This is a genomic window from Actinomadura sp. WAC 06369 (genome assembly GCF_003947565.1).
GTDB classification, from domain to species: Bacteria; Actinomycetota; Actinomycetes; order Streptosporangiales; family Streptosporangiaceae; genus Spirillospora; species Spirillospora rifamycini.
Genome location: NZ_QHJN01000059.1, coordinates 1 through 42,445, shown reverse-complemented (window position 1 = coordinate 42,445; position 42,445 = coordinate 1). Strand labels below are relative to the sequence as shown.

Below are 42,445 nucleotides of genomic sequence, written 5' to 3'. Positions count from 1 at the left end.
TTCGCGGGGCGGGCGGGACCCGCAGTAGCCAGACGGCGCTCACGGCGGTCACCGCGGCCATGAGGAGGAGCAGGACCCGGTAGTCGACCGCCAGGGACAGGGCCGCGCCCAGGGCGATCGAGACGGTCTGCGGGGTGCTGACGACGCCCATCGCCGCGGACAGCGCCCGTCCGCGCAGGGCGTCGGGTGTTCGCCGCTGCACCGCCATGACCAGGCCGACGGTCGTCCAGGACATGCCGAAGCCGAACAGGAACGCCCCCGCCGCGACCGGGAGGACGGCGGGCGCCAGGTAGACGAGGGACGCCGCCGTCACCAGGGCGAAGCCCAGCATCACCGTGCGCAGGTCGCCCACGCGGCGGATGGCGGCGCCCGCCGCCAGGCCGGCGCAGATGGCGCCCGCGCCCTGCACGCTGCTCAGGACGCCGATGAACGCGGGGGCGCGGTGGAGCCCGTCGTCGACGATGGAGAAGACGAGCGTCTGCGAGAAGCCGGTCACCAGCATGCCCAGGCCCAGCGCGCCCACCAGCGTGCGCAGCGGCGGGGAGCGGTAGATGTGGCGCAGGCCGGACAGCACTTCTTCGCGCAGTTCCAGGGCACCGGTGACGTGGCGCTGGTCGCCGGGCGCCCGGATGAGCCACACGCATACCGCGGCCGCCAGGAACGTCGCCGCGTCCAGCAGGGCCACGACGTGGCCGCCCGCCACCGTGAAGAGCGCCGCGCCGAAGAGGGGGGCGAGGAGCTTCACGCCGTCGGCGGAGGTCTGCAGGAGGCCGTTGGCGTCGGGGAGCGCGTCCTCGTCCACGATCGCCGTGACGAGGGCGGCCTGGGTGGCGGTGATGATCACACCGGCGATGCCGTAGCAGAGGATGATCGCGTACAGCAGCCAGACCTGGTCCTCGCCGCGCACCAGCAGGCTGAGCAGCATGACGCCCGCCATCGCCAGGTTGGTCGCGATGAAGATCTGGCGCCGCGGGAACCGGTCGATGAGCACCCCGGCGAACGGGGCGAACAGGAACGGCAGGGCGACGAAGAAGAACGCGCCGCCCGCCGCGGCATTGCTGCCGGTCAGCTCCTTCACCCAGATGCCGAAAGCGATGATGAGCGCCCGGTCGCCCAGGGTCGATAAGGACTGGCCGGTGATCAGGAGCCGGAACCCGGGATTGGTCAGCAGAACCCTCACAGGCGGCCTCCTCGGCGGCGAGGCGGAACTACAAGACCATGCCATGGCGACGCGTTCAGGAAAATGGAAGACCGGTGGCCGGATCCGGCACTCGGCAATTCCGCATCGCCCATTTACCATCAGTAAAGATCATGTGTCGGACGATCTCCCGGACACCTGAGCGATGGCGCCGTCGTCCTCCCGGCCACCCGTACGGGACGCGACGAACGGGGCTCGAGGCCGCTCGCCGGTAGCCGTCCGTGCGAGGAGGTCGACATGTCGGAGGCGCCGGTCGCGGACCCGGCGGCGGGACTCGCGGAGCCCGCGGCGCTGCTGGATCCCTACTCCCTCTTCGGCCGCATGCGCGAGAGCGCGCCCGTCTACCGCAGCGCCTTCCTCGACTCCTGGGTGGTGACCGGGTACGACGGCTGCGCCGCGGTGCTGCGCGACACGGAGTCGTTCGCCTCGGACTGGCGCCGGATCGGCGAGGCCGTCCCGGAGCCGCTGCTGAGCATCCAGTCGCTCGACCCGCCCGAGCACACGGCCATCCGGCACTTCATGGTCGACGCGGTCCGCGGCCTCGACCCGGGCCCGCTGCGCGAGCGCATCGCCGCGCAGGTCCGCGCCCGGGCCGGGCGGCTGCGCGCGGCCGGGGAGTTCGACTGCGTGTCCGACCTCACCGCGCCCCTCGCGCTGGACACCATCACCGCGGTGCTCGGGGTGCCGCCGATCGACGCCGCGTGGTTCCTGCCCGTGTCGCAGACGATCGTGGACGGCATGGACGCCGGGGTCTGGCCGGAGACCGCGGGGCCCGCCGTGCGAGCCCGCGCCGAGCTGGCCGAATACACGGGCCGCTGGCTGGACGACCCGCCGGCGGACGGGCTGGTGGCGCACGTGGCGGCCAAGGCGCCCGGCTCCGGCATCGCGCGTCCGGTGCTGCTGAACACGCTGCGGGCCGTCCTGCACGCCGGGTTCGAATCGGCGGGGCGGCTGCTCGGCAACGTTCTGGTCGTCCTGCTGGACGAGCCGGAGACTTGGGCGCGCTTCGCTCGGGCCGACCTGTCCCTCGCGGTGGAGGAACTGGTCCGGTACGTGACGCCGGTGCAGGCCGACGGACGGGCGTGCGTGCGGGAGGCGCGCGTCGGCGGCCATGTCATCGCGCCCGGCGAGGCGGTGACGCTGATGCTGGCGGCCGCGAACCGGGATCCGGCCAGGTTCGCCGAGCCCGACGAGCTGGACTTCGCCCGCCGCCCCAACCCGCATCTGGGGTTCGGCCGGGGCGCCCACGCGTGCCTCGGGCAGTCGCTGGCGGTCCTCCAGGCGCGGGTCGTCCTCGGCCTGCTCGCGACCGAGTTCCCGGGCCTCCGCCTCGCGGGCGAGCCCGTCTACCACCGGAACCTCACCCTGCGGGGCGTGGCTCGGCTCAGAGCCCGGCTCGCCTGACCGACCTGGAAATCGTCTCGACAGAAAGGGGGTGGCACGGATGCGTTACCTCCACTGAGTGGCATAGAGGGTGCCCGGCATATCGGGGCACGCTTCCTACCTGCCCCGATATGCCGGGCATTCATTGATCATCAAGCGGCCCGGTTCAAAGGCTTTCAGCACATATCTACAAGGTTTTTGTTTCCGGGCACCACTTTTTCACTGGAGGGCTGTTGAGGGTGTTCGTGCGCACGAAAACCGCCTTGGCGACCGGCCTCGTCACCATGGCCGCCGCCGTCCTTTCGGCCGCTCCGCCGTCCGCCGCTTCCGCGGCCCCGCCCCACGCGGCACCGGCCCGGGAGGCGTCCGCCGGCGGGTCCGGGGAACTCTGGCTGGCGCGGATGCTGGCGGAGTCCACCCGCGGCGGCGACGTGTGGCGGCACCTGCGTGCCTTCGACCGGATCGCCGCGCAGAACGGCGGGGTGCGCTCCACCGGCACTCCGGGGTTCGAAGCCTCCTCGCGCTACGCCGCCGAGGTGCTGACCGCCGCCGGCTACCGCGTCTACCGGCAGCACGTGCCGTACACCGACTACCGGGTCGACGCGGAGAGCGCGACGGTGACCGCGCCCGCCGTCCGGCAGGTGCGCGCGCTGGTCATGCGCTGGTCGCCCGGCACCCCGCCCGGCGGCCTCGACGCCCACCTCGTCGTGCCCCGGGCCACGACGGACGACGCCGCCGGATGCTCCGCCGCCGACTACGACGGGCTGCCCGTGGCCGGGTCCGTCGTGGTGGTGCGGCGCGGCTCCTGCGGCCACACGGCACAGCAGCGGGTCGCCGCCGGGCTCGGCGCGAAGGCGATGCTGATCTACCTGGCGACGCCGAGTCCGGACAACATCTACCGGCTGCACGGGTTCGACCGGGAGGCGTTCACCATCCCGGTGGCGAGCATCCCCCAGACGGAGGCCGAACGGCTCGCCCGGGAGGCCGCGCGGCACCGGGTGCGGCTGCGCCTCGACCTGCGCGGGCACGAGGTCGCGGGAGTCACCACCAACCTGTTCGCCGAGACGCGCGGCGGCGGCGACGGCCGCACCGTCATCGCCGGCGCCCACCTGGACAGCGTGAGCGAAGCACCCGGCATCAACGACAACGCCGCCGCGGCCTCCGCGCTGATGGCGACCGCGCTGCGGCTGGCCCCCCACCAGGGCAAGGTGCGGCACAGAGTCCGGTTCGCGCTGTGGGGGGCCGAGGAGCTCATCGACATCGGCTCCTACCACTACGTGCGCAACCTGACGCCGGACGAACGCGCCGAGATCGCGCTCTACCTCAACTTCGAACTGATCGCCGCGCCGAACGGGGTCCGGTTCGTCCTCGACGGGGACGCGAGCGAGCAGCCGCCGGGCACCCCGCCGGGCCCGCCGGGGTCGGGGGTCGTGGAGAAGGTCTTCAAGGACTACTTCGACCGCGCCGGACTCCCCTACGAGAGCCACGACCTGCGGGCCGTCGGCTCCGACCACGAGCCGTTCATGGCCGCGGGCGTCCCGGTCGGCGGCCTGAACGGCGGCGTCCTCGGGGTCAAGACCGCCGCGCAGGCGGCGCGGTTCGGCGGGACGGCCGGGCGGCTGTACGACCCCTGCTACCACCAGCCGTGCGACACGATCGGCAACCTCGACCGCCGGGCGCTCGGCGAGAACGTGCCCGCCATCGCGTGGGCGGTCGGCCGCTTCGCCCTCGACGTCTCCGACCTGCCCGCCGCCGGCGCCCGGGAGCAGCGACCGTGACGACGCACCACCAGGCCATCGAACCGCCGGCCGACCCGCCCGCCGACCCGCCCGCCGCGTACCCGCCGTCCGCGCCGATGCGGCTCGGCTTCGACGCCGATGCGCTGCGCGCCGACCTCGACCGGCTGCGGCGCCGGCGGTGGCGCGCCCAGCGCCCGTACAGCCAGGACGGCGCCGCCGCGGAGTCCGGCGTGGACTGGCGCATCCTGCCGCTGCGCAGCGTCGGCGGCGACCCGGATCGGACCGACCCGGGCGGCGCGGGCCTGACCGACTTCGCCGACACCCCGTGGCTGGCCGAAGCCCCGGCCCTCGCCCAGGTCGTCGACGCCCTGCCGGCGCCGGTCCGGGGCGTCCGGCTGATCGCCCTGGGCGCGGGGGCGACCGTGCACGAGCACCGCGACTACAAGTACGGGTTCGCACGCGGGCTCCTGCGGCTGCATGTGCCGATCGACACCAACCCGGACGCCGTCGTGGTGATCGACGGCGTGTCCGAGCACTGGACGGCGGGGCGGTTGTGGTTCGGCGACTTCGGCCGACGCCACTACGTGGCGAACGGCGGAGACCGCTCCCGGGTGCACATGGTGCTCGACTGCCTGGTCAGCCGCGAGATCGTCGGGTTGCTGCCGGACGAGTTCCGGGAGCTGCTGCCGCTGAGCGAGGTGATGTTCGCCCGCGATCCGGTGCCGCTCAGCGCGTCCGAACGCGACCGGCTGTGCTGCCGGTTCCGGCTGCCGGGCGACTTCGCGCAGTGGTCGGAGGAGGAGGTCGAGGCCAGGCCCGACGCCGACGCCGAGGTCCTCGCGCACGAGGACCGGCTCGTCCTCGCCATCGACGGCGTGCCCGCCTTCGGCCTGGTGCACGTCGGGCTGGGCGAGTTCCGCCTCACCGGCTGGAGCGAGGAGCGCACCATCGCCGTCGAGTCCGGCGGCCGGGTGCGGATCAGGGAACGCGCCGGCCGGGCCCTCCGCGAGTGGACACGCCCGGCGCAATTCACCCGGGACGGCCGGACGACGTCGCCCGCGCACGACCTCCTGACGACGCGACCCCGTACCGACCAGACAGGCAGGTGACTCGCATGTCCTCCTTCGCCCGGGTCGCTCCGCTCGGCACCGACCCGTACGCCTTCCAGCCCGGTTACTACGACCTCTTCCGCGCCTCCCGCGGCGAGGGCGCCCTCCCCGACCCCCGGTTCTTCGCCGACCGCGCGCCCCGGGACGGGCACGCGCTGGAGATCGGCGCGGGCACCGGCCGGATCACGCTGGCCGTGGCCGAGCGAGCCGCCACCGTCCTGTGCCTGGAGCGATCGGCCACCATGCGCGCGGTGCTGCTGGCCAAGCTCGCCGAACGCCCGCACCTGCGCGCCCGCGTCACCGTGCTCGACCGCGCGGCGCCCCACTTCGACCTGGACCGCCGCTTCGACTTCGTGTACCTGGCGGGTGTGCTGGAGCACGTCCCGCACGCCGAGCGGCCCGCGCTCTTCGAGGCCATCGCCGAGCATCTGGCCGAGGACGGCGAGGTGGCGATGGACATGGTCCTGTCGGAACCGGTACCGGACTGGCCCGAGCACGTCGCCGACGTGGCCTCCCTCGGCGACTGCCGGTACGAGATGTCGTGCGAGGCGCGGCCCGACGGCGACGACCGGGCGCACCTGCGGTTCGTCTACCGCACGTACCACCGAGGCGATCCGGTGGCGACCGAAGTGGTGGAACGCGCCCACTACCTGCACCGGCCGGACGCCGTCGTCGCCGACCTGGCGGCGGCCGGGCTGACCCCGACGGCCGGAACCGCCCTCCGCCCCGTCGACGACGGCGAGGACCCCGGCACCCTGGTCGCCCGCCGGACGTCGTCCACTTCAACCTGAGGAGAGTTCGCGTGCAGGTCATCGGCGTCGGTTTCCTCCGGACGGGCACGACTTCGCTCGCGCTGGCACTCGACCGGCTCGGGTACGGCCCGTGCTACAACATGCGGGTCCTCAACGCGGAGCCGGAGCGCGCCGCCGACTGGGCCGCCGCGCTGGACGGGCGGGCGGTGGACTGGGGGAAGGTCTTCGCGGGCCACGGCTGCGCCGTCGGCTCGCCGGGCACCGCGTTCTGGCGCGACATCGTCGACGCGTTCCCGGACGCCAAGGTGGTGCTCACCGTCCGCGATCCGCGACGCTGGTACGACAGCGCCGCGCAGACCATGTCCGCCGTGCTCGCCGAGCCGCCGCTCCTGGTGCGGGTGCTGAGCTGGCGGGGCCCGCGCCGCCCCGGGTCCGTGGCGGACGTCCTCGACCGCGTGCAGCGGACGACCTGGCAGCGCGAGATCGGCGGGGCGTTCGGCGAGCGCGCGGAGATGGCCGAGCGCTTCGAACGGCATGTCGCCGAGGTGAGGGCGCACGTGCCCGAGGACCGGCTGCTGGTGTTCGAGGTCAAGGACGGATGGGCGCCGTTGTGCGCTTTCCTCGGCGTACCGGTCCCGGACGAGCCGTTCCCCCGGGAGAACGACGCGGCCACGTTCAAACGGCGCCAGCAGCAGGCTCTGCAGAGAACGCTGGCCCCCCGGATCCGCATTCTGGCCACCACCGCGATGGCGACCGCCGCCGCGATCGCCTGGGCAGTACACCGCAGACGGCACCCGAGCCGACCCAACGGGTGACCCGAGGCTCCCGGTCGGACCTCACGTTTCTCGACCCGTCCGGCACTCCGTCTCATCGGCGAGGGCGTGGGTTCTGTGCCCCGAAATCCAGGACGGCTCGGGCGATCTGCTCGGGCTGTTCGTCGACCATGGTGTGGCCGGCGGCCAGCTCGAGCACTCGCAGGTGCGGCCGGTCGGCGGTGAGCTCGGACAGGTCGCGGCGGATGCCGGCGCGCAGCGCCGGCATGAGCTCGCCGACCCGGCCCGGCAGACCGGGCAGGTCGGCGGTGGCCAGGACGAACAAGGCGGGGCAGCGGATGTCGGCCACCGCCGCGACGCCGTCCTGGAAGTGCGGGTCGTCACGGATCCGCCTGGCGAGCGCGGCGTCCGGCCGCAGGAAGACGCCCTCGTCGGTGGTGCGCAGCGCCCGTTGGGGATGCATCGCGGCGTGGGCCTCGGGCAGCGGCCGCTCCATCGCCTCGGCCTGGGCGTCGAAGACGGCCTTCAGCTCCCCCAGGAGCACGCCGAGTTCCTCGTGGTCGATGCCTGCGTAGTGCCGCGGCGCGGTCTCCGCCGAGCGCAGGCCATCGAGGTTGACGATGCCGGGGCCGTCCGGGTGGCGCAGCGCCCACCGGACCGCGACCATGCCGCCGAGGGAGTGGCCGACGACGAGGGGGGCGGCCAGGCCGAAGTGGTCGATGACCTCCTGCATGTCGTCCAGGACCGCCTCCCACTCCCACGGTCCGTCGCCGGACAGCCCGTGGCCGCGCAGGTCCATGGCGACGACCCGGTGCGCGCCGGTCAGCAGCGGCGCTACCGCGTCCCAGGCCAGCAGGGTGCCGCCCAGGCCGTGCAGGAGCAGGACGGGGGTTCCGCGGCCGCCGTGGTCGCGGACGGCGAGGCGGACCGGACGGTCATCGATGGTCGTGTCTAGCGGTGCCACGGGCGCTCTCCTGCGGGCGGTCGAGCCGGTCACGGATGGAGGAGGTGGTGACGCCACCGTCGGGGTGCCTGTCGAGTTTGCCGCGTTTGACCAGGTCGTGGACGCCCTGCCGGGTGATGCCGAGCATCGCCCCCGCCGTGGCGTAGGACACGGCGGCCGCCGCGGGGTGACCGGCCGTGCGGGCCACGGCCCGTCCCAGCGCGGTACGCCACCACGCCGCGGGCGGGTCGAAGGGGGTGTCGCCGGGGAACAGCACCCCGATGAGCCGTCCGGCGGTCCGCGTGGCCCGCTCCCGGTCGGTGCCGAGCAGTTGGGCGGCCCACACCTCGGCCTCCACGCGCAGCCGCGCCCTGATCGGGCCGAGGAGTTCGTCGGACGCCAGCAGGATCTCCAGCGGGTCGAGGATCCGCGTCTCCAGGAGGCGGACCAGCTCGGTCGCCAGTTCGACGTGCTCGCTCGTGGTCGTCACTTGACGGATGCTGGCAAGTACTTGCTCCTCGGCGTCAAGTAGCCGTGTCCGGACGGACCGAGGGGCGCCGCGTCAGCCGGTGCGGAGGGGTTCCTTGGTGAGGCGGATGGTGCCGTCTTCGCGGGCGCGGGGAGCCGGCCGGTATCCCTCGCTCCGGTAGAGGGCGATGTTGTCCCGGCTGCCCGCTCCGGTGGAGAGCACGATGCGGCGGCAGGACGGGTCGGCGGCGGCCTCCGCCTTCCGGAGCAGCCAGCGGCCCAGGCCGCGCCCCCGCAGGTCGGGGGCGACGCCGAGCCGTCCGACGTGCCATTCCGCGTCGACGCGGCGGGTCCGGACCATGCCGAGGAGCCGGCCGTCCCGCCACAGTCCGACCGCGTGCCAGTCCGCGAGCCAGTCGCGCACCTGCTCCACGGACTCGTGCAGCGCGGGGACGGTCCGGGGGTCGTTGGCGAGGGCCTCGTCCACCCAGCAGCATCGCTGCAGGACGGTCACCTCGGGGGCGTCGTCGGGCGTCAATCGCCGCAGGTAGGAGCCCGGCTCGGGCCCGGCCGCGCTCTCGGGCCGCGCCTGCTCGCGCATCGGCCGGAGCGCGTGCGCGAGCCGGACCAGCTCGTCCAGGACGCCGATCGCGGCGTCGGCGGCGGCGGCGGGCGGCCGCACCTCCCCGTCGTGCACGGCGTCGGCGATGCGGAGCGCGACCGTGGCGCCCAGCGGCACCAGCCGCAGCGTGGTCACCACCTGCTTGGCGTGCTGCACGGCCCTCGTGCCCGCCGAGGTGTTGCCGTAGCCGACGAAGCCGACCGGCTTCCACGCCCATTCCCGGGACAGGTAGTCCAGGGCGTTCTTCAGGGACGCCGGCATCCCGTAGTTGTACTCCGGCGTCACGACGATGAAGCCGTCCGCCGCGTCCACCATCGCGCTCCACCGTCGCGTGTGCTCGTTCCGGTACACGCCCGACGACGGGTGCTCCTCCTCGTCGAGGAACGGGAGGCCGAGGTCGGCGAGGGCCAGCGGCACCAGTTCGGCGCCGAGGTCGGCGGCGCGGGGGGCGATCGTCCCGGTCAGCCATGCCCCGACCGCGGGGCCGAGGGCGCCGGGACGGGTGCTGCACACCAGCACGAGGACGCGCGTCTTGTTCGTTGACATGTAAATGAACCTACGGGATAGGTTGTTTACATGTCAAAGAGACCGTCGAGCGAACCCGTGCGCTGGCTGGACCCGGACGAGGAGCGAGCGTGGCGGGCCTTCCGCCGCATGGTGGTCGCCGTCCAGACCGGCACCGCGCGCGACCTCTCTCGGATCGGCCTCTCCGAGGCCGACTACGAGGTGCTCAGCACGCTGTCGGAACGTCCGGACCACGCCGGCGCCCTGCACGGGCAGGCGGCGAAGATGGGCTGGTCGCGCAGCCGGCTCTCCCGGCACGCGACCCGCATGGAGGCGCGCGGCCTCATCCGGCGCGCACCCGACCCGGACGACGGAAGGGGCTGCATCCTCGTTCTCACCGAGCAGGGCATGGACACCCTGATGGACGCCGCGCCCGAGCATCTGGAGTCGGTGCGCCACCACTTCATCGACCGCCTCGCACCGGAAGACCTCGCCGCCCTGGAGCGCATCGCCGGGAAGGTGGAAGCCCCGGACGAGGCGCAGCGGCCGCCCCGCCCCTGAGCCGGTTCCTCTTGCGCCGGCCGACTCGACCAGGCGAGCCCCTGGGTGCATGGGACCCGCCGAACGGTTGACGCACCCAGCTGTCTACGTCAACGTAGTCATCTATGTGAGGAGAACGGCGGCGCGGCCTTCCCCCCGCGGGCGCGGGGGCCGACCATGGATGACGATCGTTCGGACTTCGGAGGACCGATGGCCTTCACGACGGTGATCTACGAGGTGGCCGACCATGTCGCCACCGTGACGCTCGACCGGCCCGACGCCTTGAACAGCTTCAACGAGGCGATGCTCAACGAGTTCGCCGAGATCTGGACGACGGTGCGCGAGGACGACGAGGTGCGCGTGGTGGTGCTGCGCGCGGCGGGCGACCGGGCGTTCTGCACCGGGGTGGACGTCAAGGAGGGCTTCGACCGCCCGGCGAACGTGTGGTCGGAGGAAGACCCGGGGGAGCGGCTCTCGCCGAAGCTGAACCGGGTGTGGAAGCCGGTGGTGTGCTGCGTGCACGGGATGGCCGCGGGCGGGGCGTTCTACTGGATCAACGAGTCGGACATCGTCATCGCGTCGGACGACGCGGTGTTCTTCGACCCGCACGTCAGCTACGGGCTCACGGCGGCGCTGGAGCCGATCGGGCTGGCCCGCAAGATCCCGGTCGGCGAGGTCATGCGGATGGCGCTGCTGGGACTGGACGAGCGCATGTCCGCGCGGCGGGCGCACCAGATCGGGCTGGTGAGCGAGGTGGTGCCGCGCGCGGAGCTGTGGGCGCGGGGCGCGGAGCTCGCGGGGAAGATCGCGGCCAAGCCGCCGGCGGCGGTGCAGGGCACCGTCCGGGCGGTCTGGGAGTCGCTGGACGCCACCCGGACGGAGGCGCTGCGGTCGGGGCTGCTCTACACCCATGTCGGCAACCCGATCGGGACGGCGCAGGTCGACCGGTCGGCGGTGCCCACCCGGTCCTGGACGCTGCGCTGAGCGCGGGCCCCCGACCCCGCGCCGGCCGCGGGGTCAGGGGCGGAGGAGGCGCTTGTAGAGCTTGCCGGTCTCGGTGCGGGGCAGTTCGGTGCGGAACTCGACGGCGCGGGGGCACTTGTGGCCGGCGAGGCGCTCGCGGCAGTGGGCGATGAGGTCCGCGGCCAGCGCGTCGGAGGGTTCGTGGCCGGGCGCCGGCTGCACGAACGCCCGGACCTGCTCGCCCCACTCGGGGTCGGGCACGCCCACCACGGCGCTGTCCAGGACGGCCGGATGCGCGGCCAGCGCGTTCTCGACCTCGGCCGGGTAGACGTTGACGCCGCCCGTGATGATCATGTCTTTGATCCGGTCGACGATGAACAGGAAGCCGTCCTCGTCGAGGTAGCCGGCGTCGCCGAGGGTGAAGGCGGTGCCGCGGAAGACCGCGGCGGTCTGCTCGGGGTCGCGGTGGTAGGAGAACCCGCGGCCGCCGCCGTCCAGGTAGACGGCCCCGACGCGGCCGGGGGGCAGCTCGGCGCCGTCGTCGTCCAGGATGCGGACGGTCATGCCGCGGATGGGGCGGCCCACGGTGCCGGGCTTGGCGAGCCAGTGGTGCGGTTTGGCGATGGTCGCGGCGCCCTCGGTGCCGCCGTAGGTCTCCCAGACGACCGGGCCCCACCAGTCCAGCATCCGCTTCTTGATCTCCGGCGGGCAGGGCGCCGCGGAGTGGACGATCGACTCCAGGCTGGAGACGTCGTAGCGGTCGCGCACGCCGGACGGCAGGTGCAGCAGCCGCGTGAACTGCGTGGGCACCATGTAGCCGGTGGTGATCCGGTGCTCGTGGACGAGGCGCAGCGTCTCCTCCGCGTCGAACGACCCCATGATGACCAGCGGCTGTCCCGCGTGCAGCGCCGCGAGGTAGAAGCTCTGGCAGCCGCCGTGGAACATCCCCGCCGACACCAGGTGCGCGCCTTCCAGCGGCGTGAAGCGGAAGGCGTGCGCGAACGTCTTCATCAGGTCGGCCGCCGCCTCGGGGGCGGCGTCGGGCAGGTCCCGCCAGATGCCCTTGGGGGTGCCGGTGGTGCCGGAGGTGTAGACGAGCGGCGTCCCGGCGGCGCGGTCGGGCGGCGGGGAGTCGGGGTGGCCGGCCAGCGCCTCCTCCTGCGGGACGAAGCCGTCGATGGGGCCGCCCACGCCGACGCGGACGGGCACGGTGTCGACGGCGCCGGCGCGGTCGGCGTACGCGGCGTGGACGATCAGCGCCTTCATCCCGGCGTGCGCGGCGATGGCCGCGACCTCCGGGGCGGGGGACCTCGGGTTGAGGGTGACGTAGCGCCACCCGGCTTCGGCGGCCGCCAGCTGCCAGACGAGGATGTCCAGGTCGTTGGGCAGCGCCAGGCCGATCACGTCGCCGCGCCCGGCGCCCAGCGCGCGCAGGGCGTGCACGGCCCGGTGCGCGCGGGCGGCGAGCCCCGCGAACGTCAGGGTCTCGCCCGCCGGGCAGTGGAGGACGGCCGGGGCGTCGGGGTGGTGCTCGGCGAGGTACCAGACGCCCAGCGGACGGTCCCAGGGGTGCTTCACGCGTTCCCGCCCGGGCCGGCCGGCGCGAACGTCGCCGGGTCGATGCGGTACGGGGTGTAGAGGGTGACCCGGTCGTACACGTCGCCGAACTTCGCCCGGAGGGCGGGGCCGATCTCCTCCGGCGCGCCGGTCACCGCGAACTCGGCCAGCAGGTCGTCGCCGATCAGGCCGGTCATCTCGCGCCACTTGCCCTGCTTGGAGAGGGTGTTGAGCTCCGGCTGGAGGTCGCCGTACCCGTGCAGGTCGAGGACAGGCCGGTAGGCGGGCGTGGAGGCGTAGAAGGCGATCTGCTGCTTGATGCCGCGGGCGGCCTCGGCCGCCTCCTCCTCGGTGCGGCCGGTGACGACCATGGTGGAGCCGCAGACCGTGTAGCCGTCGAAGCCGTCCTTGCCGGCGGCGGCGCGGCCGCGCTCCAGCGCGGGGAGCGTGGTCTCCCGCAGGTAGCGCTCGGTGGTGAACGGGTGGACGAAGAAGCCGTCGGCGACCTCGCCCGCCACCTCGGTCATCCGCTGCCCGACTCCGGCCAGGTAGACCGGCGGGGGGCCGTGGGGGTGCGGCCGCTGGGCGAAGAACGGCGTCATCAGCGTGTGGGTGTAGAAGTCGCCCCGGAAGTCGAGCTTCTCGCCGTCCTGCCAGCAGGCCCAGATCGCGTGCATGGCCAGCACCAGCTCGCGCATCCGCGCGGCGGGGCGCGACCACGGCATGGAGTACCGCCGTTCGATGTGCGCCTTGACCTGGGAGCCGAGGCCGAGCACGAACCGGCCCCCGGAGTGCCGGGCCAGGTCGTAGCCGACCGTGGCCAGCGTCATCGGGGTCCGGGCGAAGGCGATCGCGACCGAGGTGCCGACGGTGGCCGCCGTGGTCGCGGAGGCGGCCTGGAGGCTCAGCAGGAACGGGTCGCCGCCGGCCTCCGCGACCCAGATTCCGCCGTACCCGTCCTCCTCCAGCTTCGCCGCGGCGGCCGGGGCCCCGGTCAGGTCGGCGCCGAGATGGGCATCGATCTTCATGCGCGCTCCACCGATGAGGCAACAAAACCGATTAAACAGTAGTCGGTTTTTCTAGGGCCCTCAATGGGCGTAGGGCGCTGAACCGCCTGCTGGCCGATGGTCGGAGGTCGCTGAAACCGACTAAGGTTATGAGGCATTTGCTACGGAGGGACGAGCGTCGTCCCCGGTGCCTGCGAAGGAGGCCCATGTCCCGGCGACCGATCGGCGGCGCACCGGCGGGACCCGTCCGGATCCCGCGCGGCATCGAGCGGAGCGCGCGGACGTCGGAGCTCGTGGCCTCGTCGATCCGGGCGCAGATCGCGCGCGGCGAGCTGCGGCCCGGCGACCGGTTCCCCGCCGAGGACGAGCTGATGGAGGTCTTCGGCGTCGCGCGGACCACGCTGCGCGAGGCGCTGCGGATCCTGGAGGCCGAGGGCCTGGTCACGGTGGTGCGCGGCCGCAACGGCGGGCCGCGGGTGACCAGCCCGACGACCGAGCACATCGCCCGCGTGTACGCGCTGCTGCTGCAGATCGAGGGCGTCACCGTCGACGACCTCTACGACTCCCGGGCGGCGATCGAGCCGTGGCTGGCCCGCCGGTTCGCCGAGGCCCGCACGCCCAAGGCGCTGGACGAGCTGCGCGCGGCGATCGAGGCCGCCGCCGCGGCCGCCCGGGAGGACGACGGCACCGCCTTCGGCGAGGCGGCGGCCCGGGTGCACGAGACGCTGTTCGAGCATGCCGGCAACGCGTCCATGGCGATCTTCGCGCGGCTGCTCAACGAGCTGGTCACCGGCTTCTACCGGAAGTCGGGGCAGGCCGCGGGCGTGACCGAGCGCAGGCGCGCGGTCCGGTCCTACCGCCGTTTCTACACGCTGGTGGAGGAGGGCGACGCGGAGGCGGCCGAGGCGCACTGGCGGCTGCACATGGCCAACGTGGGCGCGAGCGTGCCCCGGGGTCGCCCGCTGGAGCTGTTCACCTGACCGCCGCGGTCAGCGGCGGGCGGCGAGCCGGTGGCGGACGGCGTCCCGGTGCTCCCGGGAGCGTCCCGACCGCACCATCCGCTCGCTCTCGCGCGGCAGCGCCTCGCGCAGCCCCATGGTCTCCGCGTCCCGCACGTTCGCCTTCATCGACGCGTACGCGCCGCGCGGTCCGGCGGCGATCTTCCGCGCCCACTCCAGCGCCGCGGGGCGCAGGTCCGCGTCGGGCACCACGCGGTTGACCAGGCCCAGCCGCTCCCCCGCCGCCGCGCCGACGGGCTCGTCCCCGACCAGGAACTCCAGCGCCCGCGCGGACCCGACGATCCGGGTCAGCAGCCAGGCGCCGCCGAAGTCGCCGCTGAACGCGAGCCGCGCCCAGCCGCCGGCGAGCGTCGCCGACGCGGCGGCGATCCGCAGGTCGGCGGCCAGCGCCAGGCCGACGCCGGCGCCGACCGCGGGCCCGGGCAGCGCCGCGATCGAGATCTTGGGGCTCTCCCGCAGCAGGACGACCATCCGGGCCAGGCGGGCGAGCACCGCCGCCGGGTCCCCGCCGCCGCGCCGCCCGGTGCCCTCGCGGACGTCGCCGCCCGCGCAGAACGCCGGGCCGGCCGCGGTGACCAGCACGCAGCCGACCGCGTCGTCGCGGTCGTACGCCTCGATCAGCCGCGGGACGGCGTCGTACATGTCGGGGTGCAGGGCGTTGCGGCGCTCGGGGCGGTTCAGCTCGATCACCCCGACGCCGTCCTCGACGCGGCCGAGGACGTGGGGCGTCCCGGAGTCGACCCGCCGGGCCTCCCGGTCGCTCATCGCGCGGTCTCTCTCATGGCGCGGCCTCTCTCCTAGCGCGAGGGCATGGCGGGGTCGCGCGGCAGCCCCAGCACCTGCTCGGCGATGGTGTTGCGGTGGATCTCGGCGGTGCCCGCGCCGATCGTGGACGCGCGGGTGAACAGCCAGCCGGTCGTCCAGCGGCCGCGCTGCACGGAGTCGGGGTCGCCGCGTTCCAGGAGCCCGAACGGGCCGAGCAGGTCCACCGCGAACTCGTGCAGTTCCTGCTCGAACACGCTGGTGTAGAGGCGCGACACCGAGGAGGCCGGGCCGGGGTCTCCGGTGGCGTCGATGGACGCGATGGTGCGGGCGGCGTGCACGTTCATCACCCGGACCCGCACGTCGAAGTCGGCCAGCCTGCGGCGGACGCCCGGGTCCGCGACGGCGCCGCGCTCGCGGGCCAGCGCGATCAGCTCGTCCACGATCCGGCGGTAGAACGCGGCCTGGGTGAGGGCCCCGGCCGAGCGCTCGTGGCCGAGCGTGGTGCGGGCGATCCGCCAGCCGCCGTTCTCCTCCCCCACCCGGTCGGTCACGGGGACCCGCACCCCGTCGAAGAAGATCTCGCAGAAGTGCTCCCGGCCGGTCAGGTCGCGGACGGGCCGGACGGTGACGCCGGGGGCGCGGGCGTCGACCAGCAGGTAGCTGATGCCCTTCTGCCGCGACTCCCGCGTGCCGGTGCGGACCAGCACGAAGAACATGTCGGCCTTGTCCGCGTTGGTGTTCCACACCTTCTGCCCGGTCACCACGTAGTGGTCGCCGTCGCGCCGCGCGGCGGTGCGCAGGGCGGGCAGGTCCGAGCCGGCGTCCGGTTCGGAGAAGCCCTGGGCCCAGACGATGTCGGCGCGCAGCGTCGCCCGCAGGTACGTCGCCTTCTGCTCGGACGTGCCGTGCTTGATGATCGTGGGCCCGACCATGTCCCAGCCGGTGCCGGGATGCGCCGGCACCCGCACCCGCGCCATCTCCTCGCTGTAGACGACCTGCCGCCGGAACGGCAGCTCCATGCCGCCGTACGCGCGCGGCCAGGACGGCCCGGCGAAGCCGTGGTCGGCCTTGGTGGCGGCCCACGCCTTGGCGAACGCGAGCCGCTCCGCCGTCCCCTTGGGCGGCCTGCCCGGCGCGTGCTCCTTCAGGAACGCGCGCACGGACGCGCGGAACGCGTCGTCACCCGCCGCGTCAGTGGCCATCGGGGCCCTCCTCTGTGATCCCGCTCAGCCGCGCGAGCCGGTCGCGGTGCCGGTCCGGCGTGCCGAACAGCAGCTCGGCGGTCTTGGCGCGCTTGTAGTAGAGGTGCGCGTCGTGCTCCCAGGTGAACCCGATGCCGCCGTGGATCTGGATGGTGGCCGCGGCGGCGTCGGTGTAGGCGCGCGAGCAGCAGATCTGCGCGCACGCCGCCGCGAGCGCCAGCTCGCCGGCGTCCGCGTGCGGGGTCAGCGCGGCGGCGTACGCGGCGGACCGGGCCGCCTCGACCGCGACCATCATGTCGGCGCAGCGGTGCTTGACCGCCTGGAAGCCGCCGATGGGGCGGCCGAACTGGTGCCGCGTCCGGGCGTACCCGACCGAGGCGTCCAGGCACCAGCGCGCTCCCCCCGCCTGCTCGGCCGCCAGCGCGATCCGCGCGCGGTCGACGGCGGACGCGGCGGCGGACGCGTCGGACGAGACCCGCCGCGCGGGGACGGAGGCGAAGTCGAGCCGGGCCATCCGGCGGGTCGGGTCGACCGCGTCGTGCGGGCGCCGGGCCAGGCCCGGCGCGTCGCCGGGCACCGCGAACAGCGCCGTGCCGGCGCCGGTCGCGGCGGTGACGAGGACGAGGTCGGCGAGGGCGCCGTCGAGGACGAAGTACTTCGCGCCGTTCAGGACGTACCCGTCCGCGGTCTCCTCCGCCGTGGTCAGCGACGCCTCGGTCTCCCAGTCGCCGTCCGCCTCGACGAAGGCCAGCGTGGCCAGGGTGGAGCCGTCCGCGATCCCCGGCAGGTGCGCGCGCCTGGCGTCCTCGTCGTCGCAGGCCAGCAGCGCCGGGACGGCCAGGCCGGCGGTGGCCAGCAGCGGCCCGCCCGCCAGCGCCCGGCCCAGCTCCTCGAACACCACGCAGAGCTCGGCGGGGCCGGCGCCCGAGCCGCCGTACTCCGCGGGGACGGCCAGCCCCGGCGCGCCGAGATCGGCGGCCAGCCGCCGCCACAGCTCCGCGTCGTGCCCGGTCGGCGAGCCGATCGGGCGCCGCCGGTCGGCGTGCCGGGCCAGGAGATCGCGCAGGACGGTGCGCAGCTCGTCCTGCTCGGCGGTGAACGCGATCTCCGCGCCGGCCGGCGCCGTCACCGCCGCCCCTCCCGCAGCAGCTCGCCGTGCCGGGCCATCATCGCGACCGCCGCGCGCTGGAGGGCGGCCGGGACCGCCGGGAGCAGCGCGGGCCCGTGCTCGCGGCTGGGCAGCGCGACGGTCGCGGTGCCCGTCATCGTGTCCTCGCCGCGCTGGTTGGCGGCCCGGAACGCGACGTCGACCAGGCAGCGGCCGTCCTCGGCGACGGTCTTGCCGGTCACCTCGCCGGACAGGAACTGCGTGTCGCCCTGGTAGTTGAACTTGCGGATCTCGTCGTGCTGGGACACGATCCACGCGTCGTCGCCCGCCCAGTCCGTCAGGTAGTGGTGGGCCCAGCACTCGCGCAGGACGCCGTAGTCGTAGGCGCGCGGGTTGCCGATGGCCTGCGCCCAGGACGAGTCCCAGTGGACGCGCTGCGCCACGTCCGGCACCCCGTACTCGTTCTTGATGTAGAACGGCGCGATCCGCTGCCGGTTCCGATGGGCGAGCCGCCCGGTCTTCAGCCCGTAGGGGGTGAAGCCGTAGCCGCCGGCGTGGAAGACGACCATGTCGGTGGTGGTGAGCGGCCCCTTCACCATCGGCGGGAGCTCCTCGCCGACCCGGACGTCCTCGAAGTGGCGGGGCTCGCCGCCGCGCGGCCGCTCGGACGCGTAGATCTCCTCGATCTTCGCCATGTCGGCGTCGGTGTAGTCCGGATCCGCGATGTCCCGGTACTTGCCGCGCTCGCGCGCCTTCTTGCGCTCGGTGTAGATGACCAGCGTGCGGTAGACGCCGACGACCTCGGCGTTCTGGTCGATCTTGACTTCGCGGTGCACCTTCACCACCGACCGCCCGGCGAACTCCGACCGCTTCACCTCGACCGACTCCAGGCCGCCGAAGCTGTAGAGGGTGTCGCCGGGGCGGATCGGCCGGTACCAGTCCCAGGTGCCGCCGGACACGAACGCGTGGATGCCGCGGTAGCTGCCGCCGCGCTCCCGCTTGGACGGGCGCTCGCCGCGCAGCGGGGCGTTCAGGATCCCGGCCATGATCGGCGGGGCGATCTGGCCGCCCCACCGGGTGCCGCGGCCGTACTCGGGGTCGGTGAACAGCGGGTTGTCGTCGCCGTACCCGGTGGCGAAGTTGCGGATCGCCTCCGGGGTGGCGGTGCCGAGGAACTCCCGCGTGCCGCGCGCCCAGTCGCGGCCGACGATCGCCCGGTCCTTCTCGATGTCGGCCTCGTCCAGTTCGGCGGAGGTCGCCTTCTCGAACTCCTCCCGGGTCTGCTCACCGGTGGTCTCGCTCATGGGCGGTCCTTTCGGGACGTCGGAGTGTCACGGGGGGCGGTCAGCCCGGCCACGATGTCGCGCCGGACGACCTTGCCGGTGGGGGTGCGGGGCAGCTCCGGCCAGCAGGCGACGCGGTCGGGCGTCCGGGAGCCGCGAAGCCGCTCCCGGACGCGGCCGCGCAGCTCCTCCGGGTCGAGGACGGCGCCCGGCACCGGGACGACGACCGCCTCCACACGCTGCCCCCACTCGTCGTCGGGCACGCCGACCACGGCCGCGTCCGCGACGCCGGGGCAGCGGAGCAGCACGTCCTCGATCTCGGCGGGGGCGATGTTCTCCGCGCCGCGGATGATGGTGTCGTCGACCCGGCCCTCGACGTACAGGTATCCGTCCTCCGACCGGCCCCGGTCCCGGGTGTCGAAGAAGCCCCGCGCGTCGACCGACGGGCCGCGGCCCGCGTACTCGCCGGAGACCTGCGCGCCGCGCACCCAGATCCGGCCGCTCGCGCCGGGCGGCACCGGCCGGCCGTCCTCGTCGCGGATCTCCACCTCGACGGCCGGGACGGGGCGCCCCACCGACTCCAGCCGGGCCCGCACCCGCGGGTCGGCGGCGTCCAGGGCGGCGCGGTGGTCGCCGGGCCCCAGGACGGCGACGGTCGAGCTGGTCTCGGTGAGGCCGTAGGCGTTGACGAAGTCGACGTGCGGCCAGGCGCGCAGGGCCCGCTCGATGACGCGGGGCGGCATCCGCGCGCCGCCGTACGCCAGCGCGCGCAGGCCCGGCACCGACCGGTCCAGGCCCTCGGCGTCCATGATGCGGGCGAGCATCGTCGGAACGACCATCGCGTTCGTGATCCCCTCCGCCCGCACCCGGTCCAGCCATCCCTCCGGGGTGAACGACGGCAGGGCCAGGCAGCGGCGCCCCGCGTACAGGTTCGTGAGCACGTTGGACACCGCGGCGATGTGGTACGGCGGGACGCTCATCAGCGCGGCCTCGTCCGGGCCCGCGGCGCCGAACTCCACCGACTCCAGCACGTAGGAGACCAGGTTCCGGTGGCGCAGCACCACGCCCTTGGGCTCGGCGGTGGTGCCGCTGGTGTAGAGCAGGACGGCGGCGGCCTCGGGATCGGCCGGGGTGGGGCCCGCGCCGCTCCGCCCGGCCGCCTCCCGCGCGTCGCGGAGGAAGCCGTCCGGGGTGCGCGCCGGCAGGCCCGCGCGGAGCAGCGCGGCGCGTCCCGCCCCCTCGTCGGCGATCCCGTACGCCCGGGGGTGGGCGGCCAGCAGCCGGTCGAGCCGCTCCCCGCCCAGCCGGTAGTTCACCGGCACCAGCGGGACGCCCGCGAGGGCCGCCGCGAACATCGCGACGGGGAACGCGGGGCCGTTCACGGCGAGGTAGAGCACCGCCTCCGCGCCCGCCTCGCGCACCTTTCCGGCGGCGCCGGTGGCCAGCGCGCGCAGCCGCGCCGCGGGCGTGCCGCCGTCCCGGGGCCCGATGAGGACCCGGTCGGCGAAGCCGTCCGCCGCCATGTCCAGCAGCATCGTCACGTCCATCGCACGCTCCCGCCGGTCGGGGGTCGTCGGGGTGGGCCGGTCAGTCCGAGGCGGGCAGCGGCTTGGCCGCCTTGACCGGGAGGGGCGTCCCGTCGACCTCGACCGTCCCGGTGCCGGGCTTGCTGCACAGCAGCTCGATGCCGACGCCGTCGTCGGCGTAGCGCTTGCCGAGCAGGGTGCCGTCCTGCCTGGCCGGGTCGGCGGCGGCGGTGGGCTCGCCGGCCGCGGCGGCGTCGGTCATCGGGGCGCCGCCGCAGCGCACCTCGACCTCCGCGGCGGGCGCCCGCACCACGATCATGCGGGTGCCGTCGACGGTGCTGGCCAGTTGCTGGCCCGGACGCAGCTTCATCGCATCCTCCTGACGGGGTGGGTGAGTGCAGTGGTCGTGCCGCGGAGTCCGGTCGTGCCGTGGGGTCCGGTCATGGCGCGGAGTCGGCGAGCAGGCGGCGCAGCAGCTTGCCGGACGGTGTGCGGGGCAGCTCGCCGGTGAACTCGATGGCGCGCGGGCACTTGTAGCCGGCCAGGCGCGCCCGGCAGTGGGCGATCAGCTCGGCGGCCAGCGCGGGACCCGCCGCGGCCGGGTCGGCGGGCTGCACGACGGCGCGCACCCGCTGCCCCATGTCCGGGTCGGGCGCGCCGACCACGGCGGCGTCGGCCACCGCGGGATGGACGGCCAGCACGTCCTCGATCTCCCGCGGGTAGACGTTGACGCCGCCGCTGAGGATCAGGTCGGTGCGGCGGTCCGCCAGGTAGAGGTAGCCGTCGCCGTCCAGCCGCCCCAGGTCGCCGAGCGTGCTCCAGCCGCGGTCGTTGAACGCCCCGGCGGTCTTGCCGGGGTCGTTGTGGTACTCGAACGGGGGGACGCCCGCGAACCAGACGGTGCCGACCTCGCCCGCGGGCAGCTCCCGGCCGTCGTCGTCCAGGACGTGCGCCTCGCCGAACGCGGCCCGGCCGACCGAGCCGGGGTGGGCGAGCCAGTCCGCGGAGTCGATGAGGAAGAAGCAGTTGCCCTCGCTGCCGGAGTAGTACTCGTGCACGACGGGCCCGAACCACTCGATGACCCGGCGCTTGGCCTCCACCGGGCAGGGCGCCGCCGCGTGCACGACCGCCCGCAGGCTCGACACGTCGTACCGGGCCCGGGTCTCCTCGGGGAGCTTGAGCATCCGGAGCAGCATCGTCGGGACGAACTGGACGTGCGTGACCCGGTACCGCTCGATCAGCTCCAGGGTCCGCTCGGCGTCGAACCGGTCCATGAGGACGACCGTGCCGCCGTTGCGCATCGTCCCGAGCGTCCAGCCGGTGGGCGCGGCGTGGTACAGCGGCGCCGGGGAGAGGTAGACGGTGTCGGCGCCGAACCCGAACAGCGCGGGCAGGGTGCGGTCGAGGGTCAGCCCGGTGCCGAACGGCTCGTCGCCGCGGTCGCGCAGGATGCCCTTGGGCCGGCCGGTGGTCCCGGACGAGTAGAACATGTAGGAGCCCTCGCGCTCGTCCTCCGGCTCCCGGGCCGGGTAGGGCGCCGTGGCCGCGCGGAGGTTCTCGAACCCGTCGGGCGGGTCGCCGTCCCCGTCGATCAGCCGCACCGCCGCGCCGGGGGCGGCGTCCGCGACGTCCCGGGCCGCGGCGGCGAGCGCACCGGAGGCGAGGAGGGCGCGGGCGCCGCAGTCGCGGACGATGTAGGCGGCCTCGTCGGTGGTGAGGTGGTGGTTGACCGGCGTCCAGTACAGGCCGGACCGCTGGCACGCCCAGGCGGCGGTGAAGTAGCCCGGGGTGTTGTCCATGAGCAGGGCGGCGTGGTCGCCGGGCGCCAGGCCGCGGTCGGCCAGCAGCCGGGCCAGCCGCACGGACGCCTCGTCCAGCTCGCGGTAGGTGGTGGCCGCGCCGGTGGCCGCGTCGAGCACGGCGGGCTTGTCGGGATGGTGGTCGGCGAGCCTCGACAGGTGCACCGCGTCCTCCAGGGGCGGGAAAGGGAACGGGCCGGTCAGCGGGGTTCGCGGGGCAGGCCGAGCACGCGCTCGGCGATGATGTTGCGCATGATCTCCGAGCTGCCGCCGGCGATCGTGTACGCGCGGGCGTAGAGGTAGGCGTCCTGCCAGCGGCCCGCGGCGACCGCGTCCGGGTCGCCCTCGGTGAGGACGCCCGCCGCGCCGGGCAGCGACACCGCGTACTCGGCCATCCGCAGGTTCAGCTCGCTGAAGACGAGCTTGACGGCGGGGGCGTCGATCATCCGCTCGCGGCCCGCCCGCCACCGGGCCATGGCGCCGTGGGCGAGGAGCGCGCACGCGTCCACCTCGGCGCGGAAGCCGGCCAGCCGCTGCCGCACGTCGTCGCGGTCGAGCGCGGGGCGGCCGTCCACGACCAGGCCGCGGGCGAGGGCGACCAGGTCGTCCCAGGCCATCCGCGCCTGCACCACCGAGACGCCGACGCCGTTGCGCTCCTCGGCGAGGGACGCGTTGGCGATCGTCCAGCCCTGGCCGGGCGCGCCGATGAGGGCGTCGGCGGGGAGCCGGACGTCGTCGAGGAAGACCTCGTTGAAGTCGGAGGTGCCGGTCAGCTCGCGCAGCGGGCGCACCTGCACGCCCGGCAGCTCCATGTCGAGGACGAACGCGCTGATGCCCTTGTGCTTGGGCGCGTCGGGGTCGGTGCGGGCGAGCAGGTAGCCGTACCGCGCCCAGTGGCCGTTGGTCGTCCAGACCTTCTGGCCGTTGACGGCCCACGCGCCGCCGTCGCGCACCGCCGTGGTCCGCAGCGCGGCCAGGTCGCTGCCCGCGTCGGGCTCGCTGAACAGCTGGCACCACACGTCGTCGCCGGACCGGATCCGCGGCAGGTGCCCCCGCTTCTGCTCCTCCGTGCCGAACATGATGAGGGCGTGCGCGGCCAGCGAGCCACCGCTCGCGGGCATCGGCGCGCGCGCCCGCGCCATCTCCTCCCCCACCACGAAGGCGCGCAGCGGGTCGTGTCCGGGCGTGCCGCCGTACTCCTCGGGCCAGTCGGCGCCGATGTAGCCGGCGGCGTACAGGTCGGCCGTCCAGCGGCGCAGCTCCTTCAGCTCCGCCTCGTCCTCCGGGCTGCGCACCCCCGACCTGACCGGGTGGCGGGGGGCGCGGGCCGCGACGAACGCGCGCACCTCCCGGCGGAACTCCTCCAGCGGCGTACCGGCTCCGAACTCCACGGCGGCGAGCCTCCTCACCGAATCGGGCTCACTTAGTTTACTAGGTTATCTATCATGGCCGCCCCGCGAGGTGGATAACCTTGTCCACCTGTCAACCACCCGCGGGACGGCGAAAGCGAGCAGCGATGGCACTGCCGGGGTCCGGGGCACGGCGCGACCCCTCCGCGGGCGGGCCGCCCGGCGGCGTCCGCCCGCCCAAGACCGGCGAGCTGGTGGCGCGCCGGCTGCGGCGGCGGATCGTGGAGGGCTCCCTCAAGGACGGCGACTACCTGCCCAACGAGGCGTCGCTCATGGAGCACTTCGGGGTGTCGCGCCCCACGCTCCGCGAGGCGTTCCGGGTGCTGGAGTCCGAGGGCCTGATCGAGGTGCGCCGCGGCTCCCGCACCGGCGCGCGGGTGACCGTCCCGGGGCCGGAGGTGGTCGCCCGGCCCGCCGGGCTGCTGCTCCGGCTCGGCGGCGCCACGCTCGGCGACGTCTACCAGGCGCGCGGCGCGATCGAACCCGCCGCGGCCCGGCTGCTCGCCCTCAGCGGCGACGAGGAGCGGTACGCGGCGCTGGCGGCGGAGCTGGAGCCCGCGCGCGCCTCGGTCAGCGACTACGAGCGGTTCGCGGTCGACAGCGCCTGCTTCCACCTGCGGCTGGTCGAGCTGTCGGGCAACCGCACCCTGGCGCTCATGGCCGGGATGGTGCACGAGATCATCCTCCGGCAGACCCAGCGGTCGGTGCGGGCCCACGAGGCCGGCGGCCGGCACGGCGACTACGCCCGCGCGCTGCGCGCGTACGAGAAGCTCGTCGCGCTCGTCCGGTCCGGCGACGGGCCCGCCGCGGAGCGGTTCTGGAGCAGGCACCTGCGGATCGCGGACGACCTGGTGCTGCGCGACCAGGAGGCCACCTCCGTCATCGACATCCTGGAGTGAGCGGGCGGGGCGCGCCGCGCGCCCGTCCGCCAGCCCGTCCGGCCGCGCGCCCATCAGGCCACCAGGTCCATCAGGCGGGCGTAGTGGTACCGCGGCGTGCCGCCCAGCAGCTCGCCGGTCTTGACACGCCGCAGGTAGAGGTGCAGGTCGTGCTCCCAGGTGAAGCCCATGCCGCCGTGCAGTTGCAGGGCGGTGCCGGCGACCCGCGAGCACGCTTCGCCGGCGACGGCCGCAGCCTCGGCGATCGCCACCCGCCGGGCGCCCGGCTCCCCGGCGTCCAGCGCGCGGGCCCCGGCGCGCACGCACGCGCGGGCCCGCTCGACGTCCACGGCCATGTCGGCGCAGTGGTGCTTGACCGCCTGGAAGCTCCCGATCGCCCGGCCGAACTGCCGCCGCTCCCGGACGTACCGCAGCGTCATCGCCAGCAGCCGGTCCGCCGCGCCGAGCGCGTCGGCCGCGTGGTGCAGCGCCGACGCCGCGGCCAGCACCTCGACGGTCCCGGCGTCCACCGGGCTCCAGGACCCGGCCGGGACGCGGGCGCCGTCCAGCGCCACGGCCGCGAAGTCGCGGGTGATGTCGAGCGCGGCGCGGGCCGTCCGGACGACTCCGGGCGCGTCCGCGCCGGTGAGAGCGAGCACCGGCGCCCCGTCCGGCCCGGTGGCGGCGGCGAGGAGGAACCCGGCGTCCCGCGCGCCGACCGCGACGGCCACCCGCCCGTCGAGGACCAGGGCGCCCTCCGGACCGGACGACGCGCGCACCGGCTCCTCCCCCGGCTCGGGCAGCACCGGGACCACCAGCACCTCGCCCGCCGCCGCCCGCCCGGCCGCGTCGCCGCCGATCCCGGCGCCGTCGAGCGCGCGGCACGCCAGCGCGGCCTGGCCGAGCGGCAGCGGCGACGCCGCGCGGCCCAGCTCCTCCACCACCAGCGCCAGATCGGCATACGTACCGCCGCCCTCGCCGTCGCCCTCGTCGCGCAGCAGCCCGACGAGGCCGAGCGCGGCCGCCTCCCGCAGGTCCGCGGGCCGCGCCGGCGGCGCGCCGTCCCCGGCGGCGCGCGCCGCCGCGAGGTCGGTGCGCGCGGCCAGCCACTCGCGGACGGCCGCCGCGAGCGCCTCCTGCTCTTCGCTGATCATGAGGTTCACCCGCGCGCTCCTTCGTCCCGGACCCGGTCCCTCAGCACGTGCTTGCGCACCTTGCCCGCCGCCGTGCGCGGCAGGACGTCCACCACGACGAGCCGCTCCGGCGCCTTCTGCCGGGCCGCCCCCAGCGCCGCGAAGTGCGCGCGGACCGCGGCGAGGTCGAGTTCCGCCCCCGCGCGCAGGACGGCGAACGCGCAGACCCGCTCGCCGTAGCGCCCGTCCGGCTCGGCGACCGCGGCCGCCTCCGCCACGGCGGGGTGCGCGGCCAGCAGGTCCTCGACCTCCTTGGACGAGATCTTCTCGCCGCCGCGCACGATGATGTCCTTGAGCCGGTCGGTGACGGTCAGGTGCCCGTCGGCGTCCAGGCGCCCCACGTCGCCGGTGCGCAGCCAGCCGTCCGGGGTGAACGCCGCCGCGTCCAGCGCCGGGTCGCGGTATCCGGCGAAGACCTCGGGGCCGCGCGACCAGATCTCGCCCTCCTCCCCCACCGGCAGGTCCCGGCCCTCGGGGTCGACGATGCGCACCTCCGTGCCCGGTTTCAGCCGCCCGTCGGTGGCGGCGCGCTCGGCGCGGGGGTCGTCCGCGCCGCCCGAGCTGATCGTGGGGTGCTCGCTGGACCCGTACGCCCGGTAGGCGGCGATCCCGGCCCGGTCGGCGCGCTCGACGAGCACCGGCGGGACGCTCGCGGCGCCGACCAGGTACTCGCGCAGGGGTCCCGCGCCGCGCCCGTCCCGCTCGGCGGCGTCCAGCAGCGCCGACAGGTGGAACGGGACGCCGGCCGAGGCGGTCGCCCCGTGCCGGTGGACGAGGTCCAGCGCCGTCTGCGCGTCCCACTTCTCCATGAAGACGGTCGCCACCCCGTTCACCAGGGCGCGCAGGAGCACGCACAGTCCGGCGACGTGGCCGGGCGGGAACGCGTCGAGGTAGACGTAGCCGTCCTCGCGCCCCGGCATGGTGTCCAGTTCGGCGAGGACGGAGCGGTGGGTGTGCTGGACGCCCTTCGGTTCGGCGGTCGTGCCCGAGGTGTAGACCAGGACGCAGATCCGGTCCGGGTCGGCCGGGGGCCGCGCCCCGAGCGGCGGGTGCGCCTCCAGCGCGGACCAGTCCTCGCCGTCGATGCCGACGACGTGGCGCAGCGCCGGCAGCTCCGCGCGCAGGGCGCGCGCTTCGGCCGCCCGTCCGGCGGAGGTGATGAGGGCCGCGGCCTCCGACTGGCGCAGCACGAAGCCCAGTTCGCGCGGACCGTAGATGGCGACGACCGGGAGCACGACCGCGCCCCGCAGGAGCACGGCGGCGTGGGCGACGGCGTTCTCCGCGCAGCCGGTCGTCTGGACGGCCACCACGTCGCCGGGCCCGACGCCCAGGTCGGCGAGCCCGCCCGCGACGCGCAGGGCCCGCCGGTGCAGCGCGCCCACATGCGTGGCCTCGGTGCCTCGCGTGCCGTGGAAGACCAGGGGCGTCGCGCCGTGGCGTACGGCGGCGGCGCGCAGGGCGCCGCCGAGGTCCCGTGCCTCCATGCCGCCTCCTCCATCGTTCGCGAAGTGCCTGGGTCGTCCGTCGGCTCAGGTGATGGCGCCGTCGACCTTGAGGCGGATCAGTTCGTCGTCGGTCAGGCCGAGCTCGCGCAGCACCTCGTCGGTGTGCTCGGCGAACCGCGGCGCGCGGCGCAGCTCGGCGGGGGTCTCGTCGAACTGGACCGGGTTCGCGACCAGCTCCCGCTCGACGCCGTCGGCGTCCTCCAGGGGCGCGACGAGCCCGTTGGCCCGCAGCGCCGGGTCCTGCCCGACCTCCCAGGGCTCCTGGACGAGGGCCCACTGCCCGTCCGTCCCCGTGAGCAGCTCGACCCACTCGGTGTGGTCGCGCGCCGCGATGAGGCCGGCGACGATCCCGCTCGCCTCGGCGGCGTTCTTCATGAGGTTCTCGGCGCCGTCGAAGCGCTCGTCGGCGACCAGGTCCGGACGGCCCGCGACCGCGCAGAACTCGGGCCAGTACCGGCCGGGCTGCAGCATCGCCAGTTCCAGCCAGCGCCCGTCCGCGGTCCGGTAGGGGCCGATGAGCGGGTTGGCCGCCGACCCGTGCTCGGGGTGGGGCGTCTTCGGCAGCGGCCCGCCGAGCGCCAGCGCCATGTTGACCGAGAGCTGGGTGGCCCACGCGCCGACGCCGAGCAGCGACACGTCCACCACCGACGGCTCGCCGGTGACCTTCCGGGAGTACAGGGCGGCCGCGATGCCGCCCGCGATGGTCATGCCGCCGATGGAGTCGCCGTAGGCGCCCGCGGGCATGCGCATCATCGACTCCGAGTCCGGCGGGGTGACGCCCGCGGCGCTGCCGCCCCGGGCCCAGAAGGCGGTGCTGTCGTACCCGCCCTTGTCCGCCTCGGCGCCGCGCTGGCCGAAGCCGCTGCCGCGGACGTAGACGATGTCGGGGTTGAGGGCCCGGATGTCGTCCACGTCGATGCCCAGCTTGGCGCGCGCGGACGGCAGGAAGTTGGTCAGGAACACGTCGCTCTCGCGGACGAGGCGCTCCAGCACCGGCCGGGCCGCCGGGTTCTCCAGGGCGAGCCCCACGCTGCGCTTCCCCCGGTTCGGGCCCTCCATGATCGGGAAGAACGAGCCGCCCCGCGCCAGGGCGTCGAGCCCGAGCACCCGGATCAGCCCGCGCTGCGCGTCGCCGCGCTCGGCGTGCTCGATCTTGACGATGTCGGCCCCCCAGTCCGCCAGCACCGCGCCCGCGGCCGGGACGAACGTGAACTGGGCGACCTCCAGGACGCGGACGCCCTCCATCGGTCGGTGCATGGGTACCGCCCTCCCGAGACCCTATTGTGTGCACTTAGTAGAGCGTCACGGCCGGAGAATGGCAAGAGGCGGCGCATTGAATGAGTAATTGAGGCTACCCAAATAGCGACAGCGGTCGTACGATCCAGGGCATCGCATCCGGACCGGTACCGAGGAGCCGAGATGGCCGCTGACCCCGCCCCGCAGACCTGCCCCGTCGAGGACTACACGACCTTCGGCACCGGACCGGCGATGACGTTCTTCGAGCGCATGGACCGCTACCAGGACCGCGCCCGCCCGGTGATGCGCTCGGAGGAGGCCGGCGGCTACTGGGTCTTCACCGACTACGAGGCCGTCCACGACGGCCTCCAGCGGACCGACCTGTGGTCCAGCTCGGTCATCACGCCGACCGAGCCGAACCCGCCGTTCAGGCTGATCCCGCTGATGCTCGACCCGCCGGAGCACACCCCGTGGCGGCACCTGCTCCGCGACTACTTCTCGCCGGGGCGCGTCCGGAGCATGGCCGAGGGCCAGCGGCGGCTGGCCGGCGAGATCATCGACGGGCTCGCGGACCGGGGCGGATGCGACTTCGTGGACGACGTCGCGCGCGTGTTCCCCTCCACGGTCTTCCTGGAGATCATGGGGATGCCGGTGACGAAGCTGCCGGAGTTCCTGGAGTGGGAGGGCATGATCCTGCACTCCGGGGAGGACCGGGACCGCGTGGCGACCGGCGTCGGCCTGGTCGTGCAGTACTTCGCGGAACTCATCGCCGAGCGCCGGGCGTCCCCCGTCGAGGGCGCCGCCGACATCGTCACCGCCGCGCTGGACTGGACGATCGACGGGGAGCCCGTCAGCGACGAGGACCTGCTGAACTGCTCGCTGCTGCTGTTCATGGCGGGGCTCGACACGGTCGCCAGCCAGTCGTCCTACGCCTTCTGGCACCTGGCGACCCACCCCCGCGACCGCGAGCGGCTGGTCACCGACCCGGGCTGCGTCCCGATCGTGGTCGAGGAGATCCTGCGCGCCTACCCGATCGTCCAGACCGCACGCAAAGCCCTGAAGGACGAGGAGTTCCACGGCTGCCCGGTGAAGGCGGGCGACATGGCGGTGTTCCCGCTGGCCGCCGCGGGCCGCGACGAGTCCGTCCACCCCGGCGCCCGCCGGGTCGACCTGGACCGCGCCTCCACCAAGAACCTGTCCTTCGGCGGCGGGCCGCACCGCTGCCTCGGCGCCCACCTCGCCCGCCAGGAGCTGGCCGTGCTGCTCACCGAATGGCACCGCCGCATCCCCGACTACGAGCTGGCCGGGCAGCCGACCGAGCACTCCGGCGGCGTGTGGGCCCTGGACGAACTCCCCCTGCGCTGGGACGTCTGAGCGCGCCGGACGCCGACAAGGAGGCGACCCATGAGCGAAGTCCCGACCCACCGGCTCTACATCGACGGCGACTGGACCGAGAGCACCGGCGACGCGTGGCTGGAGGTCGTGAACCCGGCGACCGAGGAGGTCATCGGCCGCGTCCCGGACGCGACGCGGGAGGACGCGGCGCGGGCCGTGCGGGCCGCGCGGCGCGCGTTCGACGACGGGCCCTGGCCGTCCATGCCGGTCCGCGAACGGGCCCGGACCATGCTGCGCATGGCGGAGGCACTGGAGCGCCGCGCCCCCGGGCTGGCCGACCTGAACATCGCCGAGGTCGGCTCGGTCCGGATGCTGGCCGAGACGCTCCAGGTCGGCGTGCCCCTCGCGCACCTCCGCGACATGGCCGAACGGATCATGCCGGGGTTCGCGTGGGAGCGGCCGGTCGCGCCGACGCCCGTTCCCGGGCTCGGCCTCGGGCAGGGCGTCCTGCGGCGCGAGCCGTTCGGCGTCGCCGCGCTCGTCCCCGCCTACAACTTCCCGCTGTTCCTGAGCGTCATGAAGCTCGCGCCGGCGCTGGCCGCGGGCTGCACCGCGGTGCTCAAGCCCGCGCCGACCGCGCCGCTGGAGGTGCTGGCGCTCGCCGAGGCCGCCGCGGAGGCGGGGCTGCCCGCCGGCGTGCTCAACATCGTCACCGGCGCCGCCGCGGCCGGCCGCGAACTCACCACCAACCCGATGGTGGACCTGGTCAGCTTCACCGGTTCGGACTCCGTCGGACGGCAGGTGTACGAGCAGGCCGCCGGGAGCTTCAAGAAGGTCGTCCTCGAACTCGGCGGGAAGTCGGCCAGCATCGTCTGCGCGGACGCCGATCTGGACAGGGCGCTCGGCGAGATGCTGGCCGGGATCGCCACCAACGCCGGCCAGGGCTGCTCGCTGTTCACCCGCACGCTGGTGCACCGCTCCCGGCACGACGAACTGGTCGAGAAGGCCGTCGCCGCCCTCCGGTCCGTCACGGTGGGCGACCCGGCCGACCCCGCCACCGCGATGGGCCCGCTGATCAGCGCCGCGCAGCGCGACAAGGTCGAGAAGCTCGTGCGGACCGGCGAGGAGGAGGGCGCGCGGATCGTGCACGGCGGCCGCCGCCCCGCCGGGCTGGACCGCGGCTACTTCTTCGAGCCCACGCTGTTCACCGGGGTCGACAACGCCATGACGATCGCGCGGACCGAGTTCTTCGGCCCGGTCGGCTGCGTCATCCCGTTCGACGACGAAGACGAGGCCGTCCGGCTCGCCAACGACAGCCCCTACGGGCTGGCCGGCTCGGTGTGGGCGGCCGACGCCGTGCGCGCGTACGGGCTGGCCGCCCGCGTCCGGGCCGGGATGGTCATGGTCAACGGCGGCGGGGGCGGCGTCACCCCCCACGTCGCGTTCGGCGGCTGCAAGCAGAGCGGGCTCGGCCGCGAGTGGGGCGAGCACGGCCTGGACGAGTACCTGCAGACCAAGAGCATCACCTGGAGCGCGGCGTCCGGCTGACCGGCGCGCGCCCGGCCGGGCGGGCCCGGCCGGAACGAGGAGGGAGCGGCCATGGGCCGGCTACAGGACAGGGTCGTGTTCGTCACCGGCGCCGCCCGGGGGCAGGGCCGGGCGGTCGCGGTCCGGGCCGCCGAGGAGGGCGCCGACGTCATCGGCGTCGACCTCTGCGCCGACATCGCCACCAACGGCTACGCGCTCGCCACCGGCGCGGACCTCGACGAGACCGTCCGGCGGGTGGAGAAGCTGGGCCGCCGCATGGTCGCGAGCCGGGCGGACGTGCGGGAGCCGGGCGAGCTGCGCGCGGCCGTCGACGCGGGCGCCGCCGCGCTGGGCCGGCTGGACGCGGTCGTCGCGCAGGCGGGCATCTGCCCGCTCGGCAACCAGGACGCGCAGGCGTTCCTGGACGCCGTGGCGGTGGACTTCAACGGCGTCGTGCACGCCGTCCAGGCGGCGCTGCCGCACCTGCCCGACGGCGGCGCGGTCGTCGCCACCGGGTCGGTCGCGGGCCTGCTGCAGGGCGGCACGAACGACCCCGCCAACGGCGCCGGCGGCATGGGGTACGCGTGGGCCAAGCGCGCCGTCGCGTCGTTCGTCCACGACCTGGCGGTGACGCTCGCGCCGCGCGGCATCCGCGCCAACGCGGTGCACCCGACCAACACCGACACCGCGATGCTGAACAGCGACCCGATGTTCCGGGTGTTCCGCCCGGACCTGGAGAACCCCACCCGCGAGGACGCCCTGCTCGCGTTCCCGGCGATGAACGCGATGCCGGTCGGGTTCGTCGAGCCGGAGGACGTCGCCGCCGCGGTGCTGTTCCTGATCTCCGACGACGCGCGGTACATCACCGGCGCGCAGCTGCGCGTCGACGCGGGCAGCTACGTCAAGAACCGCCCGCAGCAGCCGGTCTTCTGAGGCCGTAGCGAGAAGGAGCCACCGATGCCTCTGCAGCCCTGGATGAAGCTGCTGTCGACCGACGACCACCTGATCGAGCCGCCGCACGTGTGGACCGACCGCCTGCCCGAGCGGTACCGCGAGGAGGGGCCGCGCATCGTCGACCTGCCGCGGGAGAACGGCGGGCCGCCCTCGGAGGTGTGGCGGTACGAGGGCCGCCTCTACCCGAACATCGGCCTCAACGCCGTCGCGGGGAAGAGCCCCGAGGAGTACGGGATCGACCCGACCCGCTACGACGAGATGATCCCCGGCTGCTACGACCCGCGGGCCCGGCTGGCGGACATGGACGTCGACGGCGTCTGGGGGGCCATGTGCTTCCCGTCGTTCCCGCGCTTCGCCGGCACCGTGTTCCTGGAGGGCGAGGACCGCGAGCTGGCGCACCTGTGCGTGCGGGCGTGGAACGACTACGTGCTGGACGAGTGGTGCGCGGCCGCGCCGGACCGGTTCATCCCGCTGGTCATCCTGCCGCTGTGGGACGTCGACCTGTGCGTGGCCGAGATCGGCCGGTGCGCCGGCAAGGGCGCCAAGGCGATCGCGTTCCCGGAGAACCCGGTCCCGCTGGGGCTGCCGTCGTTCCACACCGACCACTGGGACCCGGTGTTCTCCGCGGCCGAGGAGACCGGCATGCCGCTGTGCATGCACTTCGGCACGTCCGGGCAGGCCCCGATCACCGCGCCCGAGGCGCCGATGGCGGTGATGATCGCCCTGTTCGGCTGCAACTCGATGTACGCCACCGCCGACCTGCTGTTCTCCCCCGTCTTCCACCGGCACCCCCGGCTGAAGGTGGGCCTGTCGGAGGGCGGCATCGGCTGGATGCCCTACCTGCTCGAACGCATCGACGGCACCTGGGAGCGGCACCGCCACTACCAGAACATCAACCAGGACGTCCGCCCGTCGGAACTGTTCGCCCGCAACATGCACGGGTGCTTCATCGACGACGAGTTCGGCATCGCGGCGCGGCACGCCGTCGGGATCGACAACATCACGTGGGAGTGCGACTACCCGCACTCCGACTCGTACTGGCCGAAGAGCCGCGCCGTCGCCGCCGAGCGGCTGGCCGACGTGCCCGACGACGAGGCCCACAAGATCGTCGAACTGAACGTCCGCCGCCTCTACGGCTTCGGCGCGTGAGGGCGCGCCGGTGACGGGACGGCCCGGGGCGGAGCGCTCCGACTGGACGGACCAGGACCTGCTCACCCGCCGCGAGGCGGGCGAGCGGATCCGCGCCGAGATCGCCGAGACCGAGGCGCTGCTGGCGGCGGCCGGCCCGGCGCGGGCCGCCGAGCGGGCGGCCCTGGAGCGGCGTCTCGCGGTCCTGCGCGCCCACCCCGCGGCCGCGTCCGCGGGCCCGCCCGCCGCCTGACGGGTCACTAGAATGGGCGCTCCCGACCCTCCGTGAGGAGCTCCCACTCCATGGCGACGCCCGCCGCGCGAGTGCCGCCGGCCGGCGACGCCGACCCCCTGCCGCGCACCCGCACCGCCCCGCCCGTCCCGCCCGTCCCGCCCGTCCGGGACGTCCGGGACGGCGCGCGGCCGGGCACCCTGGGCACGCGGGTGGCGCAGCGGATCGAGGACGAGATCGTCCGGTCGGGCTGGCCGGTCGGCCGCAACCTCGGCTCGGAGCAGCGGCTGCAGGACCGGTACGGCGTGAGCAAGTCGGTGCTGCGCGAGGCGGTCCGGCTGGTGGAGCACCACGGGGCGGCGCGGATGCGGCGCGGCCCCGGCGGCGGCCTGTTCGTGACGGCGCCGGACGTGGCGCCCGCCGCCCGCGCGATGGTCACCTACCTCGACTACGTCGGCACGACGGTCGACGACCTCATCGACGCCCGGCTGCTCCTCGAGCCGCGGGCGGTCGTGCTGGCCTCCGAGCGGCTCACCGAGGACGGCGTCCGGCGGCTGCGGGGGCTGCTGGAGCAGGAGTCCAGGCGGCGCACCGAACCGGGCATCTGGTCCCAGGACCCGGTCCACACCGCGCTCTGCGAGCTGTCGGGGAACCCGGTGCTGCTCGCGTTCACCGAGGTCCTCACCCGGCTCACCGACCGGTACGCGCACACCGCGCGGCGCAAGTCCAAGGCGGAGGCGGTGCGCAACAAGAAGGCGGCGGGCCGCAGCCACGCCGCCATCGTCGACGCGGTCATCGCCGGCGACACGGGACCGGCGTGCGCGGTGATGACCGAGCACCTGCGCGAGACCGCGGGCTGGCTGAAGCGGAACCGTCCCGGCGCGGCGGGCCCGCTCCCCTGGCAGCTGCTGGAGGCGCCGGGCGCCAAGCTCAGCGAACTGGTCGCCGCGCGGATCCAGGACGCGGTCGCGGCCGACGGCTGGCCGGTCGGGGCGCTGCTCGGTTCCGAGGCCGACCTGATGGACCGGTACGGCACCAGCCGCGCGGTGCTGCGCGAGGCCGTCCGGCTGCTGGAGCACCACGGCGTCGCCCGGATGCGGCGCGGCCCCGGCGGCGGGCTCCGGGTCACCGCGCCGGACCCGGCCGCCAGCATCGACTCCCTCGCCCTCTACCTCGGCTACCGGCGCGCCGGTGCGGAGCACCTGCGGACCGTCCGCGAGGCGATCGAGCTGGGGGCGCTGGGCCCGGTCACGGCGCGGCGGCGGGAGCCGGAGGCGGCCGGACGGCTGGAGGCGGCGGCGCGCGAGGCGCCCCCGGCGCGCTTCCACGACGCACTGGTGCACCTCGCCGGCAACCCGGTGCTCACGCTCTTCCTCCGGATCCTCTCGGAACTGCGGCGCCGGCAGGCCGGGGCCGACGCCCCGCCCGGCCCGGCGGCGGACGCGCAGGACGTCCGGGAGGCGGCGCACCGCGAGGTGGTCGCCGCCGTCCTCGCGGGGGACGTGAGCCTGGCGCGGCACCGCGTCCGCCGCGACCTGGCCGCGTGCCCCGCCTGGTGACGTCCCCGCCCCGGCCGACTCTTTAAGATCGGAGCGTGGACGCCACGGATGCCGGAGCGGGGACGGGCGGCGCCCCGGACAAGCTCGCCTCGCGGGTGGCCCGGCGGATCGAGGCCGAGGTCATCGCCCAGGGCTGGCCGGTAGGGCGGGTCCTCGACTCCGAGCCGGTGCTGCGGGAGCGCTACGGGGTGAGCCGCGGCGTGCTGCGGGAGGCGGCGCGGCTGCTGGAGCACCACCAAGTCGCCCGGATGCGCCGCGGCCCCGGCGGCGGCCTGGTCGTCTGCGCCCCGGACGCGGCGCCCACGGTGGCGGCGGTGGTGGTCTACATCGAGCACGTGGGCGCCGGTCTGCGCGACGTGCTGCACGCCCGCCGCCTCATCGAACCGGTCCTCGGCAGGCTCGCCGCGGAGCGCATCGACGAGGACGGCATCGCGCGGTTGCGCGCGACCCACGCGGCGGAGCTGTCGCCCGCGCGGCCCGGCGAGTGGTCGGGCGGGCTGTTCCACAGCGTGCTGAGCGAGGTGACCGGCAACCCGGTGCTCCAGGTGTTCGCGGACGTCCTGGAGCAGCTCGCCTACCGCTACGTCGCACTGGCCAGGCCCATGCCCGCGGACGAGGTGCGGCGCTTCACCAAGGACTCCCACGTCCGGCATGCCGCGGTCCTGGACGCCGTGGTCGCCGGGGACGCGCCGCTCGCCCAGGTCGAGCTGATCAGGCACCTGGACGAGGTGGCCGAGTGGTTCCGCGGCGCGACCGCCGACCACGGCGCCGGTACCGGGGACGCGGACGGGGGCGGCCCGGCGGTCCGGCTGGCGCCCGAGCCGGTGGGCCTGGCCGCCGGACGCACGCTGGCCGAGGGCGTCGCGACGCGCGTCTACGAGGACATCGTCCGTGGGGGCCTGCGACCCGGGACGGTACTCGGGTCGGAGGCCGAGCTGATGGAGCGGTACGACACCAGCCGCGCCGTGCTGCGCGCGGCGGTCCGGCTGCTGGAGCACCATGCGGTCGCCACGTCCCGGCGCGGCCCCGGCGGCGGGCTGGTCGTCACCCGCCAGGAGCCGCGGGCGGCCATCGACGCCACCGCGCTGTACCTGGCGTACCGCCGCGCGACCGCCGCCGACCTGCGCGTCGTCCGGGAGGCGATCGAGGTCGGCCTGGTCGCGCAGCTGCCCGCGCGGCGGGCGGAGCCGGACGTCGCGGCACGGCTGGCGGCGCTGCGCGACCGGCTGGACCGGCCCCGGCCCGACGACCCCGACCCGGACCCGGACCTCGACTTCCACGCCGTCCTCGCCGAGCCGGCCGGCAACCCCGTCCTGGCCCTCTTCCTGCGGATCATCACGGAGCTGTCCAGCCGCACCGGGACGCCCGGCGGCTGCGGGGACGACGCCGGTGCCCGGCACCGGGAGATCCTCGACGCGGTCCTGGACGGCGACGCCGGCCTCGCCCAGTACCGGATGCGGCGCCACCTGTCCAGCTGACCGCCACGCCTTAGAGAGCACTCTTTTCCGCTCACTAGCCAACTGCGAGCCCGCTTGACCTTGAGGCTGCGAAATTGTGAGCACTATAATCCGTCCCATGGAGCAACCGACGGCGCGGCCGGTGCCGCAGCCGACCCTCGCCAGCGCGGACTTCTGGGCCGCGGGCGGGGACGGGGAGCTGCGCATCGCCCGCTGCGGCGACTGCTCGGCCCTGACGCATCCGCCGCTGCCGCGCTGCCGTTCCTGCCGGAGCCCGGCGATGGCCATGGCCCCGGTCGGCGGCCGCGCCACGGTGGCCGGGTTCACCGTCAACCACCAGCAGTGGCTGCCGGGCTTCCCGCCGCCCTACGTCGTCGCGATCGTCGTCCTGGACGAGGACGAGGAGGCGCGCCTCACCACCAACATCGTCAACTGCGACCCGTCCGACGTGCACGTGGGGATGCGGGTCCGGGTGCTGTTCGAGAAGGCCGGGGACGTCCACGTCCCGCTGTTCGAACCGGACCCGGACCGTCCGGAACCGGCCGGGACCGTCCCCGGGCCGCCCGCGCGCCGCCCGGTGCCGCGCCCGATGGCGTCGCCGCGCAAGTTCGAGGACCGGGTGGCGCTGACCGGCGTCGGGCAGTCGGCGGTCGGCCGCCGCCTCATGGCCGATCCGCTGTCGCTCACCGCGGACGCCTGCCTCGCCGCCATCGCGGACGCCGGTCTGACCCCGGCCGACATCGACGGCCTGGCCACCTATCCCGGCCCGGCGCCCGGCGGCATGTCCGAAGGCGGGGCGATGGCCCTGGAGGAGGCGCTGCGGCTGCGCCCGACCTGGGTCAACGGCTGCGCGGAGACCCCCGGCCAGATCGGCTCGATCGTCTCGGCGATGCTGGCGGTCGCCGCCGGGCTGTGCCGGCACGTGCTGTGCTTCCGGACGGTGTGGGAGTCGTCCCACACGGCGCTCGTCCGGGACTGCCGGTGGCACGTCGGCGGCGGCCCGGCCACCGGCATGACGGAGTGGCGGCTGCCGTTCGGCGCGGCGTCGGCGGCGAACTGGATCGCCTGCCAGGCGTCCCACTACTTCCACCGGTACGGCGGCGGCCGGGAGACGCTCGGCTGGATCGCGGTCACCGCGCGGCGCCACGCCGCGCTCAACCCCGACGCGGTCTACCGGGACCCGCTCACCATGGACGACTACCTCGCGGCCCGGATGGTCACGACGCCGTTCGGGCTGTACGACTGCGACGTCCCGGTGGACGGCGCGGTCGCCGTCGTCGTGTCGGCCGCGGAGACCGCCGCAGACCGGCCCCGGCCGGCCGTGCTGGTCGAGGCGGCCGGCACCCAGATCACCGAGCGGCTGAGCTGGGACCAGGGCACCCTGACCCACCTGCCGCAGTCGCTGGGCCCCTCCGCCCACCTGTGGAGCCGCACCTCGCTGCGTCCCGGCGACGTCGACGTCGCCGAGCTGTACGACGGGTTCACCTTCAACGCCCTGTCGTGGCTGGAGGCCCTCGGGTTCTGCGAGTTCGGCGGCGCCGCGGACTTCGTCGACGAGGGCCGCGGCATCGCCCTGGACGGGCGGCTCCCGCTCAACACCCACGGCGGCCAGCTGTCCGCCGGGCGGACGCACGGCTACGGGTTCGTCCGCGAGGCGATGCTGCAGCTGCGGGGCGAAGCCGGGGCCAGGCAGGTGCCGGACGCCCGCGTCGCGGTCGTCAGCGCCGGCGGCGGCGTCCCGTCCGGCGCCCTCCTCCTCCGCGCGGACCGCTGAGGCCGGCGCCCCCACGAAAGGCAGCCGATCGTGACCGACACCGAGGACCGCTTCGCCCCCTCCGACGACGACCTGCACCTCCCCGGCGACGACTTCTACGAGACCGAGACGTTCTGGTACTCCTTCTTCGTCCCCGAGCGCGACCTCGGCGGCTGGCTGTACGCGTCCGTCCGCGGCACCGCGGGCACGTCCGGCGGCGGCATGTGGATGTGGGACCGCACCGCGGCGGTCCCGTGGCGCGCGCCCTTCTTCCAGCAGTTCGGGCACCTCAAGCCGCCGGCGCCCCGCGGGCCCGGGGCCCTCGACTTCCCCACCGGCCTGTCGGTGCGGACGCTGGAGCCCGGCATGTCCTACGACCTGCGGTACGACGACCGGGACCGGGTCCGGGTGCGGTTCCGCTTCGACGCGACCGAGGAGCCGGTGCCGCTGCGCCGCGGCGAGCCGCCCTACCCCAAGGCGTCCCACTACGACCAGACGGGACGGCTCACCGGGCACATCGACCTGGACGGCGAGCGGATCGAGGTCGACTGCCACGCGATGCGCGACCGCTCGTGGGGGCCGCGGCACGAGCGCGGCTACCGCAGGGTCGGCTACACCTGGGCGGCGTCCCCCGGCCTGAGCTTCCTGACCTACACCGCCCCCGAGGGCACCGGCGCCGAAGGCACCGGCGCCGAGCACGTCTACAGCGGCTACGTGCGGCGCGACGGCCGCACGGCCCGCATCGTGGAAGGCCGCCGGGAGGTCGAACGCGACCCCGGCGAGAACTGGGTGACCGCGATCTCCGTGGAGGTCCGCGACGAGCTCGGCCGCGTCACGGCGGGACGCGCGGACGGCACGAGCAGGCTGTTCCTGCCGGGCGCCACCTCGCTGTGCCTCTGCACCTGCCTGCGCTGGACCGTCGAGGGGCAGGTCCTGAACGGCGAGGACCAGGACGTCTGGCCGCTGCGCGACTGGCCCCGGCCGTGACCGGCCCCGGCCGTGACCACCCCGCCGCACGGAACCGAGGAGCGTGATGGGCATGTCCGCGACCCGCCGGGAGGGCACGGCCACCGGGCTCGACCGGGCCCTCGTCGACTGGATGGCGGACGCCGTCCGGGGAAGGATCGTCTCCTGCGACCGGCGGCCCGGAGGGGGGCGCCGCGAAGCCTGGTTCGTCGACGCGGAGGCGGCGGACGGAACGCGGCTGGAGCTGTTCCTCCGCTACGACCGGGGCGAAGGGGACGAGTCCTTCACCCTCCACGACGAGGCGCGCTTCTTCCGCGCCCTCCAGGACACCCCCGTCCCGGTGCCGCGGATCCACGCCGTCCATCCCGTCGAGCAGGCCATCCTCGCCGAGCGGGTCCCGGGCCGGGCCTGGTTCTCGGAGCTGCGCGGCGAGGAGCGGCGGGTCCGCGTCGCCCGGGAGTTCATGGGCATCCTCGCCGCCCTGCACGCGGTCGACCCGGGCCGGCTCGCCCCCGGCGCCGCGGACGCGGACCTGCGCGACCTGGTGCACGCCGAGATCGACCGCTGGGAGGCCCTCTACCGGGCCTCCGGCTCCCCCGCCGACCCGCTCGTCGAGCTGGGGCTCGGGTGGGTGCGGGCCAACGTGCCCGACGCGTCCGGACCCGTGGTGATCGTGCAGGGCGACACCGGCCCCGGCAACTTCCTCTACGAGGACGGCCGGGTCACCGCGGTGCTCGACTGGGAGCTCGCCCACCTGGGCGACCCCCACGACGACCTGGCGTGGGTCACGCTGCGCGCCGTCCAGGAGCCGTTCACGCACATCCCCGACCGGCTGGCCGACTACGCGGCGGCTTCCGGGCGAACCCTGGACCCCGACCGCATCCGCTACTACCGCGTCCTGGCCGGGCTGCGCATCCTGATCCTGGCCCACCGGGGGGCCGGGCGCCCCGACCCCCTCGGCGAAGTGGGCAACGGCCTCGTCTTCACGACCCTGCACCGCCGCCTGTTCGTGGAGGCGCTCGCGGACGCCACCGGCACCGCCCTGGAGAGCCCCGCACCGCTCGAACCGTCCCCCGGCGCCGACGACCGGCTGTTCGACGCGGCGATCGCCCAGATCCGGGAGATCATCGTCCCGCGCAGCGAGGACCCCTTCGTCGTCCTGCGCGGCAAGGGCCTGGCGCGCATCCTGAAGTACCTGCGCGAGAGCGGGCGGCTCGCGGACGCCAAACGCGCCCGCGAGCTCGACGACCTCGGGACCGTGCTCGGCTCCCGGCCGGCGGACGTGGCGGCGGGGCAGGCCGGGCTGTCCGCGGCGCTGCGCGCGGGCGCCGTGCCGATGGCCGCCGCGCTCCCCGTCCTGCACCGGTGGGTGGTCCGGGAGACGCAGGTATGCCTCCCGGCCATGGGACGGCTCGCGGACAGCCACTACGACCCCCTCGCCTGACCGGGGCGCGGCCGGGTCGGTCAGCCGGCGATGCGCCGGGCCCGCGCCTGCTCCTCGACGGACGTCAGCTCAACGGGCGGGAAGCGCGGGTCGGGCTCCCACGGGACGACGTCGCTCGTCGCCATGAGCCAGCGCGTCAGTTCCCCCCGCAGCTCCGCGACCCGGCCCGCGTGGTCCGGGTCGGCCGCCAGGTTGCGCAGTTCGCTCGGGTCGCTCGGACGGTGGTACAGCTCGTCGGGCTCGTACAGCCGGTAGACGTACGTCCACTCGTGCGTGCGGACCGCGGTCGCCTTCCCGACCAGTGCGGTGTCCTCGTGCTGGAGGGCGGCCTTGAGGTCGTAGGGGAACGGGGCCTGCTCCAGCAGCGGCTCCTCGTCCAGGGTGAAGCCGCCCTCGGAGAAGACGTGCGTGCGGTGCGGGCGTCCGGGATCGGTGAGGAGCGGCAGCAGGCTGCGCCCGAAGTGCGTGTAGCCCGCCTCGACTCCGGCGAGTTCCAGCAGCGTGGGGACGAGGTCGACCATCTCCACCAGCGCCGCCGAGCGCCCCCCGGCGGGCAGCCCGCCGCCGCCGATCATGAGCGGTTCGCGGACCAGGCAGTCGTTCAGGCCGGCCGGCCACTTCTCGATCAGCCCGTGGTCGCCGAGGTACTCGCCGTGGTCGGTGAAGAAGAACGTGACGGTGCGGTCGTGCAGGCCGGCGTCCTCCGCCGCCCGCATGACGCGGCCGAACTGGTCGTCCACCCGCGCGACCATGCCGTAGTAGGTGGCCTTGAGCTCCTGCCAGTGCGCGAGGGTCGCCCGCCCCGTGCCGTACCGCTCGCGGATGGCGGCCATGAACCGCGGCTCGTGCCCGCCCTCCCCCGGTTCGCGGACGGCCGGCCCCGGCATCGCCGACCGGTCGATCAGCGAGAACCACGGCTCCTCCACCGTGAACGGGCAGTGCGGGAACAGCAGCGGCAGGAACAGCACCCACGGCCCGCCGGGCGGGTGCCGCAGCCAGTCCACCGCCGAGCGGACGACCGCCTCGTCGTAGTCGAGGGCGGCCTCGTCGCCGCGGCGCCCCCGGTAGAACAGCCGGGCCCACAGGTCGTCGGGGTCCTCCTCGACCGAACCGAAACTGTGCACGGACGGGGCGGTCCAGAAGCCGTACTCGTCGACGCTGAGCTCGGTCGCGCCGGGCGCGAACGTGTCGCCGCGCGGGCCGAGCCAGGCGACGTGGTAGCCGCTCTCCTTGAGGCTGCGGAAGACGTTCGGCTCCCACGGTTTGATCAGGTTCGTGATCGTCCGGTGCCCGGCGACGTGGGGGTACCAGCCGGTGAACATGGAGACGCGGCTCTGCGAGCACACGGAGTGCTGGGCGAACGCCTGGTCGAACAGCGTCCCCGAGGCGGCGAACCGGTCGAGGTTCGGCGTGTGCGCCAGCGGGTTTCCGAAGGCCCCGACGGCGTCGGCGCGGAGCTGGTCCGGCATGAAGATGATGAAGTTGGGTCTGGTCACGTCTCTTCCCTTGTCGGTGATCGGCGCCCGGCACGGCCGTCCGGTGCGGACGGCCGTGCCGGGCGCCGATCACCGACAAGGGAAGAGACGTGACCAGACCCAACTTCATCATC

37 protein-coding genes are annotated in these 42,445 nt (G+C 74.8%); 19 read left to right on the top strand and 18 right to left on the bottom strand.

The genetic code is table 11. The annotated features are described in order from the left end of the window. Positions 1-1,180 (bottom strand): MFS transporter (locus DMH08_RS17965; protein ID WP_158642337.1); only part of this gene is annotated, 1,180 nt, incomplete at its 3' end. Between the two features lie 255 nt (positions 1,181-1,435). Here DMH08_RS17965 and DMH08_RS17960 point away from each other — a divergent pair. The 5 genes from DMH08_RS17960 to DMH08_RS17940 all read left to right on the top strand — a co-directional run bounded on the left by DMH08_RS17960 (position 1,436) and on the right by DMH08_RS17940 (position 6,996). Beyond that, a complete protein-coding gene (locus DMH08_RS17960; RefSeq protein ID WP_125616065.1) occupies positions 1,436-2,602 on the top strand; it encodes a cytochrome P450 in 1,167 nt (388 codons plus the stop codon). Positions 2,603-2,826: 224 nt separating this feature from the next. Continuing rightward, the gene (locus tag DMH08_RS17955; RefSeq protein WP_199747864.1) at positions 2,827-4,359 is read left to right on the top strand and encodes a M28 family peptidase; all 1,533 of its coding nucleotides are present in this window, start codon (positions 2,827-2,829) and stop codon (positions 4,357-4,359) included. Next, on the top strand, positions 4,356-5,429 hold the full coding sequence (locus DMH08_RS17950) for an aspartyl/asparaginyl beta-hydroxylase domain-containing protein (protein ID WP_125616062.1): 1,074 nt from the start codon (positions 4,356-4,358) through the stop codon (positions 5,427-5,429). Before DMH08_RS17955 ends, DMH08_RS17950 begins: the two co-directional genes overlap by 4 nt. Before the next feature lie 5 nt (positions 5,430-5,434). Then, positions 5,435-6,220 (top strand): class I SAM-dependent methyltransferase, encoded by a 786-nt coding sequence (locus DMH08_RS17945; protein WP_051301347.1) that lies wholly within the window; start codon positions 5,435-5,437, stop codon positions 6,218-6,220. Positions 6,221-6,231: 11 nt separating this feature from the next. Continuing rightward, positions 6,232-6,996 carry a sulfotransferase family protein gene (locus DMH08_RS17940; protein ID WP_051301348.1) on the top strand — a complete coding sequence of 255 codons (765 nt, stop codon included), beginning with the start codon at positions 6,232-6,234 and terminating at the stop codon, positions 6,994-6,996. A gap of 52 nt (positions 6,997-7,048) precedes the next feature. Here DMH08_RS17940 and DMH08_RS17935 read toward each other — a convergent pair whose 3' ends face one another. From DMH08_RS17935 to DMH08_RS17925, 3 genes are all read right to left on the bottom strand, one after another. Further along, entirely contained in the window at positions 7,049-7,918 is an 870-nt protein-coding gene (locus tag DMH08_RS17935) for an alpha/beta fold hydrolase (protein WP_199747863.1), read from the bottom strand. Beyond that, a complete protein-coding gene (locus DMH08_RS17930; protein WP_125616059.1) occupies positions 7,890-8,387 on the bottom strand; it encodes a hypothetical protein in 498 nt (165 codons plus the stop codon). The genes DMH08_RS17935 and DMH08_RS17930 overlap by 29 nt, the downstream gene beginning before the upstream one ends. Before the next feature lie 72 nt (positions 8,388-8,459). Beyond that, positions 8,460-9,533 carry a bifunctional NAD(P)H-dependent oxidoreductase/GNAT family N-acetyltransferase gene (locus DMH08_RS17925; protein WP_125616055.1) on the bottom strand — a complete coding sequence of 358 codons (1,074 nt, stop codon included), beginning with the start codon at positions 9,531-9,533 and terminating at the stop codon, positions 8,460-8,462. A 30-nt stretch (positions 9,534-9,563) separates the two neighbouring features. Here DMH08_RS17925 and DMH08_RS17920 point away from each other — a divergent pair, with 30 nt between their 5' ends. Then, positions 9,564-10,052, top strand: a complete 489-nt coding sequence (locus DMH08_RS17920) for a MarR family winged helix-turn-helix transcriptional regulator (protein ID WP_125616052.1) — start codon at positions 9,564-9,566, stop codon at positions 10,050-10,052. 189 nt (positions 10,053-10,241) lie between these two features. Next, positions 10,242-11,015 (top strand): enoyl-CoA hydratase/isomerase family protein, encoded by a 774-nt coding sequence (locus DMH08_RS17915; RefSeq protein WP_125616049.1) that lies wholly within the window; start codon positions 10,242-10,244, stop codon positions 11,013-11,015. A gap of 33 nt (positions 11,016-11,048) precedes the next feature. Here DMH08_RS17915 and DMH08_RS17910 read toward each other — a convergent pair whose 3' ends face one another. Continuing rightward, positions 11,049-12,572, bottom strand: coding sequence for an AMP-binding protein (locus DMH08_RS17910; protein ID WP_125616047.1), 1,524 nt, complete (start codon positions 12,570-12,572; stop codon positions 11,049-11,051). Further along, positions 12,569-13,579, bottom strand: coding sequence for a TIGR03617 family F420-dependent LLM class oxidoreductase (locus tag DMH08_RS17905; RefSeq protein ID WP_125616044.1), 1,011 nt, complete (start codon positions 13,577-13,579; stop codon positions 12,569-12,571). The genes DMH08_RS17910 and DMH08_RS17905 overlap by 4 nt, the downstream gene beginning before the upstream one ends. A 185-nt stretch (positions 13,580-13,764) precedes the next feature. Here DMH08_RS17905 and DMH08_RS17900 point away from each other — a divergent pair, with 185 nt between their 5' ends. Then, entirely contained in the window at positions 13,765-14,538 is a 774-nt protein-coding gene (locus DMH08_RS17900) for a FadR/GntR family transcriptional regulator (RefSeq protein ID WP_125616041.1), read from the top strand. A gap of 9 nt (positions 14,539-14,547) precedes the next feature. On the opposite strand, the gene DMH08_RS17895 is transcribed toward DMH08_RS17900, so the two are convergent. The 8 genes from DMH08_RS17895 to DMH08_RS17860 all read right to left on the bottom strand — a co-directional run bounded on the left by DMH08_RS17895 (position 14,548) and on the right by DMH08_RS17860 (position 23,651). Continuing rightward, on the bottom strand, positions 14,548-15,342 hold the full coding sequence (locus DMH08_RS17895; RefSeq protein WP_125616038.1) for an enoyl-CoA hydratase/isomerase family protein: 795 nt from the start codon (positions 15,340-15,342) through the stop codon (positions 14,548-14,550). A gap of 32 nt (positions 15,343-15,374) precedes the next feature. Further along, positions 15,375-16,544, bottom strand: coding sequence for an acyl-CoA dehydrogenase family protein (locus DMH08_RS17890; protein WP_125616034.1), 1,170 nt, complete (start codon positions 16,542-16,544; stop codon positions 15,375-15,377). Further along, the gene (locus DMH08_RS17885) at positions 16,534-17,673 is read right to left on the bottom strand and encodes an acyl-CoA dehydrogenase family protein (RefSeq protein WP_125616031.1); all 1,140 of its coding nucleotides are present in this window, start codon (positions 17,671-17,673) and stop codon (positions 16,534-16,536) included. The genes DMH08_RS17890 and DMH08_RS17885 overlap by 11 nt, the downstream gene beginning before the upstream one ends. Next, a complete protein-coding gene (locus tag DMH08_RS17880; RefSeq protein ID WP_125616028.1) occupies positions 17,670-18,956 on the bottom strand; it encodes an FAS1-like dehydratase domain-containing protein in 1,287 nt (428 codons plus the stop codon). The genes DMH08_RS17885 and DMH08_RS17880 overlap by 4 nt, the downstream gene beginning before the upstream one ends. Further along, positions 18,953-20,482 (bottom strand): class I adenylate-forming enzyme family protein, encoded by a 1,530-nt coding sequence (locus tag DMH08_RS17875; RefSeq protein WP_125616025.1) that lies wholly within the window; start codon positions 20,480-20,482, stop codon positions 18,953-18,955. Before DMH08_RS17875 ends, DMH08_RS17880 begins: the two co-directional genes overlap by 4 nt. Positions 20,483-20,522: 40 nt before the next feature. Beyond that, complete coding sequence (locus DMH08_RS17870; RefSeq protein ID WP_125616022.1) at positions 20,523-20,831, bottom strand: hypothetical protein; 309 nt, start codon at positions 20,829-20,831, stop codon at positions 20,523-20,525. 70 nt (positions 20,832-20,901) lie between these two features. Next, the gene (locus DMH08_RS17865; RefSeq protein ID WP_125616019.1) at positions 20,902-22,425 is read right to left on the bottom strand and encodes an AMP-binding protein; all 1,524 of its coding nucleotides are present in this window, start codon (positions 22,423-22,425) and stop codon (positions 20,902-20,904) included. 35 nt (positions 22,426-22,460) lie between these two features. Further along, positions 22,461-23,651: an acyl-CoA dehydrogenase family protein gene (locus tag DMH08_RS17860; protein WP_125616016.1), complete on the bottom strand. Its 1,191-nt coding sequence runs from the start codon at positions 23,649-23,651 to the stop codon at positions 22,461-22,463. A 125-nt stretch (positions 23,652-23,776) separates the two neighbouring features. Here DMH08_RS17860 and DMH08_RS17855 point away from each other — a divergent pair, with 125 nt between their 5' ends. Continuing rightward, positions 23,777-24,568, top strand: a complete 792-nt coding sequence (locus DMH08_RS17855; protein ID WP_125616013.1) for a FadR/GntR family transcriptional regulator — start codon at positions 23,777-23,779, stop codon at positions 24,566-24,568. Positions 24,569-24,621: 53 nt separating this feature from the next. Here DMH08_RS17855 and DMH08_RS17850 read toward each other — a convergent pair whose 3' ends face one another. The 3 genes from DMH08_RS17850 to DMH08_RS17840 are packed head-to-tail and all read right to left on the bottom strand — an operon-like array spanning position 24,622 to position 28,502. Further along, positions 24,622-25,701: an acyl-CoA dehydrogenase family protein gene (locus tag DMH08_RS17850; protein WP_125616074.1), complete on the bottom strand. Its 1,080-nt coding sequence runs from the start codon at positions 25,699-25,701 to the stop codon at positions 24,622-24,624. A 5-nt stretch (positions 25,702-25,706) separates the two neighbouring features. Next, positions 25,707-27,224, bottom strand: a complete 1,518-nt coding sequence (locus DMH08_RS17845; protein ID WP_125616009.1) for a class I adenylate-forming enzyme family protein — start codon at positions 27,222-27,224, stop codon at positions 25,707-25,709. Between the two features lie 45 nt (positions 27,225-27,269). Further along, positions 27,270-28,502, bottom strand: coding sequence for a CaiB/BaiF CoA transferase family protein (locus tag DMH08_RS17840; RefSeq protein WP_199747861.1), 1,233 nt, complete (start codon positions 28,500-28,502; stop codon positions 27,270-27,272). Between the two features lie 162 nt (positions 28,503-28,664). On the opposite strand from DMH08_RS17840, the gene DMH08_RS17835 reads away from it, so the two are divergent. From DMH08_RS17835 to DMH08_RS17790, 10 genes are all read left to right on the top strand, one after another. Further along, positions 28,665-29,855 (top strand): cytochrome P450, encoded by a 1,191-nt coding sequence (locus tag DMH08_RS17835; RefSeq protein ID WP_125616006.1) that lies wholly within the window; start codon positions 28,665-28,667, stop codon positions 29,853-29,855. 30 nt (positions 29,856-29,885) lie between these two features. Continuing rightward, positions 29,886-31,364 carry an aldehyde dehydrogenase family protein gene (locus DMH08_RS17830; protein ID WP_125616003.1) on the top strand — a complete coding sequence of 493 codons (1,479 nt, stop codon included), beginning with the start codon at positions 29,886-29,888 and terminating at the stop codon, positions 31,362-31,364. Between the two features lie 51 nt (positions 31,365-31,415). After that, the gene (locus DMH08_RS17825; RefSeq protein WP_125616000.1) at positions 31,416-32,276 is read left to right on the top strand and encodes a mycofactocin-coupled SDR family oxidoreductase; all 861 of its coding nucleotides are present in this window, start codon (positions 31,416-31,418) and stop codon (positions 32,274-32,276) included. A 24-nt stretch (positions 32,277-32,300) separates the two neighbouring features. Beyond that, positions 32,301-33,446 (top strand): amidohydrolase family protein, encoded by a 1,146-nt coding sequence (locus tag DMH08_RS17820; RefSeq protein ID WP_125615997.1) that lies wholly within the window; start codon positions 32,301-32,303, stop codon positions 33,444-33,446. Positions 33,447-33,456: 10 nt separating this feature from the next. Next, the gene (locus tag DMH08_RS17815) at positions 33,457-33,678 is read left to right on the top strand and encodes a hypothetical protein (RefSeq protein ID WP_125615994.1); all 222 of its coding nucleotides are present in this window, start codon (positions 33,457-33,459) and stop codon (positions 33,676-33,678) included. A gap of 50 nt (positions 33,679-33,728) precedes the next feature. After that, positions 33,729-35,216, top strand: coding sequence for a FadR/GntR family transcriptional regulator (locus DMH08_RS17810; RefSeq protein WP_125615991.1), 1,488 nt, complete (start codon positions 33,729-33,731; stop codon positions 35,214-35,216). A gap of 35 nt (positions 35,217-35,251) precedes the next feature. Further along, positions 35,252-36,694, top strand: a complete 1,443-nt coding sequence (locus tag DMH08_RS17805) for a FadR/GntR family transcriptional regulator (RefSeq protein ID WP_125615988.1) — start codon at positions 35,252-35,254, stop codon at positions 36,692-36,694. Positions 36,695-36,791: 97 nt separating this feature from the next. Next, positions 36,792-38,447: a thiolase C-terminal domain-containing protein gene (locus DMH08_RS17800; RefSeq protein WP_125615985.1), complete on the top strand. Its 1,656-nt coding sequence runs from the start codon at positions 36,792-36,794 to the stop codon at positions 38,445-38,447. A 30-nt stretch (positions 38,448-38,477) separates the two neighbouring features. Continuing rightward, positions 38,478-39,413, top strand: coding sequence for a DUF7065 domain-containing protein (locus DMH08_RS17795; RefSeq protein WP_125615982.1), 936 nt, complete (start codon positions 38,478-38,480; stop codon positions 39,411-39,413). 52 nt (positions 39,414-39,465) lie between these two features. After that, on the top strand, positions 39,466-40,836 hold the full coding sequence (locus DMH08_RS17790) for a phosphotransferase family protein (RefSeq protein WP_125615979.1): 1,371 nt from the start codon (positions 39,466-39,468) through the stop codon (positions 40,834-40,836). Positions 40,837-40,856: 20 nt separating this feature from the next. On the opposite strand, the gene DMH08_RS17785 is transcribed toward DMH08_RS17790, so the two are convergent. Next, positions 40,857-42,332, bottom strand: a complete 1,476-nt coding sequence (locus DMH08_RS17785; protein ID WP_125615976.1) for a sulfatase-like hydrolase/transferase — start codon at positions 42,330-42,332, stop codon at positions 40,857-40,859. Between the last annotated feature and the right edge of the window lie 113 nt (positions 42,333-42,445).

Bases quoted from the DNA above. Each gene is read 5' to 3' on its own strand.
- DMH08_RS17945 (WP_051301347.1), top strand. From the start codon at position 5,435: ATGTCCTCCTTCGCCCGGGTCGCTCCGCTCGGCACCGACCCGTACGCC.
- DMH08_RS17810 (WP_125615991.1), top strand. From the start codon at position 33,729: ATGGCGACGCCCGCCGCGCGAGTGCCGCCGGCCGGCGACGCCGACCCC.
- DMH08_RS17905 (WP_125616044.1), bottom strand. From the start codon at position 13,579: ATGAAGATCGATGCCCATCTCGGCGCCGACCTGACCGGGGCCCCGGCC.
- DMH08_RS17875 (WP_125616025.1), bottom strand. From the start codon at position 20,482: ATGGACGTGACGATGCTGCTGGACATGGCGGCGGACGGCTTCGCCGAC.
- DMH08_RS17890 (WP_125616034.1), bottom strand. From the start codon at position 16,544: ATGGCCACTGACGCGGCGGGTGACGACGCGTTCCGCGCGTCCGTGCGC.
- DMH08_RS17820 (WP_125615997.1), top strand. From the start codon at position 32,301: ATGCCTCTGCAGCCCTGGATGAAGCTGCTGTCGACCGACGACCACCTG.
- DMH08_RS17800 (WP_125615985.1), top strand. From the start codon at position 36,792: ATGGAGCAACCGACGGCGCGGCCGGTGCCGCAGCCGACCCTCGCCAGC.
- DMH08_RS17850 (WP_125616074.1), bottom strand. From the start codon at position 25,701: ATGATCAGCGAAGAGCAGGAGGCGCTCGCGGCGGCCGTCCGCGAGTGG.
- DMH08_RS17825 (WP_125616000.1), top strand. From the start codon at position 31,416: ATGGGCCGGCTACAGGACAGGGTCGTGTTCGTCACCGGCGCCGCCCGG.
- DMH08_RS17870 (WP_125616022.1), bottom strand. From the start codon at position 20,831: ATGAAGCTGCGTCCGGGCCAGCAACTGGCCAGCACCGTCGACGGCACC.
- DMH08_RS17920 (WP_125616052.1), top strand. From the start codon at position 9,564: ATGTCAAAGAGACCGTCGAGCGAACCCGTGCGCTGGCTGGACCCGGAC.
- DMH08_RS17790 (WP_125615979.1), top strand. From the start codon at position 39,466: ATGTCCGCGACCCGCCGGGAGGGCACGGCCACCGGGCTCGACCGGGCC.
- DMH08_RS17830 (WP_125616003.1), top strand. From the start codon at position 29,886: ATGAGCGAAGTCCCGACCCACCGGCTCTACATCGACGGCGACTGGACC.
- DMH08_RS17915 (WP_125616049.1), top strand. From the start codon at position 10,242: ATGGCCTTCACGACGGTGATCTACGAGGTGGCCGACCATGTCGCCACC.
- DMH08_RS17835 (WP_125616006.1), top strand. From the start codon at position 28,665: ATGGCCGCTGACCCCGCCCCGCAGACCTGCCCCGTCGAGGACTACACG.
- DMH08_RS17880 (WP_125616028.1), bottom strand. From the start codon at position 18,956: ATGAGCGAGACCACCGGTGAGCAGACCCGGGAGGAGTTCGAGAAGGCG.
- DMH08_RS17960 (WP_125616065.1), top strand. From the start codon at position 1,436: ATGTCGGAGGCGCCGGTCGCGGACCCGGCGGCGGGACTCGCGGAGCCC.
- DMH08_RS17895 (WP_125616038.1), bottom strand. From the start codon at position 15,342: ATGAGCGACCGGGAGGCCCGGCGGGTCGACTCCGGGACGCCCCACGTC.
- DMH08_RS17840 (WP_199747861.1), bottom strand. From the start codon at position 28,502: ATGCACCGACCGATGGAGGGCGTCCGCGTCCTGGAGGTCGCCCAGTTC.
- DMH08_RS17900 (WP_125616041.1), top strand. From the start codon at position 13,765: ATGTCCCGGCGACCGATCGGCGGCGCACCGGCGGGACCCGTCCGGATC.
- DMH08_RS17925 (WP_125616055.1), bottom strand. From the start codon at position 9,533: ATGTCAACGAACAAGACGCGCGTCCTCGTGCTGGTGTGCAGCACCCGT.
- DMH08_RS17845 (WP_125616009.1), bottom strand. From the start codon at position 27,224: ATGGAGGCACGGGACCTCGGCGGCGCCCTGCGCGCCGCCGCCGTACGC.
- DMH08_RS17855 (WP_125616013.1), top strand. From the start codon at position 23,777: ATGGCACTGCCGGGGTCCGGGGCACGGCGCGACCCCTCCGCGGGCGGG.